Source organism: Streptomyces sp. NPDC088400, from assembly GCF_044753355.1.
In the GTDB taxonomy this organism is placed as follows: Bacteria; Actinomycetota; Actinomycetes; order Streptomycetales; family Streptomycetaceae; genus Streptomyces.
The window spans coordinates 399332-457002 of record NZ_JBIVMZ010000006.1 but is presented as its reverse complement, the minus strand read 5'-3'; the positions used below and the strand labels follow the sequence as shown (position 1 = coordinate 457002).

The 57671-nt window shown below is 70.7% G+C and carries 47 protein-coding genes and 1 pseudogene (2 of these 48 running past the window's edge); 31 read left to right on the top strand and 17 right to left on the bottom strand.

Features of this window, described 5'->3' with window-relative positions; translation table 11 throughout:
- The 5 genes from aroH to der all read left to right on the top strand — a co-directional run.
- Window positions 1–292 carry the 3' portion of a chorismate mutase gene (gene aroH / locus ACIQD6_RS18495; protein ID WP_401883744.1) on the top strand. It extends 71 nt beyond the left edge of the window, so the window shows 292 of its 363 coding nt (coding positions 72–363); its start codon lies off the left edge, out of view; it ends in the stop codon at window positions 290–292.
- Window positions 289–1374, top strand: coding sequence for a prephenate dehydrogenase (locus ACIQD6_RS18490; protein ID WP_401883743.1), 1086 nt, complete (start codon window positions 289–291; stop codon window positions 1372–1374). The genes aroH and ACIQD6_RS18490 overlap by 4 nt, the downstream gene beginning before the upstream one ends.
- 193 nt (window positions 1375–1567) lie before the next feature.
- Window positions 1568–2281, top strand: coding sequence for a (d)CMP kinase (gene cmk, locus ACIQD6_RS18485; protein ID WP_401883741.1), 714 nt, complete (start codon window positions 1568–1570; stop codon window positions 2279–2281).
- Window positions 2282–2397: 116 nt separating this feature from the next.
- Window positions 2398–2985, top strand: coding sequence for a lysophospholipid acyltransferase family protein (locus ACIQD6_RS18480; protein ID WP_401883821.1), 588 nt, complete (start codon window positions 2398–2400; stop codon window positions 2983–2985).
- 81 nt (window positions 2986–3066) lie between these two features.
- The gene (gene der, locus ACIQD6_RS18475; protein ID WP_401883739.1) at window positions 3067–4527 is read left to right on the top strand and encodes a ribosome biogenesis GTPase Der; all 1461 of its coding nucleotides are present in this window, start codon (window positions 3067–3069) and stop codon (window positions 4525–4527) included.
- A 115-nt stretch (window positions 4528–4642) separates the two neighbouring features.
- Here der and ACIQD6_RS18470 read toward each other — a convergent pair whose 3' ends face one another.
- Window positions 4643–4945 (bottom strand): hypothetical protein, encoded by a 303-nt coding sequence (locus tag ACIQD6_RS18470; protein ID WP_401883737.1) that lies wholly within the window; start codon window positions 4943–4945, stop codon window positions 4643–4645.
- Between the two features lie 178 nt (window positions 4946–5123).
- On the bottom strand, window positions 5124–5909 hold the full coding sequence (locus ACIQD6_RS18465; RefSeq protein ID WP_401883735.1) for a hypothetical protein: 786 nt from the start codon (window positions 5907–5909) through the stop codon (window positions 5124–5126).
- An 812-nt stretch (window positions 5910–6721) separates the two neighbouring features.
- Between ACIQD6_RS18465 and ACIQD6_RS18460 the strand changes: the two genes are divergently transcribed.
- Window positions 6722–6937, top strand: coding sequence for an I78 family peptidase inhibitor (locus ACIQD6_RS18460; protein WP_401883734.1), 216 nt, complete (start codon window positions 6722–6724; stop codon window positions 6935–6937).
- Window positions 6938–7095: 158 nt separating this feature from the next.
- On the opposite strand, the gene ACIQD6_RS18455 is transcribed toward ACIQD6_RS18460, so the two are convergent.
- Window positions 7096–8175: a phosphatase PAP2 family protein gene (locus ACIQD6_RS18455; RefSeq protein ID WP_401883732.1), complete on the bottom strand. Its 1080-nt coding sequence runs from the start codon at window positions 8173–8175 to the stop codon at window positions 7096–7098.
- Between the two features lie 427 nt (window positions 8176–8602).
- Here ACIQD6_RS18455 and ACIQD6_RS18450 point away from each other — a divergent pair, with 427 nt between their 5' ends.
- Window positions 8603–10348: an MFS transporter gene (locus tag ACIQD6_RS18450; RefSeq protein WP_401883730.1), complete on the top strand. Its 1746-nt coding sequence runs from the start codon at window positions 8603–8605 to the stop codon at window positions 10346–10348.
- A 176-nt stretch (window positions 10349–10524) separates the two neighbouring features.
- Window positions 10525–11721 (top strand): acyl-CoA dehydrogenase family protein, encoded by a 1197-nt coding sequence (locus ACIQD6_RS18445; protein WP_401883729.1) that lies wholly within the window; start codon window positions 10525–10527, stop codon window positions 11719–11721.
- Between the two features lie 58 nt (window positions 11722–11779).
- Here the strand turns inward: ACIQD6_RS18445 and ACIQD6_RS18440 are convergent, their stop codons facing one another.
- Window positions 11780–12217 (bottom strand): cell division protein SepF, encoded by a 438-nt coding sequence (locus tag ACIQD6_RS18440; RefSeq protein WP_401883727.1) that lies wholly within the window; start codon window positions 12215–12217, stop codon window positions 11780–11782.
- Between the two features lie 277 nt (window positions 12218–12494).
- Between ACIQD6_RS18440 and ACIQD6_RS18435 the strand changes: the two genes are divergently transcribed.
- The 6 genes from ACIQD6_RS18435 to ACIQD6_RS18410 all read left to right on the top strand — a co-directional run bounded on the left by ACIQD6_RS18435 (window position 12495) and on the right by ACIQD6_RS18410 (window position 20529).
- A complete protein-coding gene (locus ACIQD6_RS18435; protein WP_401883725.1) occupies window positions 12495–13730 on the top strand; it encodes a DUF5685 family protein in 1236 nt (411 codons plus the stop codon).
- Window positions 13731–14146: 416 nt separating this feature from the next.
- Window positions 14147–16213 carry an FAD/NAD(P)-binding protein gene (locus tag ACIQD6_RS18430; RefSeq protein ID WP_401883723.1) on the top strand — a complete coding sequence of 689 codons (2067 nt, stop codon included), beginning with the start codon at window positions 14147–14149 and terminating at the stop codon, window positions 16211–16213.
- Window positions 16214–16221: 8 nt separating this feature from the next.
- Window positions 16222–17310, top strand: coding sequence for an LLM class flavin-dependent oxidoreductase (locus ACIQD6_RS18425; RefSeq protein ID WP_401883721.1), 1089 nt, complete (start codon window positions 16222–16224; stop codon window positions 17308–17310).
- Window positions 17307–18629, top strand: a complete 1323-nt coding sequence (locus ACIQD6_RS18420; RefSeq protein WP_401883719.1) for an NtaA/DmoA family FMN-dependent monooxygenase — start codon at window positions 17307–17309, stop codon at window positions 18627–18629. The genes ACIQD6_RS18425 and ACIQD6_RS18420 overlap by 4 nt, the downstream gene beginning before the upstream one ends.
- Window positions 18630–18933: 304 nt before the next feature.
- A complete protein-coding gene (locus ACIQD6_RS18415; RefSeq protein WP_401883718.1) occupies window positions 18934–19830 on the top strand; it encodes a S1 family peptidase in 897 nt (298 codons plus the stop codon).
- 219 nt (window positions 19831–20049) lie between these two features.
- Window positions 20050–20529: a hypothetical protein gene (locus ACIQD6_RS18410; RefSeq protein WP_401883716.1), complete on the top strand. Its 480-nt coding sequence runs from the start codon at window positions 20050–20052 to the stop codon at window positions 20527–20529.
- Window positions 20530–20556: 27 nt separating this feature from the next.
- Here the strand turns inward: ACIQD6_RS18410 and ACIQD6_RS18405 are convergent, their stop codons facing one another.
- Window positions 20557–21474, bottom strand: coding sequence for a DUF4231 domain-containing protein (locus ACIQD6_RS18405; protein WP_401883819.1), 918 nt, complete (start codon window positions 21472–21474; stop codon window positions 20557–20559).
- Between the two features lie 230 nt (window positions 21475–21704).
- Between ACIQD6_RS18405 and ACIQD6_RS18400 the strand changes: the two genes are divergently transcribed.
- The 5 genes from ACIQD6_RS18400 to fxsT all read left to right on the top strand — a co-directional run bounded on the left by ACIQD6_RS18400 (window position 21705) and on the right by fxsT (window position 30403).
- Window positions 21705–21869 carry an FXSXX-COOH protein gene (locus tag ACIQD6_RS18400; protein ID WP_401883714.1) on the top strand — a complete coding sequence of 55 codons (165 nt, stop codon included), beginning with the start codon at window positions 21705–21707 and terminating at the stop codon, window positions 21867–21869.
- 9 nt (window positions 21870–21878) lie between these two features.
- Entirely contained in the window at window positions 21879–24248 is a 2370-nt protein-coding gene (gene fxsBH, locus ACIQD6_RS18395; protein ID WP_401883712.1) for a radical SAM/SPASM protein FxsBH, inactivated beta-hydroxylase extension form, read from the top strand.
- A 43-nt stretch (window positions 24249–24291) separates the two neighbouring features.
- Complete coding sequence (locus ACIQD6_RS18390) at window positions 24292–25023, top strand: aminoglycoside N(3)-acetyltransferase (RefSeq protein ID WP_401883817.1); 732 nt, start codon at window positions 24292–24294, stop codon at window positions 25021–25023.
- Between the two features lie 117 nt (window positions 25024–25140).
- Window positions 25141–26472 (top strand): TIR-like protein FxsC, encoded by a 1332-nt coding sequence (locus ACIQD6_RS18385; RefSeq protein WP_401883710.1) that lies wholly within the window; start codon window positions 25141–25143, stop codon window positions 26470–26472.
- Window positions 26456–30403 (top strand): FxSxx-COOH system tetratricopeptide repeat protein, encoded by a 3948-nt coding sequence (gene fxsT / locus ACIQD6_RS18380; RefSeq protein ID WP_401883708.1) that lies wholly within the window; start codon window positions 26456–26458, stop codon window positions 30401–30403. The genes ACIQD6_RS18385 and fxsT overlap by 17 nt, the downstream gene beginning before the upstream one ends.
- Window positions 30404–30468: 65 nt before the next feature.
- Here the strand turns inward: fxsT and ACIQD6_RS18375 are convergent, their stop codons facing one another.
- Window positions 30469–31335, bottom strand: a complete 867-nt coding sequence (locus ACIQD6_RS18375; RefSeq protein WP_401883706.1) for an alpha/beta fold hydrolase — start codon at window positions 31333–31335, stop codon at window positions 30469–30471.
- A 656-nt stretch (window positions 31336–31991) separates the two neighbouring features.
- On the opposite strand from ACIQD6_RS18375, the gene ACIQD6_RS18370 reads away from it, so the two are divergent.
- Window positions 31992–33077 (top strand): S1 family peptidase, encoded by a 1086-nt coding sequence (locus ACIQD6_RS18370; RefSeq protein ID WP_401883704.1) that lies wholly within the window; start codon window positions 31992–31994, stop codon window positions 33075–33077.
- Window positions 33078–33235: 158 nt separating this feature from the next.
- On the opposite strand, the gene ACIQD6_RS18365 is transcribed toward ACIQD6_RS18370, so the two are convergent.
- Entirely contained in the window at window positions 33236–34207 is a 972-nt protein-coding gene (locus tag ACIQD6_RS18365) for a DNA polymerase thumb domain-containing protein (protein WP_401883702.1), read from the bottom strand.
- Between the two features lie 6 nt (window positions 34208–34213).
- A complete protein-coding gene (locus ACIQD6_RS18360; protein ID WP_401883700.1) occupies window positions 34214–37642 on the bottom strand; it encodes a DNA polymerase III subunit alpha in 3429 nt (1142 codons plus the stop codon).
- Between the two features lie 283 nt (window positions 37643–37925).
- Between ACIQD6_RS18360 and ACIQD6_RS18355 the strand changes: the two genes are divergently transcribed.
- The 4 genes from ACIQD6_RS18355 to ACIQD6_RS18340 all read left to right on the top strand — a co-directional run bounded on the left by ACIQD6_RS18355 (window position 37926) and on the right by ACIQD6_RS18340 (window position 41371).
- Entirely contained in the window at window positions 37926–38915 is a 990-nt protein-coding gene (locus ACIQD6_RS18355; protein WP_401883698.1) for an RNA polymerase sigma factor, read from the top strand.
- 191 nt (window positions 38916–39106) lie between these two features.
- Window positions 39107–40012 carry an alpha/beta fold hydrolase gene (locus tag ACIQD6_RS18350; protein WP_401883696.1) on the top strand — a complete coding sequence of 302 codons (906 nt, stop codon included), beginning with the start codon at window positions 39107–39109 and terminating at the stop codon, window positions 40010–40012.
- A gap of 151 nt (window positions 40013–40163) precedes the next feature.
- Entirely contained in the window at window positions 40164–40853 is a 690-nt protein-coding gene (locus ACIQD6_RS18345; RefSeq protein ID WP_401883694.1) for an alpha/beta hydrolase, read from the top strand.
- Window positions 40854–41032: 179 nt separating this feature from the next.
- Complete coding sequence (locus tag ACIQD6_RS18340; RefSeq protein WP_401883692.1) at window positions 41033–41371, top strand: hypothetical protein; 339 nt, start codon at window positions 41033–41035, stop codon at window positions 41369–41371.
- Between the two features lie 370 nt (window positions 41372–41741).
- On the opposite strand, the gene ACIQD6_RS18335 is transcribed toward ACIQD6_RS18340, so the two are convergent.
- Window positions 41742–42305, bottom strand: a complete 564-nt coding sequence (locus ACIQD6_RS18335) for a hypothetical protein (RefSeq protein WP_401883690.1) — start codon at window positions 42303–42305, stop codon at window positions 41742–41744.
- Window positions 42302–43006, bottom strand: coding sequence for an alpha/beta hydrolase (locus ACIQD6_RS18330; RefSeq protein WP_401883688.1), 705 nt, complete (start codon window positions 43004–43006; stop codon window positions 42302–42304). Before ACIQD6_RS18330 ends, ACIQD6_RS18335 begins: the two co-directional genes overlap by 4 nt.
- 302 nt (window positions 43007–43308) lie before the next feature.
- On the opposite strand from ACIQD6_RS18330, the gene ACIQD6_RS18325 reads away from it, so the two are divergent.
- Window positions 43309–44196, top strand: coding sequence for an esterase/lipase family protein (locus ACIQD6_RS18325; RefSeq protein WP_401883686.1), 888 nt, complete (start codon window positions 43309–43311; stop codon window positions 44194–44196).
- Between the two features lie 105 nt (window positions 44197–44301).
- Here ACIQD6_RS18325 and ACIQD6_RS18320 read toward each other — a convergent pair whose 3' ends face one another.
- Window positions 44302–45408 carry a lytic polysaccharide monooxygenase gene (locus tag ACIQD6_RS18320; protein ID WP_401883684.1) on the bottom strand — a complete coding sequence of 369 codons (1107 nt, stop codon included), beginning with the start codon at window positions 45406–45408 and terminating at the stop codon, window positions 44302–44304.
- A gap of 521 nt (window positions 45409–45929) precedes the next feature.
- On the opposite strand from ACIQD6_RS18320, the gene ACIQD6_RS18315 reads away from it, so the two are divergent.
- A complete protein-coding gene (locus tag ACIQD6_RS18315) occupies window positions 45930–46856 on the top strand; it encodes a putative protein N(5)-glutamine methyltransferase (protein ID WP_401883683.1) in 927 nt (308 codons plus the stop codon).
- A 28-nt stretch (window positions 46857–46884) separates the two neighbouring features.
- Here ACIQD6_RS18315 and ACIQD6_RS18310 read toward each other — a convergent pair whose 3' ends face one another.
- Window positions 46885–47571 (bottom strand): response regulator, encoded by a 687-nt coding sequence (locus ACIQD6_RS18310; RefSeq protein WP_401883681.1) that lies wholly within the window; start codon window positions 47569–47571, stop codon window positions 46885–46887.
- Window positions 47572–47847: 276 nt separating this feature from the next.
- Here ACIQD6_RS18310 and ACIQD6_RS18305 point away from each other — a divergent pair, with 276 nt between their 5' ends.
- The 4 genes and pseudogenes from ACIQD6_RS18305 to ACIQD6_RS18290 all read left to right on the top strand — a co-directional run.
- Window positions 47848–48831, top strand: coding sequence for a Bug family tripartite tricarboxylate transporter substrate binding protein (locus tag ACIQD6_RS18305; protein ID WP_401883679.1), 984 nt, complete (start codon window positions 47848–47850; stop codon window positions 48829–48831).
- A complete protein-coding gene (locus ACIQD6_RS18300) occupies window positions 48828–49487 on the top strand; it encodes a tripartite tricarboxylate transporter TctB family protein (RefSeq protein WP_401883677.1) in 660 nt (219 codons plus the stop codon). Before ACIQD6_RS18305 ends, ACIQD6_RS18300 begins: the two co-directional genes overlap by 4 nt.
- A 3-nt stretch (window positions 49488–49490) precedes the next feature.
- Complete coding sequence (locus tag ACIQD6_RS18295) at window positions 49491–50996, top strand: tripartite tricarboxylate transporter permease (RefSeq protein WP_401883675.1); 1506 nt, start codon at window positions 49491–49493, stop codon at window positions 50994–50996.
- A 112-nt stretch (window positions 50997–51108) separates the two neighbouring features.
- Window positions 51109–52188: pseudogene (locus tag ACIQD6_RS18290) on the top strand (methyltransferase domain-containing protein); the annotation flags it as partial.
- Between the two features lie 85 nt (window positions 52189–52273).
- Here ACIQD6_RS18290 and ACIQD6_RS18285 read toward each other — a convergent pair.
- Complete coding sequence (locus ACIQD6_RS18285; protein WP_401883673.1) at window positions 52274–53194, bottom strand: GNAT family N-acetyltransferase; 921 nt, start codon at window positions 53192–53194, stop codon at window positions 52274–52276.
- A gap of 131 nt (window positions 53195–53325) precedes the next feature.
- On the opposite strand from ACIQD6_RS18285, the gene ACIQD6_RS18280 reads away from it, so the two are divergent.
- On the top strand, window positions 53326–53700 hold the full coding sequence (locus ACIQD6_RS18280; protein WP_401883671.1) for a GntR family transcriptional regulator: 375 nt from the start codon (window positions 53326–53328) through the stop codon (window positions 53698–53700).
- A gap of 113 nt (window positions 53701–53813) precedes the next feature.
- On the opposite strand, the gene ACIQD6_RS18275 is transcribed toward ACIQD6_RS18280, so the two are convergent.
- The 4 genes from ACIQD6_RS18275 to ACIQD6_RS18260 form a co-directional block, all read right to left on the bottom strand.
- On the bottom strand, window positions 53814–54923 hold the full coding sequence (locus tag ACIQD6_RS18275) for a DUF5925 domain-containing protein (protein ID WP_401883669.1): 1110 nt from the start codon (window positions 54921–54923) through the stop codon (window positions 53814–53816).
- A gap of 146 nt (window positions 54924–55069) precedes the next feature.
- Window positions 55070–55846: a polysaccharide deacetylase family protein gene (locus ACIQD6_RS18270; protein ID WP_401883667.1), complete on the bottom strand. Its 777-nt coding sequence runs from the start codon at window positions 55844–55846 to the stop codon at window positions 55070–55072.
- A 155-nt stretch (window positions 55847–56001) separates the two neighbouring features.
- Complete coding sequence (locus tag ACIQD6_RS18265; protein ID WP_401883815.1) at window positions 56002–57150, bottom strand: glycosyltransferase family 2 protein; 1149 nt, start codon at window positions 57148–57150, stop codon at window positions 56002–56004.
- Window positions 57151–57152: 2 nt separating this feature from the next.
- Window positions 57153–57671, bottom strand: the 3' portion of a protein-coding gene (locus ACIQD6_RS18260; RefSeq protein WP_401883665.1) for a glycosyltransferase family 2 protein. The gene runs 303 nt beyond the window's last position; 519 of the gene's 822 nt are visible here — the last part of the coding sequence; its start codon lies off the right edge, out of view; it ends in the stop codon at window positions 57153–57155.

Below are 57671 nucleotides of genomic sequence, written 5' to 3'. Positions count from 1 at the left end.
CAGGGAGCTCCTCGCGACGATCCTGGAGCGCAACGAGCTGAAGTCGGACGACCTGATCAGCATCTGGTTCACGGCCACGCCCGATCTGCACAGCGACTTCCCGGCCGCGGCCGCCCGCGGCCTCGGTATCGTCGACGTTCCCCTGATCTGCGCCCAGGAACTGGATATAGCGGGCGCTCTGCCGCGCGTCGTCCGCATCCTCGCGCACATAGAGTCCGATCGCCCCAAGTCCGAGATCGCGCACGTCTACCTCGGCGCCGCGGCCGCCCTTCGCAAGGACATCGCTCAATGAGAACCGCCCTCGTCATCGGTACGGGCCTGATCGGCACCTCGGCGGCGCTGGTACTGGCCGGCCGCGGGGTCACCGTCCATCTGGTCGACCACGACCCCGCCCAGGCGCGCACCGCCGCCGCGCTCGGCGCGGGGACGGACGAGGCGCCCGAGGGGCCCGTCGACCTCGCGATCGTCGCCGTACCGCCCACGCACGTCGCCGCCACGCTCGCCACGGCGATGCGCGACGGCGTGGCCCGCGGCTATCTGGACGTGGCCAGCGTCAAGGGCGGCCCCCGGCGCGAGCTGTCGGCGCTCGGCCTCGACCTGGCGGCGTACATCGGTACGCACCCGATGGCCGGCAAGGAGCGCTCGGGGCCGCTGGCGGCGAGTGCCGACCTGTTCGAGGGGCGCCCCTGGGTGCTGACCCCGACCCGCGACACCGACACCGAGGTGCTGAACCTCGCCCTGGAACTGGTCGCGCTCTGCCGCGCCGTGCCGGTGGTCATGGACGCCGACGCGCACGACCGGGCGGTCGCCCTCGTCTCGCACACCCCTCAGCTGATCTCCTCGATGGTCGCGGCGCGCCTGAAGGAGGCCGACGAGACCGCCGTACGCCTCTGTGGCCAGGGCATTCGCGATGTCACCCGGATCGCGGCCTCCGACCCCGGGATGTGGGTCGAGATCCTCTCCGCGAACTCGGGTCCGGTGGCCGACGTGCTGGCCGGGGTCGCCGCCGACCTCGACGAGACGGTGGCGGCGCTGCGCGCGCTCCAGTCCTCCGACGAGGACAAGCGGCGCGGCGGCGCGGCCGGTATCGAGGACGTCCTGCGGCGCGGCAACGCGGGCCGGGTACGGGTGCCCGGCAAGCACGGCGCGGCCCCGGCGGCCTACGAGATCGTGGCGGTCCTGATCAGCGACCAGCCGGGTGAACTGGCCCGTATCTTCGCGGACGCGAGCCGCGCGGGGGTCAACGTGGAGGACGTCCGTATCGAGCACGCGACCGGGCAGCAGGCGGGTCTGGTCCAGCTGATGGTGGAACCGGCGGCGGCCCCGGTACTGGCCGCGTCCCTGCGGGAACGTGGCTGGTCGATCCGGCAGTAGGCCGTCCGCCTCACGGCCGCCGCTCGGTGACCCGGGCCGCTGCCGTGGGGCGGGGCCGGTACGGGCGGGGTCGCCGGAGGGTGTCCCGCCGAACGGGTGCATTTTCGGTCCTGAGTACTCGGTAACCTTGTGTGGGGGCGTATCGACGCCTCCGCCCAGCCTCCCCGTGAACCAGGAAAGGTGTCCGCCCCCCGTGGAAAACGGAGCAAACCCCGCCCGGACCGCCCCGGCCGCCGTGATCGTCGCCATCGACGGGCCCTCCGGCACGGGCAAGTCGAGCACTTCCAAGGCCGTGGCCGCCCAGCTCGGGCTCAGCTACCTGGACACCGGCGCCCAGTACCGGGCGATGACCTGGTGGATGATCAGCAACGGTGTCGACATACGGGACGCCGCCGCGGTCGCGACCGCCGCGACCAAGCCCGTCCTCGTCTCCGGTACGGACCCGGACGCCCCCACGATCACCGTGGACGGGGCGGACGCCTCGGCTCCGATCCGTACCCAGGAGGTCACCTCCCAGGTCAGCGCGGTCAGCGCGGTCCCCGAGGTACGGACCGTCGTCACCGACCTCCAGCGCTCCATCGCCAAGGCCGCCGAGAACGGCATCGTGGTCGAGGGCCGTGACATCGGTACGACCGTCCTCCCGGACGCCGACATCAAGATCTTCCTCACCGCCTCCCCGGAGGCGCGCGCCGCCCGTCGCAGCGGTGAGCTGAAGGGCAAGGAGGCGACCGATGTCGCCGCCACCAAGGACGCGCTGGTCAGGCGGGACGCGGCCGACTCCAGCCGCAAGACGTCCCCGCTCGCCAAGGCCGGGGACGCGGTCGAGGTGGACACCACGGATCTCACGCTCCAGCAGGTCATCGAGTGCGTCGTGACCCTGGTCGAGGAGAAGCGAGCCGCCAAGTGAGCGCACCGTCCGCGAGGGAGACCGCGCCGTCCGTGAGGAGGGGCACACCGGCCGTCAGGGCTGCCGCGCCCTCCGAGAAGGGCGCGGCGGTGGGACGTGGCATCGGCATCGGGCTGATGTACGGCCTGTGGAAGCCCCGGGTGCTGGGCGCCTGGCGGGTTCCGGCGAGCGGTCCCGTGATCCTCGCCGTCAACCACGCGCACTTCGTGGACGGACCGATGCTGATCGGCACCTCGCCCCGGCCGGTGCACTTCCTGATCAAGAAGGAAGCGTTCATCGGCCCGCTCGACCCGTTCCTGCGGTCCGTCGGGCAGGTCAAGGTGGACCGAGGGGTCGCCGACCGCAACGCGATCACCGGCGCGCTCAGGGTGCTCGAGGAGGGCGGTGTGCTGGGGATCTTCCCCGAGGGCACCAGGGGCGAGGGCGATTTCGCCGCGCTGCGCGCCGGGCTCGCGTATTTCGCCGTACGGTCGGGGGCACCGATCGTCCCGGTCGCGGTGCTGGGAAGTACGGAGAAGCCTGGACGGTTGATACCGAAGCTGCCCGCGCTGCGCAGCCGCGTGGACGTCGTCTTCGGTGACCCCTTCGAGGCGGGGGACGGAAGCGGGCGGCGCACCCGCAAGGCCTTGGACGAGGCCACCGAGCGGATCCAGGAACGACTGACCGCTCACCTGGGAAGCGCCAGACGTTTCACCGGGCGGTAGGGGATGTTTTTCCCCGGCACGACTTGAGTAGTGCGCCGCGTGCCGCGGCGCACCGATCACGATGAACGAGGTACGGACTTCATGAACGACCAGATCGACTCCGGCGACGAGCACGGAGAGCTTGGCGATGCCGAGTACGCGGAGTTCATGGAGCTTGCCGCGCAGGAGGGCTTCGAGCCCGAGGACGTGGAGGGCGCGATCGGCGAGGCCGGTCACGGCCCGCTGCCCGTCCTCGCCGTCGTCGGCCGCCCGAATGTCGGCAAGTCGACTCTCGTGAACCGGATCATCGGCCGCCGTGAGGCGGTCGTCGAGGACAAGCCGGGCGTCACCCGCGACCGTGTCACCTACGAGGCCGAGTGGGCGGGCCGCCGCTTCAAGGTCGTCGACACCGGCGGCTGGGAGCAGGACGTCCTGGGCATCGACGCCTCCGTCGCCGCCCAGGCCGAGTACGCGATCGAGGCCTCCGACGCGGTGGTCTTCGTCGTGGACTCCACGGTCGGCGCGACCGACACCGACGAGGCCGTGGTCAAGCTGCTGCGCCGGGCCGGCAAGCCCGTCGTGCTCTGCGCCAACAAGGTCGACGGGCAGAGCGGCGAGGCCGACGCGACGGCGCTCTGGTCGCTCGGGCTCGGCGAGCCCTACCCGGTGTCCTCGCTGCACGGCCGCGGCACCGGCGACATGCTGGACGCGGTGCTCGAAGCCCTCCCCGAGGCCCCGGCGCAGACCTTCGGCACCGCCATCGGCGGCCCCCGCCGGATCGCGCTCATCGGGCGGCCCAATGTCGGCAAGTCGTCCCTGCTGAACAAGGTCGCGGGCGAGGACCGGGTGGTCGTCAACGAGATCGCGGGCACCACCCGTGACCCGGTGGACGAACTGATCGAGCTCGGCGGCACCGTCTGGAAGTTCGTCGACACCGCGGGCATCCGCCGCCGGGTCCACCTCCAGGAGGGCGCGGACTACTACGCGTCGCTGCGTACCGCCGCCGCAGTCGAGAAGGCCGAGGTCGCGGTCGTCCTGATCGACACCAGCGAGTCCATCAGCGTCCAGGACCAGCGGATCATCACGATGGCCGTCGAGGCGGGCCGCGCGCTGGTCGTCGCGTACAACAAGTGGGACACGCTGGACGAGGAGCGCCGCTACTACCTGGAGCGCGAGATCGAGACGGAGCTGGCGCAGATCGCCTGGGCGCCGCGGGTGAATGTCTCGGCGCGTACCGGCCGCCACATGGAGAAGCTGGTCCCGGCGATCGAGACGGCCCTGGAGGGCTGGGAGACCCGGGTCCCGACCGGCCGGCTCAACGCGTTCCTCGGCGAGCTGGTCGCCGCGCATCCGCACCCGATCAGGGGCGGCAAGCAGCCGCGCATCCTGTTCGGTACGCAGGCGGGGACGAAGCCGCCGCGCTTCGTGCTCTTCGCCTCGGGCTTCATCGAGCACGGCTACCGGCGGTTCGTCGAGCGCCGGCTGCGCGAGGAGTTCGGCTTCCTGGGCACCCCGATCCACATTTCGGTGCGGGTGCGCGAGAAGCGCGGCCGGAAGAAGTGACGTAGGAAGCGACGGAAGCCGTGGGGCCCGGTACGGATGATTCCGTACCGGGCCCCACGGCTTCCGGGGACCGGGCGGCCGCTGCCTCCGGGCGGTGGGCCCGTGCCGCGTCCGCTCAGATGCCTCGGCGCGGTCCCGGGGGCAGGGCCGCCGGGACGTGGCGTCCGTTCGGCTGGCGCGGGTCCCGCTGCCAGGACCCCATGTACGGGGTGTGCCCGAGCCCCCCGCTGTGGCCGCCGTATCCGCCGTACCCGCCATGAGCGGCGTGCAGCCCGGTGCCGAAGGCCGTGAAGCCGAGATTCTCCTCATTGCTCCGGTCACCGGGCAGCGCGCGGAAGGAGCGGCGGAACTCCAGGTACAGCGCGTCGTAGATCGGTGTCGTGGAGAACCCGTCCGCTCCGTCCTGCGCGGGGCGCATGGAAGGGATCTGGCTCTGGTACTGCTGGCGGGATGGGTCGTATGAGGAGTGCACGTACGTGCCAACGATCCCTTCGTCCGCCGGATGCGGGATACCGCGGGAAACGGCCCCGGTTGGAGCAGTGGCCCCCGGCCGGTGTCCGGGCATCCGGAGGGCGGTGCGCGCGGCGCCCGTCATGTCACGTCCCGGCCAGCGGCATCGCGGCGGCCACCAGCCGCCCGTTCACCGCCGCCTTCTCCAGCGCGTCGCGCAGCAGGTCCTCCCGGGGCTGCTGGCCGATGGAGCCGACCGGAGCGGCGAAGACCAGCACCGTGTGCGACTTGTTGGCGGCAGTCCGCCAGCCCTCGGTGACCTGGAGCGGCTGGTGGGCCTGCCACCAGGCGACCGGGCTGCCGCCGCCGGTGCCGGGCTGGAGCACGGCGTGCAGCTGGCCCATGGCGAGCAGGACGGACCAGCCGGGCAGGGGCGCGGGCACCTGGCTCAGATCGCCGACCGGCATGAAGCCCTGTTCCACGAGGAGCTGAAGGAATTCGTCGCTGGTGCCCCCCGAGCCGGGCCGGGCGATCGGGGCGGTGGGCTCGACGACCAGGGCGGGGTGCAACTCGTCCTCGATCAGCACCAGACCGCTGGTGACACCGAGAACGGCCTGGCCGGGGGCCGCGTCGGGCGCCCCGGGCTCCTGGGTCTCGCCGCCGGTGATGCTCCGGACGGCGCCCTGGAGCTGGTCCTCGGCGACCTGGACGACCTGGGAGGGGATACAGGTGGCGTGGGCGAAGGCGAGAACGGCCGTCTCCTCACCGACGAACAGAACGGTGCTGGTCCGCTCCTGTTCGGAGTCGCCGGGGGTCCGGCAGGAGGTGCAGTCGTAGCTTCCCGGGGAGTTCTCGCCGGTGAGCAGCCGATCGGCTTCTGCGTCGCCGATCTCGGCGCGTACGTCCTCGCTGACGTCGAGCATGCGCGGCACGGGGTGGCTCCTCGAACTCGGTGCGTGGGCCGGGCTGTTCCCGGCTCGTAAACCGGGCTGTTCCCGGCTCGTAAAAGGACAACGGGTGAGCCGTGGCCCGGGTCACGCACGGAAGGGCACGGAAATCGAACCATCCGGCGCATCGGGGGATCCGTCGGCCGGAACGGTTCATTCCGTGCCAACACGTGGTGAGCGAACGGAAGTTGACCGGACACGCGAGGCCGCTGATCGGTGGGTGTACAGGTCGACAAATCGGGAAATCAGCGAATCAATGGGGTGGCTGAAACGCGTTGCTCCGTGTGGCTCGTGGCAGCGGAGCTCGGGAAGCGGACGTGGCGTGGGTCGCGCCGACGGGGGATGGGCCGCGCCGACGGGACACGGGGCGAACCGGCGGGCGTGCGTTCGCGGCCGACCGGATCGCCCCCGGGCCGAAGTGCGGCCCGCGTATCTCTCGTCCATGGGGGTGACACGTGAAGGCGGCCCGGCTGGCCTTTACGCATCTCTTACGCAACGCGCTCTGAGCTCGTGCGGAGCGTGAGAATTCGTAAATTCTCCACGGCGGGTCAATTTCGGACGAGCGTCGGAGGAGTGCCGGATAGGGGGGAATTGGGAAAGCGTAAATTTATGTGATCTTAGGGGTCATCGAATTACTGAGCGGTAGGGAGTGAATGGCCCGTTAGGGTGAAGTTGTCGGCGTTTGGCCTACGTCGAGATCCTGTGACACAAGTGTGACCGGTGGCGGGACGGGAACCGTCCCGCCAGGATGACCGTCCGGCTTCCTTCGCCGTCTCCGGGCACTTACGGTGAGTGTCATGGCACCGATACCGACTCCTCCCGCGCAGCCCCACGACGACCCCGAGTCCTATGTCGGCCTCGACGCCGGGAGCGCCGAGAGCCGAGCCCGCGGGCGCGGCTGGACCACCGTCAGAGCGCTGCCACCGGGCTCGATCATCACCATGGAGTTCGTCATGGGCCGGCTCAACTTCGAGGTCGACGCGGGCACCGTCGTCCGCTGCTGGCTCGGCTGAACCCGCCCCGGGCGCGGCCGTCCCCGCCTCGCTCCCGTGTCTCCGCCTACGCGGTCCGCAAACGTACGAAGGCCCCGGCTCCGGCCGGGGCCTTCGTGGCGTTCATACGGAGGAGAGGCTGTGCGTACCGTCCCCGGGGGCCGGCGCCGACCGGCCTGTCAGCCGCCCGTCAGCGGGCGGGAGTGCGGCGGACGACGGCTGCCGGTCGGGGTCGTCGGGGTCCGCTCCGAGCGGACCGCGTGCGGCCTGGCCTGGGTCAGCTGTCCAGTGCCGGCGGTGCCGGTGCTGGGGGTTCCGGCACCACCACCGGTGGTGGGGGTGCCAGGTGTGGTTCCGCTGTTTCGGCCGGCCGTGGAGTGGCCGCCGTGACCTGCTCCGACACTCTCGTGCCCCGCTCCGACGGCCTCGCGTGGTGCTTCCTCCTCCTGCGCGGACGCACCGTGCGGTACCGGTACCGGTTCCGGCCTCGGGCCTCCGGCCGCGACCGGGATGGCGGGGACCGGCCTGCGGCTCGCACGCCACCGCTCGCGGACCGCGAAGATCTCCCGCTCGGCCCGGTTGATCAGCGGCTCGAACCAGGGCAGTCCCAGCAGGATCAGCAGGCCCGCGGCCCAGCCGAGCAGCACATCGCTCAGCCAGTGCGTCCCCAGGTACACGGTCGTCGCCCCGACGCCCAGCGCCACTATGGCCGACAGGACCGACAGGTAGCGCCTGGCCCGTGGCGTGGTGGCCAGATAGGCCAGGATTCCCCAGGTCACGACGGCGTTGGCGGTATGTCCCGAAGGAAATATATCGCCGCCCGCGTAGAGCTCGGCCGAGCCGATCCGCGTCGCGTAGTGGGGGCCGAGCCGCCCAAGACCGAGCTTGACCGCGCCGACGGTCACATTGAGCAGCAGCAGGGCCGCGCCGAGGGCCAGCAGCGGCCGCAGCGTGTGCTGGCGCCAGGAGCGCCAGCCCAGCCAGGCCGCGATCATCACGGCGGTGGGGCCGCGCTGGCCGAGCACGACGAAGTAGTCGAGGAAGGCATGCAGGTCCGGCCACTGCTGATAGGGCCGGAACAGCATGACCTTCCAGTCGAGGGTCACCAGCCAGGACGAGACGAGCACAGCGACGACGATGGCGAGATAGAACGCCAACGTGCCGCCGAAGAGAGACTTGCGGGTGCGGCTCATCCGCGGGGTCTCTATCTTCGGCGGTTCCGGCTCCCGGTCCAGGCGGGCAAAGATGTCGGTACGCACGTAATGGACGTTACAGCGAGTGAGTGAGCAAGCAGGTCGATCAGGTCTCTTTGTGATGACGATGTGATGTGGAGTATGTCTCAGGTCACTGTTTATCCGGGACGGTTCCCGAAATCGAAGTGACCTTCGACCCTATTCAGCGTCATACCGTTCCCGGAACTGTCTTTGTGTGGAAGTGGAATTAGTTCACCGTGGCGTCGCGCGGAATTTCCCTCTTGCTCGCGCACGCCCGGGGCCCCCGGTCCTGGCGCGGGTGACGTGGCGTACGCCACACTCCCTGGTCGGGACGGTGAGAGATGCACCACGCGCCACACGCGATGACTCGCGTACGCTGACGGCTCACTCGCCCGTCGATGCCGGGCCGCCCTGAGGGATTCGTGTCCCCGTCGGACCGCCGAGCGCGAGGGACGCACTGGGAGGTACGCAGATGTCCGGGACCACCGCGGCCGGAGCACGCCTGCGTGGCGTCGGCGATGGTGCCCACCGCTGGATCGTCCTGGTCGTCCTCTGCGTCAGCCTGCTGCTGGTCGCACTCGACGCCACCGTGCTGCACGTGGCCGTCCCGGCCGTCTCCGCCGACCTCAACCCCAGCGGGGTCGAGCTGCTGTGGATCGTGGACGCGTATCCGCTGGTGTGTGCCTCACTGCTGATCCTCTTCGGCACGCTCGGCGACCGCATCGGACGACGGCGGGTGCTGCTGCTCGGGTACGGCCTCTTCGGGGCCGCCTCGGCTGTCGCGACCCTGGCCCACTCGCCCGAAGTGCTGATCGGGGCACGCGCCCTGCTGGGCGTCGGCGGCGCGATGATCATGCCCGCGACGCTGTCCATCCTGCGGGCGGTCTTCCCCGACCGGCGCGAGCGGGCCATGGCCATCGGCATCTGGACGGCGGTCGCCGCCGTCGGGGCGGCCGTCGGCCCGGTCCTCGGCGGCTTTCTCGTCGAACACTTCTGGTGGGGCTCGGTCTTCCTGATCAACATCCCGCTGCTGGCGGTCCTGCTGCCGCTCGGCCGGGTGGTGCTGCCGGAGTCGAAGGGCTGCGGCGACGGGCCCTGGGACGTCCTGGGCGCGTTGATGGGCGCCGCCGGAGTGCTCGGGCTGGTCTTCGGCATCAAGCGGCTCGGTGCCGGCGAGGGGCCGCTGAGCCCCCTGACACTCGTCCCGCTGTGTCTCGGCGCCGCTCTGATGGTCCTCTTCGTCCGCAGACAACGCCGCCGGACGCACCCACTGATCGACATGCGGATGTTCGCCAAGCCCACGTTCTCCACCTCCGTCGGCTGCATCGTCCTCGCCATGCTGGCCCTGGTCGGTCTGGAACTGATCGCCGTCCAGTACCTCCAGCTGGTGCTGGGGCTCAGCCCGCTGGAGACCGGGCTGCGGCTGCTGCCGCTCACCTTCGCCGCGATGGCCGCGGGCGTCACCGGCTCCGCCACGCTGCGCCGGGTGGGCCCGCGCCGGATGGTGGCCTGGGGCTTCGTCCTCACGGCGTCCGCCGTCCTGCTGCTGGTCCAGATGGGCCAGCACGACCGCCCCGCGCTGCTGACCACGGGCTTCGTCCTGCTCGGCTTCGGACTCCAGACCACGCTCTTCGGCGCGTACGAGTCGATGCTGAGCGAGGCTCCCGCCGAACAGGCGGGCGGGGCCGCGGCCATCGGTGAGACGTCCTACCAACTGGGCGCGGGCATGGGGATCGCCCTGCTCGGCAGCGTCATGAACGCGACGTACGCGCCCGCGCTGTCGTCGGTGAAGGGCGTCCCCGGGACCGCCGAGACGGCGGCGTCCTCGTCGCTCGGCGAGGCCTACGCGGTGGCGGCCAGGCTGGGCGGCCCCGTCGGGGAGTCCTTGCGGCACGCCGCACGTCACTCGTTCGTGCAAGGCCTGCATGTGACGCTCCTGGTCAGCGCGGGCCTGCTGCTGTTCGGCGCACTGGCCGCGCTGCGGCTGCCGAAGGTCATGGAGTGCCCGGACCCCGACGCCGACGAGACGCCGGAGACACGCGAGTCGTACGAGGCGGAGGAGCCGTACGAGACGCGAGACGGGCAGGAGCCGCACGAGCCGTACGAGGCACGGGAGGCGAGTCCGTCCGAACAGCAGTGGCCGCCGCGGCAGCGTCGGCCACTGGAGAGCCGCGAGCCCTCCGAAACGGCCGTTCCGGCCGGCCGCGGCCCCGGTTAGATCCTGTCCGGTCTGTCCCCACGCGCCGGGCAGGGCACGAGACGGCCGCAGCCCGCGCGGCACCGGCGGGGCGGGTCTGGACGAGCGGCACACTGAGCCGTAACGTCGCCAGCCAGCACGACTAGCACTGCTAATTAATCGCTGGCCCGAGCCGCGCGAGCCGCCGGAGGTCTCCCATGTCCGAACCGTCCGCCGCCAAGCCCCCGCCCTTCGACCCCGGCGATCCGCTCGGTCTCGACGATCTGCTCGACCCGGAGGACCTGGCGATCCGGGACACCGTGCGCGCCTGGGCCGCCGACCGGGTCCTGCCGCACATCGCCGAGTGGTACGAACGCGGCGAACTGCCGGGCATCCGCGAGCTGGCCAGGGAACTCGGCGGGCTCGGCGCGCTGGGCATGTCCCTGACGGGGTACGGCTGCGCGGGCGCCACCGCCGTCCAGTACGGGCTCGCCTGCCTGGAGTTGGAGGCCGCCGACTCCGGTATCCGCTCCCTCGTCTCCGTCCAGGGCTCGCTCGCCATGTACGCGATCCACCGCTACGGCTCCGAGGAACAGAAGCGGCAGTGGCTGCCCGGCATGGCGGCGGGCGAGATCATCGGCTGCTTCGGACTCACCGAGCCCGACCACGGCTCCGACCCGGCCGGGATGCGCACCCACGCCAAACGCGACGGCGGCGACTGGGTGCTCAGCGGGCGCAAGATGTGGATCACCAATGGCTCGGTGGCCGGTGTCGCCGTGGTCTGGGCGCAGACCGACGAGGGCATCCGGGGCTTCCTCGTCCCGGCCGGCAGCCCCGGTTTCTCCGCCCCCGAGATCACCCACAAGTGGTCGCTGCGGGCCTCGGTCACCAGCGAGCTGGTCCTCGACGACGTACGGCTCCCGGCCGACGCCGTACTCCCCGAGGTCACCGGACTGCGCGGGCCGCTCAGCTGTCTGAGCCACGCCCGTTACGGAATCGTCTGGGGCTCGATGGGCGCCGCGCGCGCGAGCTTCGAGTCGGCGCTCCAGTACGCGAAGACGCGTGAGCAGTTCGGCCGGCCGATCGGCGGTTTCCAGCTCACCCAGGCCAAGTTCGCCGACATGGCGGTCGAACTGCACAAGGGGATTCTGCTCGCCCACCATCTGGGGCGGCGCATGGACGCGGGCCGGCTGCGGCCCGAACAGGTCAGCTTCGGCAAGCTCAACAACGTGCGGGAGGCGATCGAGATCTGCCGTACCTCGCGGACCATCCTCGGGGCCAACGGCATCTCGCTGGAGTACCCGGTCATGCGGCATGCGACGAACCTCGAATCGGTGCTGACCTACGAGGGCACCGTCGAGATGCATCAGCTCGTCCTGGGCAAGGCGCTCACCGGTCTCGATGCCTTCCGGTGAACCGGGACCCGTGAACCGGGACTTCCGGCGAACCGGCGGGAACCGGTGAGCGCCTTGCTCAGCTCTGGTTGAAGAAGCCGTCCTGTGCGCGGCCCCCGGCATCGCCGGTGAGGATCTCGGTGTCGGCGGGGCTCAGCAGGAAGACCCGGGTGGCCACGCGGTCGATCGAGCCGCGCAGTCCGAAGATCAGCCCGGCGGCGAAGTCCACCACCCGCTTGGCATCCGCGGACTCCATGGCCGTGAGGTTCATGATGACCGGGACGCCCTGCCGGAAGAGCTCACCGATGGCGCGGGCGTCCCGGAAGCTGTCCGGGGAGACGGTCGCGATCCTGCGGTCCTGCCCTCCCGGGGCGGGCTCGGAAGCGATCCGTACCCGGGGGTCGGTCTTCCAGCTGTCGCCGCTCTCCGCTTCCTCGGCGTACTCGTCGTCGTAGTAACGGTCGTCGTTGTCCTCAACGAGGCCCAGCCAGGCGCTCGCCTTGCGCACAGATCCCATGGACGCCTCCTTTCACCGCGGTCACAAGTCGTTTCCTATCCCCATCGTCGTCCATGATGCGGATTGCGCGCCAAGTAGATAGTCGGCGCGCAGACGATTCGTGACGGTACTGGTGCAGAAGATGTGGCGGTTCGTCAAGGTTCTTCCGGGGTAAGGGCGCTGGCACGGTACAAAATATGATCTTCCGGCCACTCGGGTGATGCTGAGCACATACGGGTGAACGGACGCCTCGGTACGATGCGCGCGCACCTGTGTTACGACTCACCGGGGGACGGTCGTGTTCGGAATAGTCAAACCATGCGGTCATCGGCTCACCGATGGCCTCAAAACCGAGTGGATGGCCCATCTCTGCGGGCTGTGCCTGGCACTTCGCTCCGACCACGGGCAGTTCTCCCGGGTCGTCACCAACTACGACGGGCTGATCGTCTCGGTCCTGACGGAGGCTCAGACCGAGCGCACCGCGGATCAGCGGCGAACCGCCGGGCCCTGTCCGCTGCGCGGGATGCGCACCGCGCCGGTAGCCCGGGGTGAGGGCGCGCGTCTCGCCGCCACCGTGTCGCTCGTCCTCGCATCGGCGAAGGTGCGGGACCACGTCGCCGACCGGGACGGCCTGTTGAAGCGCCGGCCGCTGGCCGCCGCCGCGCGCCGCGTCGCCACCGGCTGGGACCGGGCGGGCGCGCGCGGCGGCGTCGAGCTGGGTTTCGATACGGCCGTACTGGTCGACGCGGTCGACCGGCAGCCGGAGATCGAGGCGCTGGCCGGGCTCGGTACGCCGATCCTCACCGTCACGGAACCGACCGAGTCGGCCACAGCCGCCGCCTTCGCGCACACCGCCGTACTGGCGGGGCGGCCGGGCAACCAACGGCCGCTGGCAGAGGCGGGACGGCTCTTCGGGCGGCTCGCGCATCTGCTGGACGCCGTGGAGGACCAGCGAGCTGACGCGGCGTCGGGTGCGTGGAACCCGCTCACGGCGACCGGCACGTCGGGCACGGAGGCCCGGCGGCTCGCCGACGACGCGGTGCACGGCATCCGGCTCGCGCTGCGGGACGCGGAGTTCACCGACGGCAGGCTGGCGCATGTGCTGCTGGCGCACGAGTTGCGCGCCTCGGTGGACCGCGCCTTCGGCACGACGGGCTGTGCGCACGGCGGACATGGTGAACATGGTGGCCAGGGAGGACGCGACGGACACGGCGACGGGCCGTACGGGGGGAATCCGTACGGCGGAAATCCGTACGCCGGGACCCCGGGTGCGCCCGGCGGACCTGGTGGCCCCGGCAGGACGCCGCCCGGTCTCGGGCCGAATCCGGAGCCGGAACCGGGATCGCCGAAGCCGGGCAGGCGCGGCTTCTGGGCCGGCTGCGCCGCCTTCGTCGGACTCTGCTGCACCTGCAAACTCTGCTGCGCGAGCGAGTACGAGGGCCCGTGGTCGCGCAAGAAGCGTGAAGGCTGCTGCCACAAATTGGACAGCTGTGACTGTTGTGATTCCTGCGAGTGTTGCGACTGCAGCTGCTGACGTCGCGACCGGGAGACGCAGGAGAGCAGGAGAGCCAGGAGAGGGAGGAAAAGCGAGGGGAGCCGAGCGTGGTGCTCTGCGTGTGAAGGCACGCGGGAGACGGCGCGCGAGCGCCGGAAACGCGGGAGGCCGTGCAGGGCGTCAGCTCAACAGGACGAGGACCACACTCGACCGAAGTCGATGTGGGAGCGGGTGACCAGCCACTGCTGCGGATGCATGGGGCAAGTGGAACAGGCATCCGTTTCCGCGTCAACCGTCCCTGAGACGGATGGTTCACAGTTCGGACAGGCTTGACAGCGGGCCGTACGCGGCGCTTAGCCTCTGACGGACAGCGGATCGTGCTGAGGGGCTCGGTCCGGCTGCGTTTCTGTGAAGGCACTTCCCGTGTTCGATCTCTGTATCCACGGAGCCTTCGCATGCCCCTGTCACCGGACACCGTCCGTATCCCGCCTGTGCGCCCGTCTCTTGTCGTGGTCGGCGTGGGTCCGCGCGGCACGGGATTCCTGGAGCGGCTCGCCGCCAACGCGCGTTCCCTGTACGACGGTCTGCCGCTGGACATCCACCTGGTGGACCCGTACGCGCCGGGCGCTGGGCGGATCTGGCGCCGTGACCAGTCGCCGCTGCTCTGGATGAACTCCATGGCCGAGGACGTCACCATGTTCACCGACGACTCGGTGTCCATGGCCGGGCCGGTACGGGAGGGACCCGCGCTGCACGAGTGGGCGCGGGACATCCGCGAGGGCCGTGCGCGGCTGTCCGCGGACTCCGAACGCGCGGAGTCCGAACACGCAGACTCCGAACATGCCGACTCCGAACGCGCCGAGTCCGAACGCGCGGAGTCCGGTTCCGGGTCCGGGTCCGGGCTCCGTGCGGAGATCGCCGCCCTCACCGGTCAGGCCTTCCCCAGCCGCCGGGTGCAGAGCGCCTATCTGAGCTGGGTGTACGAACAGACCGTCGCCGCTCTCCCGCCCGGCATCACCGTCCACCGCCACCGCACCAGCGCCCTGAGCGTCACCGGGCCGCGCGGCGGCCGGCAGCGCGTCCGTCTGGCGGGCCGTACCGCACCGCTGCACGCCGATCTCGTCGTACTGACCCTCGGTCATCTCGACGGCGAACCGGACGCGGAACAGCGGGAGTTGACGTCCTTCGCGCGGCGGCACGGGCTGGTCCATCTGCCGCCCGACTTCACCGCCGACAGCGATCTGTCCGCCCTGCCCGCCGGCGAGCCCGTCATCGTCCGTGGCTTCGGACTGGCCTTCGTGGACCTGATGGCGCTCCTCACCGAAGGCCGGGGCGGCCGCTACTCGGGGGACGCGGGCGAGGACGGCGGCGAGCTGGTCTACCACCCCTCCGGACACGAACCGGTCCTGCACGTCGGGTCGCGGCGCGGTGTCCCGTACCACTCCAAGATCGGTTACGGCCTGACGGGCGAACGGCCCCCGCTGCCCCGCTTCCTCGGCCCCGCGCAGATCGACGCGCTGCTGAGCGGACCCGAGTCGCCCGACTACCGGCGCGACATCCGGCCGCTGGTCGACAAGGAGCTCGGATTCGCGCACTACCACCGCCTCTTCACCGCCCATCCCGGACGCACCCGCGTGGGCTGGACCGACTTCGAGGAGAAGTACGCGGCCGCCGAACCCGGCAGTCCGGAGTTGGCGGCGCTGGTCGCGGCGGCCGTGCCGGACCCCGCCGACCGGCTCGATCTCGACGCCCTCGACCGGCCGCTGAACGGGCTGGCCTTCCCCTCGTACGACGCCCTCCAGGAAGGGCTGCGCGGCTACATCGGCGCCGATCTGCGCCGCCGTCATGATCCGTCCCACAGCGCGGACCTCGGTGTCTTCCTCGGACTGCTCTCCGTCTACGGGCAGTTGATCCGGCTCGGGGACCTCGGTGACCCGGGCGGCCGGTGGCACGGCTTCTTCAGCTACCTCGCCTCGGGGCCGCCCGGCCCCCGGCTGCGCCAGCTGCTCGCGCTCTCGCGGGCCGGGATCGTCCGCTTCCTCGGCGCGGACATGACGGTCGAGGCCGACGAGCGGCGCGGAGTCTTCCGGGCCGGGAGCGCGGCCGTACCGGGGGAGTACGTGGAGGCCCGCGCCCTGGCCGAGGCGCGGCTTCCCGACCCGTCCCCGGCGCGCACCCGCAGTCCACTGCTGCGCGCCCTGTACGAGCAGGGGGCCGCCACGACCTCGGCGGCCGGTCTGGTCAGGGTCGACCCCGGCGACGGGCGGCTCCTGGAACGTGACGGCCGCCCGCATCCGCGGCGCTTCGCGCTCGGTCCGTACACCACCGCCCGGTCGAGCGGTGCCTTCACCCGGCCGCGTACGGGCGGACCGGCGTTCCGGCAGAACGACGCGACCGCGCGGGCCGCGCTCACCCTGCTCGGTGGGCTGTTCCGCCCCGCCGGCGGCCCGGAGCGGCCTCCCCTCGCGCAGATTCCTCCATCGCCCGACGGGCCGTGCGCCGTGCCCGCGGCTGAAAGGTAAGGCCCGCCATGCCCGTCATCCGCCCCCTGCGACTCGCCGCCGAGATAGGCGGTCCGCCGCGTCACGACGCCGCGCATTACGGCGCGGCGAGGTACGTCGAACTCGCCCGGCTCGCCGAACGCGGCGCGCTCGACTTCATCACCCTCCAGGACTCCTTCGGGCGGCCCGGTCTCGACGCGCTCGCCGTGCTGTCCCGGGTCGCACCCGCCACCGGACGCGTCGGTCTCGTACCGACCGTCACGACCACCCACACCGAGCCGTTCCACGTCTCCTCGGCCGTCGCCACCCTGGACTGGGTGAGCCGCGGCCGGGCCGGCTGGCTGGTCGACGTGTCGGCCTCGGAGGCGGAGGCAGCGCTCTTCGGCCGCCGGTCCGCCGCACCCGCCGCGGCCCTGTGGCGGGAGGCGGGGGAGGTGGCCGAGGTGTCGGCCAGGCTCTGGGACAGCTGGGAGGACGACGCCGAGATCCGCGAGACATCGACAGGGCGCTTCATCGACCGCGACAAGCTGCACTATGTCGACTTCGAGGGCGCCTTCTTCACGGTCCGGGGCCCGGCCATCGTGCCGAGGCCGCCGCAGGGCCGTCCCGTCACCGTGATCGACGCGACCGAGGGCCACAGCGCGGAGACCGCCGCGCGCCACGCCGATGTCGTCCTGGTCAGGGCCGGCCGGCCCGAGGAGGCGGCGGCGGTCCGGGAGTCGCTCCGGTCACGGGCGGCCCGCCACGGCCGCGACCCCGACACCCTGCGGGTGCTCGCCGGGCTCACCATCGACCTCGGCGGCGGCGAACGCCCGGTGGAACCCGGCCTGGAGAGCCCGCCCCGTACGACGACCGGCGCCGGCGGACCGCACTACCGGGGCGGGCCCGTCGACCTCGCCGAGCTGATCACCGACTGGCACCGCACCGGCGCCGTGGACGGCTTCCACCTCACGCCCACCGAGCCGAGGCGCGATCTCGAACGGCTCGTCAACTGCACCGTGTCGCTGCTCCAGCACCGCGGGCTGTTCCGCACCTTCCATCCGGGCGGCACGCTCCGCGAGCACCTGGGCCTCGCCCGCCCGGCCAACCAGTACACGCTCGCCGAGGGGACCTCATGACCACGGAACGCCGCAGGCCGATGCACCTCGCCGCCCACTTCCCCGGGGTCAACAGCACGACCGTCTGGACCGACCCCCGCTCCCGGTCCCAGATCGACTTCTCCTCCTTCGAGCGGCTGGCCCGTACCGCCGAGCGCGGGAAGTTCGACTTCTTCTTCCTCGCCGAAGGGCTGCGGCTGCGCGAGCACAAGGGGCTGATCCACGACCTGGACGTGGTCGGCCGCCCCGAGTCCCTGACCGTGCTGAACGCGCTGGCCGCCGTCACCGACCGGCTCGGTCTCGCCGCCACCGTGAACGCCACCTTCAACGAGCCGTACGAACTGGCCCGCCGGCTCGCCACCCTCGACCACCTCAGCGAAGGCCGGGCCGCCTGGAACGTGGTGACCTCCTCCGACGCCTTCACCGGCGAGAACTTCCGGCGCGGCGGCTATCTCGACCGCGCCGACCGCTACACGCGGGCCGCCGAATTCCTCGCCACCGCCCGGGAGTTGTGGGACTCCTGGACACCGCCCCGGCCCGGCGTCCCGCACGGCACACCCCGGCCCTTCGCCCACTCCGGCGAACACTTCCAGATCGAGGGGGAGTTCACCGTCCCGCGCTCCCCGCAGGGGCATCCCGTGGTCATCCAGGCGGGCGACTCCGACGAGGGCCGGGAGTTCGCCGCCTCCGCCGCCGACATCATCTTCACCCGCCACGGGACACTGGAGGCGGGCCGCGCCTTCTACGCCGACACCAAGGCACGGCTGGCGAAGTACGGCAGGGACCCGGCCGATCTCAAGATCATGCCCGGGGTCACCTTCGTCCTCGGCGACACCGACGGGGAGGCGCGGGAGCGGGCCGTCGAGATCCGACGGCAGCAGGTCTCGCCGCAGAACGCGATCCTCGCCCTGGAACAGGTCTGGGGCCGCGACCTCTCCGCGTACGACCCGGACGGTCCGCTGCCCGACATCGACCCCGATCCGGACTCCGCGCCGGCCCAGGGCCGGGTGAGGATCGCCGATCCGCTCGCCGTCGCGGCCACATGGCGGGCGCTGTCCGAGGAGAAGGGGCTGTCCATCCGGGAGACGGTCATCGAGACGACCACCCGGCAGTCCTTCATCGGCAGCCCGGAGACCGTCGCCGGGACGCTCGACACCTTCGTGCGGTCGGACGCGGCGGACGGCTTCATCCTGGTGCCGCATCTGACCCCGGGCGGTCTCGACGACTTCGTCGACCGGGTCGTCCCGCTCCTCCAGGAGCGTGGAGCCTTCCGCACGGAATACGAGGGCGCCACCCTGCGCTCACATCTGGGGCTGGCGGATCCCGTACGGAAAGGCTGATCAGCGGCTGTTCGTTCGCGCCGCCCGGCAACACCCTTCAGGCCTCCGTCGGAAGCGGGTGAACGCACGCTCCGCGCCGGCTGACACCCGCCGCACGGGACCCCTCCCGCCCCACCCGCCCCACGGCTTAACCCGCAGCCAAAAGGCCCTCTTGCGCGGCGAGTTGAGGCCGCCAATACTCCCGAGCAGCGCCGGTCGAGGCTGTTGGGCCCGTCCGAAACCCGGACAGGTCACGCCCCGGCTGCGCCTCACGGGCCCGGAACCCCACCACAGGGCCCCCGATTCCCCTCGGGAGGAACGACAAGTGAGGATCAAGCGCACCACCCCACGCAGTGGCATTGCCAGACGCACCCGTCTGCTCGCGGTGACCACGGGACTCGTCGCCGCCGCGGCGTTCGTGGTACCCGCCGCGAACGCCGACTCCGCCGGTACGTTCAGCGCCAACCAGCTCGCCGCGGCGAGTGACGCCGTTCTCGACGCCGATGTGGCGGGCACCGCCTGGTATGTCGACAAAGCCAGCAATGACCTTGTCGTCACGGTCGACAGCACCGTCTCCCAGGCCGAGATCGCCAAGATCAAGCAGTCCGCCGGGGCCAACGCGGGCGCCCTGAACATCGAGCGCACCCCCGGCACCCTCTCCAAGCTCATCTCCGGTGGCGACGCCGTCTACACGAACAGCTGGCGCTGCTCGGCGGGATTCAACGTCGTCAGCGGCAGTACGTACTACTTCCTGACGGCGGGACACTGCACCGAGGGCAGCCCGGCCTGGTACACCTCCTCGGGCGGGACGAGCATCGGCCCGACGACCGGAACGAGCTTCCCGGGCAACGACTACGGCATCGTGCGGTACTCGAACACCTCGATCGCCCACCCGGGCACGGTCGGCAGTGTCGACATCACGCGCGCGGCCAACGCCACCGTCGGCATGTCCGTCACCCGTCGCGGCTCGACCACGGGCATCCACAGCGGTTCCGTGACCGGCCTCAACGCCACGGTCAACTACGGCGGCGGCGACGTCGTCTCCGGCCTGATCCGCACCACGGTCTGCGCCGAACCCGGTGACAGCGGCGGCCCGCTCTACTCCGGCAACGCCGCCATCGGGCTGACCTCCGGGGGCAGCGGCAACTGCACCTCCGGTGGTACGACGTACTTCCAGCCGGTGACCGAGGCCCTGAGCGCCTACGGAGTCACCATCCTCTGACCGGGGCACGCACGGGCACCAACAGCACCAACAGCACGGAAAGCGGTACTGAGAACGGCACTGAAAGCGGTACTGAGAACGGCGCGGCACGGGTACCGCGGACCCGTGGCCGGCAGTGGGCGAGCCCCTGTCCGAATTCCCGGACAGGGGCTCGCTCCCGCCGGTTTCTGAGAGAATGCCGGGCGGCGGGCCACAGAGGGAGCGGGGGGCTGCGGAGCAGTGAAACGCATCGGAGTGACCGGCCACAGGAACATCCCGGCCGAGGCCTACGCGCACATCAGAGCCGCCGTCCAGGCCGCGCTCCGCACCCATACGGGTTCGATGGAGGCGCTCTCCAGCCTGGCCGTGGGCGCGGACCAGCTCTTCGCGACGCTCGCCCTGGACCACGACGCGGACCTGACCGTCGTCATCCCCAGCGGTGACTACGAGGACACCTTCGACGGCCCGGAGGAACTCGCCGACTACCGACGGCTCAAGGACCGGGCCACGAGCGAGGTCCGGATGGCCTTCCCGCACTCCACCGACGAGGCCTACTACGCGGCGGGTACCTATATCGCCGACCACTGCGACCGTCTGCTGGCGGTCTGGGACGGCCTCCCGGCCCGCGGGCTCGGCGGCACGGGCGACATCGTGCGCTACGCCCGGGAGCGCGGGAAGCCGGTCACGGTGATCTGGTGCGAAGGCGTCGAGCGCGCCTGAGAATTGAGGCTCCTCCAGACCGGGACATCAACTGCGGTGCCGCACCAGCCAGTCGGTGTGCTGCGGCGAGACGATGCGCTCGGTCTCGTACACCGCGTTCGCCCACTGCTCCTCCGTGACCATCGTCTCCATCGCCGTATGCAGGGTCGCCAGGTCCTCCTCCACCAACGAGTGGGCGGATATGAGGGGTTGATGGCGCCGTATCTCGCTCCACGCCAGACAGGCCGCGGCGGCCGCCGACAACAGCCCCGGTACGGAAGAGGATTCGGTGACCGAGAAGCTCCGCAGCACGGCGAGGAGGAGGGCCAGCAGGGTCAGCAGGGCGATGGTGACCGACCAGAAGGTGGTCGCGCGGCGCGAGACCACCGTTCTGCGGTGGTACCAGTTCCGCTGCTCGATCAGCCGGTCCCTGACGTAGGTCTCCTTGCGGATGGTGAACGGCTTCTCGCGCAGCATCCGCATGGGGGCCGTCACCAGTGCTCCGTCGCCACCGCCCCAGCTGTCGCCACTGTCTCCGCCGTCCCGCGGGTCCTCCCAGCCGACCTTCTTCAACTCCGCCAGTCCTGCCTCCATCCGGGCGGTGAACAACCCCGACGGGTCGGCGGCCCCGGAGTCGAAGGGCGCACCGTGGACGGCGTAGCGCCAGGACATCGATTTGATGAACTCCGCTGCCGAACGGTTGAGCTGCCAGTGCGACTTCGCCTTCTGGCCCGCGGAGCGGTAGGTGACCAAGAGCACACCCCCGTACGCCAACGCGCTGAGAGCGCCCACGAGTTGGAACGAACCCACCGGTTTCCACTGCCAGGGCAGCGACGCCAGCCCGGCGCCCAGGACCAGCAGCACCAGCTGGAGGCGGGTGGTGTTGACGGCCTCCCGCTGCCGTTCGATGGCGATCCCGTCCGCGTGATGGAACAGAACCGGCAGGTCAGCGTTGCGGAAGACCATGCTGTGCAGTGGTCCGTTGAAGTCGGCCATGCGCGCCCCGTCTGCTGTTTTTGTTGTCACTCAACCGGCGGAACAGTGTGTTCCGTATCGCCTCGTGAATTCCTCGCAACGCTTTCGTCTCGGCTGCCCGCGCCGAGTTGCCGCGAGAGTTCATGAGGGTAAAGTCGAGCCGCTGACACTGCAACGGTGCCGTGTCTTCCCCCTGCACAACATGATCAAGGACGGCCGTCGTGACCTATCAGAGTTCTGTCACCTTCGCCGCTGCGAAGAAGAACCGGATCCCCCTCGCAGAGATCGATGTACGCGACGCCGGTGTCGCCAAGAAGCTCGGCCGTGTGGTCCCCATGCCGGGCACCCGTGTCGCACGCGTTTCGAGCTTCAACTCGGCCCTCTAGACTGGCGTAATGACAGGACCCCTGGTCCCATTCCGCGAGATCGTTCTGAAGGTCCACAGCAGGTGTGATCTTGCGTGCGACCACTGCTATATCTACGAACACGCTGATCAGAGCTGGCGCACCCGCCCCAAAACAATCTCTGACGAAGCGATCTCCTGGACAGCTCTGCGACTGGCCGAGCATGCCAAGACCCATGCCCTGCCCTCCGTGTCAGTGATCCTGCACGGAGGGGAGCCACTGCTGGCGGGACCCGCACGACTGAGGCGCGTCTGCGAGGAACTCACCCGGGCCCTCGACGGAGTGGCCGATCTCGACCTCCGGATCCACACCAACGGGCTCCAGCTCTCCCCCCGCTACCTCGACCTGTTCGACGAGTTCGGCGTCAAGGTGGGTATCTCCCTCGACGGCGACAAGACGGCCAACGACCGGCACCGCCGCTTCGCGGACGGCCGCAGCAGCCACCCGCTGGTCCTCAAGGCCGTCGAACTGCTCCGGCAGGACCGCTACCGCCACCTCGATCTCGGACTGCTCTGCACCGTCGACGTGGCCAACGACCCGATCGCCGTGTACGACGCGCTGGACGCGCTCGACCCGCCGCGCATCGACTTCCTGCTGCCGCACGCGACCTGGGACGAGCCACCGCCGCGCCCGGACGGTTCCGCCACCGCGTACGCCGACTGGCTGCTCGCCGTCTTCGACCGCTGGGACGAGCGGGGCCGCCGGATGCCGGTACGGCTCTTCGAGTCGGTGTTCTCCACCCTGAACGGCGGCCCCAGCCTCACCGAGTCGCTGGGGCTGGCGCCCACCGATCTGGTCGTGGTCGAGACCGACGGGACCCTGGAGCAGGTCGACTCCCTCAAGAGCGCCTACGAGGGCGCCGCCGCCACCGGATTCGACGTCTTCGCCCACCCCTTCGACGCGGTGGCCGCCCATCCCGGCGTGCGGACACGGCAGCTGGGGCTCGCGGGGGTGAGCGAGACCTGCCGGCAGTGCCCGGTCGTACGGTCCTGTGGCGGCGGCCTCTACACCCACCGCTACCGCTCCGAACCGGACGCGGAGACGGGCGGGGCGAGCGCGGGAACCACCGGGACGAGTACGGAGACGGGCGGGGCGAGCGCGGGAATCACCGGGGCGAGTGCGGGAACGGGCGGTTTCGACAACACCTCCGTCTACTGCGCCGACCTGGCGGCGCTGATCCGCGGTATCGAGTCCCGTACGGCCGCAGTCTCTGTCTCACCCGCCGTCGCCGACACCGGTGAACTGCTCGTCGCCCAGCAGGAGCTGACCCGCTCCCTCCTCGCCGAACTGCACTCCGAGCTCGCCGGCCGGGGCGGCGAGACCTGGCAGGCCGCCTGGGAGCTGGCGGGCCTGGCCGAGCAGGTCTCCGACGGGCTCGACCACGTCCTCGCCCATCCCTACACCCGTACCTGGCTGGTCGATTCGGTCGCCGCCCTGCGCGAGGACCGGCCCGGCGCGCTCACCGCCGCCCTCAGGTTTCCGTCGTACGTCGCCGCCGCACTGCTCCGGGGCGGCCTGGACCGGCCCGTACGGGTCGGCTACCTGGACGGCAGGCTCCACCTCCCCACTCTCGGCACGCTGCGGCTGCACGGTCCGGGCGAGAGCGGAGAGGCCGAAGTACGCCTCGCCGAGAAGGGCTTCGTGGTGCGCACCGCCACTGCGGAACGGCTCGTCACACGCCCCGCCGACGCCACCCCGTACTGGCGCCCCGTACGCAGACTCGGCCGGGACGGGGCGCCCGATCTCGTCCTGGACGATCTCGACCCGTACCGCGACTGTTTCGGCGCCCCCGCCCATCCCGGGCTCGGAACGGCCGAGGCCGCCGACTGGAGCGGCCGGCTGGCGGCGGCCTGGGGGCTGCTCAGAGCCGCCGCGCCCGAACAGGCCGCCGCCGCGGCCGGCTCACTGTCCACCCTGACCCCCCTGACCGCCGGGTCCCCGCCGGGCCGGCACGGCTACGGCGCACTCGGCATCCCCCTCCGGGGCAGCGCCGACGAGCTGGCCCGCGGACTGCTGCGCGGCTTCCGCCGGGCCACCCTGCGAGCGCTGACCGAAGTCACCGATCTCTACGCGCACGACGGCGAATGGAGCCGCCCCGCCCCCTGGCAGGAGGCGCCGGTCCCGCTGTCGGAGCTGCTGGCGGGGGCGTACGAACGGGTGGGGCTCGCCGCGTACGACCCCAGGTACGCGGACGAGGCGAGCCGGGCCCTGGACACACTGGAGGGCGCGCCCGAACTCACCGTCGGCGGGAAGAGCCTGCTGACAGCTCTACGGGAAGAGGCCGGACATGTGCGACGGGACGTGGGTGGACACGCTCGAACGGGACCCGGCCCCGGTCCACGAAGGCGATCCGGTCACTGATCCGGTCGCTGATCCGGTCGGCGATCTCCTCGGTGATCTGGCGATGCTGGGTGTCACCGAGGGGGCGACCCTGCTCGTCCACGCGTCCCTGAGCGGCACGGGACTGTCCCCCGACACGTTGCGTACGGCCCTGCTGACGGCGCTGGGCGACGAGGGCACCCTGGTCGTCCCGGCCTTCACCACGGAGAACTCCGACACGTCGGCCGCCCATGTGGCCCGCGTCAAGGGAATGACCCGCCGGCAGGCGGCGGACTTCCGCGCGCGGATGCCGGCCTTCGACCCGCTGACCACACCGAGCCGGGCGATGGGCCGGCTGGCCGAGTCCGTACGCACCACCCCCGGAGCCGTCCGCAGCGCGCACCCGCAGTCCTCCTTCGCGGCGGTCGGACGGCGGGCGGCCGAACTGCTCGCGGACCATCCGATCGACTGCCACCTCGGCGAGGAATCACCGCTCGGCGCGATGGCGAGGTCCGGCGCGCGGGTGCTGATGGTCAATGTCGGATTCGCCGCCTGCACCGCGTTCCATCTCGCCGAATACAAGTACGACTCTCCTCGGCGCTCCTATCGCTGTGTGGTGAAAGCGCCGGACAACAGCCCGCGGTGGGTGGAATATGAGGATGTCAGCCTCGACGACAGCGATTTCGAGGCGATCGGGGCCTCATTCCCCTGGGGTCTGGAACAGAAGGGACAACTGAGAGGGACAACCGCGAGATCGTTCTCGGTCCAGGACGCTGTCGACCACGCGGCGACGTGGATGGCCGAAAAGCGGCGTTGATTGACCGAACCGTATGGGGAGTAAGCGAGCGCGGTTCCGGAATGATGAATTCGCTCACGTCCGCGTGTGCGTGGAGTCGTGCGTGGAAATGGGTGCTCAACACAGGACGGGGGTCGTGTGCACGCGTCATCGCAGCAACGAGCCGCTGACCATCGACCGTATTTTTTTCTGAGCTACGCGCACACGCCGAGGGACGGTGTCGGGGGACCCGATCCGGACATGTGGGTCGAGCGGCTTTTCAGGGATCTGTGCGACCACGTGATGGCCATGACGGATCTGCCGGCCGGGGCCCAGGCCGGGTTCATAGACCGTGAGATGCGTTCCGGCGAGGGCTGGTCGGAGCGGCTCGCCGAAGTACTGGCCACCTGCCGGGTGTTCGTGCCGCTGTTCTCGCCGCGCTATTTCGCCAGCGAGATGTGCGGCAAGGAGTGGTACGCCTTCGCCCAGCGGGTCATCTACGAACAGGCCAAGAGCAACCGCACGGCCGAGGCGATCGTGCCGGCCCTCTGGGTGCCCGTACCGCCCCAGCAACTGCCGGGCCCCGCCGAGCGGTTGCAGTTCAATCACCGGGACTTCGGCGACCGTTATGTCACCGACGGGCTCTACGGTCTGATCAAACTCCGGATATTCGCCGAGGAGTACGAACGGGCGGTCTACGAACTCGCCAAACGCATCGTCAGCGTCGCCGACACCTCCGCGATAGGCCCGGGGCGCCCGGTCGACTACCGCCAGGCGCCCAGCGCCTTCGGCACGAGCGGTGGACCGCGCCCCATGCAGGTCACCGTGGCCGCGCCGACCCGCCACGATCTGCCGGAAGGCCGGGCCGGCCACTACTACGGCAGCATGGCCCAGGACTGGAACCCGTACCACCCGGACTCGGTGAGGCCGTTGGCGTATGTCGCGAGGGATCTGGTGCGCTCCCTCAACTACCAGGCCGACATCATCTCGTTCGACGAGGTGCCCGTACCGAGCGACGGCAAGCAGGCACCCACCCGGCCGGAGATCCTGCTGGTCGACCGGTGGGCCCTGCACGACGAGGAACAGCGCGAGCGGCTCGCCGCGTTCGACGCCGAACACCGGCCCTGGGTGAGCGTCGTCGTGCCGTGGAACCGCGAGGACCAGCAGAGCCGGGCCGCCGAGGCCGAGTTGAGCGACCAGCTGGAGCGCACGATGCCCAAGAAGATGGGCCAGGGCCGTGCCGCCTGCCGGGCCGCCGCCAAAGGCGTGCCCAGCATGGAGGCGTTCGGCCAGATACTGCCGCAGGTCGTCGAGGCGGCGGCCCAGCAGTATCTGAGACACGCGGCGGTCTATCCGCCGGCCGGCGGCAGCCACACCGAACGGCCGCGGCTGCGCGGGCCGATGGCCGCCGAGTACGCCACGACGCACTACATTCCCGAGACGCACGACCTGGCGCCCGATGCGGAGGACACGGATGACAGAACGTCGTGACGGACGCATCGTCACCTTCTACTCGTACAAGGGGGGTACGGGCCGCACGATGGCCCTGGCCAACACGGCCTGGATCCTCGCCGCCAACGGACGACGCGTCCTGGCGGTCGACTGGGACCTCGAAGCACCGGGCCTGCACCGGTTCTTCCATCCCTTTCTCGACCCCTCCACCCTCGGCGCCACCACCGGTGTCATCGATCTGATCACCGAGTACGCCTGGGCCGCGACCAGCCCGGTGGAGCGCCCCGACGACTGGCACCGCGACTACGCGCGTATCCAGCCGCACGCCGTCTCGCTCACCCCGGAGGCCCTGGGCTGGGAATTCCCGGCCGGCGGCACACTCGACTTCGTCTCGGCCGGCAAGCAGAACCGCGAGTACTCCGCGACCGTCTCCACCTTCGACTGGGACAACTTCTACGACCGGCTCGGCGGCGGTCACTTCTTCGACGCGCTGCGCGACGACATGAAGGCCCACTACGACTACGTCCTCATCGACAGCAGGACCGGCCTGAGCGACATCGCCGACATCTGCACGGTCCATCTGCCCGACGTTCTGGTCGACTGCTTCACCCTCAGCGACCAGTCCATCGACGGCGCCGCCGCGGTGGCCCGCCAGATCGACGAGCGGTACGGCGGCCGGGGCATCCGGATCTTCCCCGTACCGATGCGCATCGACGAGGGGGAGAAGGAGAAGGCCGACGCCGGACGCGCGCTGGCCCGGCTGAAGTTCGACCGCTTTCCCGGCGGGCTCACGGGTGAGGAACTCACCGCGTACTGGGGCGCGGTGGAGATTCCCTACCGCCCGTACTACGCGTACGAGGAGACCCTCGCGACCTTCGGCGACGAGGCCGGCCTGAGCAACTCCCTGCTCTCCGCCTTCGAGCGGCTGACCACCTATGTCACCGAGGGCGCCATCACCGCGATGCCCGCCGTCAGCGAGGAGTCCCGGCTGCGCATCAGGGACGCCTTCACCCGACGCCGTCCCGCGATGCCCGCCGACCTCTTCCTCAGCTATGTGGCCGAGAACCGGATGTGGGCCGACTGGATCGAATCCGTGCTCACCCGGGCCGGCTTCCGGGTCGTGCCGCGCGACGTCTCCTCCGATCCCGGCGGCGGCACCTTCGGCTCGGGTACCTCCCTGACCGGTGAGAACGCCACCCGTACGGTGGTGCTGCTCTCCAGCGCCTACCTCAAGTCCGCGCGGGCCGTGGAGGTATGGGCCCGCGCCACGTCCGACGACCCGGGCGGGGCCCGGCGCCAGCTGGTGCCGCTGCGGGTCGGCGACGTCCGGCTCACCACCCCGTACATCGACCGCAACCCGGTGGACCTCTTCCGGCTGGACGAGGTGCACGCCACCACCGCGCTGCTGCGCGCGCTGGAGCGGCCCGTACAGCTCACCGACGGTGTCTCGCCGGGGCCGCGCTTCCCCGGCACCGTACCGAAGATCTGGAACGCGCCGGCCCGTAACCCCGGCTTCACCGGGCGTTCCCTCGTACTGGAGCGGATGCGCGACCAGCTCGGTGGCGGGATGGCCGTCGTGCTGCCGCAGCCGCAGACCCTGTACGGGCTCGGCGGGATCGGCAAGACCCAGGTGGCGCTGGAGTACGTGCACCGCTTCATGGCCGACTACGACCTGGTGTGGTGGATCTCCTCCGAGCAGACCGCCGACGTGGTGGCCGGACTCGCCGAGCTGGCCGTACGGCTCGGAGCCCAGGGCGGCGACGACATGTCGGCCGCCTCGCAGGAGGCCGTCGACCTGCTGCGGCGCGGAGTGCCGTCCTCGCGCTGGCTGCTGGTCTTCGACAACGCCGACGACCCCGAGCAGATCCAGCGGTTCTTCCCGCCGGGCGGACCCGGGCACGTCCTGGTCACCTCCCGCAACCAGAGCTGGTCGCAGTACGGCGACGCGCTGCCCGTCGACGTCTTCCTGCGCGAGGAGTCCGTCGAACACCTCCAGCGGCGCGCGCCCGGACTGACCGCCGCGGACGCCGACAAGGTCGCCACCTCGGTCGGTGACCTGCCGCTCGCCGTCGAACAGGCCGCCGCCTGGATCGCGGAGACCGCCACTCCCGTCACCGAATACCTGGACCAGCTCGCGCAGCAGGCCCCCAGCGTGCTGGCGCTCAACCAGCCCGCGGGCTACCCGGAACCGGTCGCCGCGACCTGGAACATCTCCATCGAGCGGCTGAAGGAACGCTCACCCGCGGCCGTGCGGCTCCTCCAGCTCTGCGCCTTCTTCGCCCCCGAGCCGATCTCCGCGAACCTCCTCTACAGCAAGGAGATGATCGAGGCGCTCAAGCCCTACGACGTCTCGCTCCAGGAGACGCTGGTCCTGGGCCGGGTGATCAGGGAGATCGGCCGGTTCGCGCTGGCCAAGGTGGACCAGGTCGGCAACAGCATCCAGGTGCACCGGCTGGTCCAGGCGATCATCAGGGCCCAGCTCACCGAGGAGGAGCAGCAGGACGCCCGGCACGCCGTCCACCGGATCCTCGCGGGCGCCCGGCCCGACGGCGACGAGCCGATCGACAACCCCGGCACCTGGGAGCGGTTCAACACGATCTGGCCGCACCTCACCACCTCGGAGGCCAGCCTCTGCCGGCGGCCGGAGACCCGGCGGCTGATGATCGACCGGGTGCGCTACCTGTGGAAGCGCGGCGACCTGCTCGCCGCCTCCGAAGTCGTGGGCGAACTGCGCGACAGCTGGCGCGAGAAGCTCGGCAACGACGACCCGCAGTATCTGTATCTGCGCTTCCACCTCTCCAACATCTTCCGCTCGCAGGGCCGTTACGTGGAGGCGCGCGAGCTGGACGAGGAGACCCTGGCGCGGCAGCGTACGGTCCTGGGCCCGACCCATCCGCACACGTACATGACCACCAGCGGACTCGCCATGGACCTGGGCACCCTCGGCGAGTATGCCAAGGCGCTGGACCTGGCGCGGGAGGCACACGAAGGATTCAGCGGGATCTTCCACGACTCCCATCCGAGGACGCTCGCGGCGGCCAACAACCGGGCGCTGAACCTGCGGATGGTCGGCCGCTACGCGCAGGCGCGCGAGATGGACCAGGAGGTCTTCGACCGGCGGACCGAGGTGCTCGGCCCCGAGCACCCGTACACCCTGTCCTCCGCCACCAGCCTGGCGCGCGACCTGCGGGAGATCGGCCGCTACGAGGACTCGGTCGCGCTGCTCAGCCGGACGTACGACGCGTACAAGGAACAGATGGGCCGGGCCTTCCCCGGCACCCTGGCGGCGGCCAAGAGCCTGGCGGTGTCGCTGCGCAGGGCGGGCCGGCTGGAGGACGCGCGGCGGCTGACCACGGCCACCAGGAACCGGTACCGCGCCAAGTACGGCACCGACTCCAACCCGGACTCACTCGCCTGCGACCTGAACCTGGCGGCGGACCACTTCGCCGCGGGGGAGCCGGTGGCGGCGCGGGACCTGGCGCAGGAGGTGGTCGACCAGTACATGCGGGTGCCGGGCGAGAGGCATCCGTACACCCTCGCCGCGATCAACAACCTCGGTATCTACCACTGGGGTTGTGGCGCCCCCGAGCTGGCGGAGCAGCTGCTCCAGGGCACCTTGCGCACGATGCGGGAGGTACTGGGGGACGACCATCCGCACACGCTGTTCTGCACGGTCAGCCTCGCCAACGCCAAGGCGGACCTGGGCGAGCTGGACGAGGCGCTGGTCACCGAGCGCGGCGCGGTCGCCGGGCTGCGGGTGGCGCTGGGCGCGCACCATCCGGAGACGCTCGCCATCGCCTCCAACATGTGCGTCACGCTGGGGGCGTTGGGCCGCAAGGACGAGGCGGCGCTGCTGCGCGCGGAGACGGTGGAGGAGCTGGTCCGGCTGCTGGGGGAGGACCACGCGCTGACGCGGTTCGCCCGGGACGACCGGCGGGTGTACCGGGACCTGGAGCCGCTGTCGGTGTGACGTGTGCTCAGTGACCCGCGCTGACTCCTCGCTCGCCGGACGGGCCCGGTGAGCGAGGAATCGCACTATTCGTCGATCAGCCAGGTGAGGATCCGGGGAAGGGCGTGCAGGGCGTCGAAGTGCGCGGCGGCCGGTTCCAGTACGGCCGTCGCGCCCGGGATGCGCTCCGCGAGCCAGCGGGAGTGGCCGACCGGTGAGAAGACGTCCTTCTCGCCGTGCCAGAGCATCACGGGGCCCTTGATGTCGGCCGGGTCGAACCCCCAGGGGCTGCAGAAGGCGAGGGCGTCGTCGATCCAGCCGTACGCCGAAGCCCGCAGCGCCTCCTGGTAGTTGCGCAGCAGCATCGTTCTGACCCCGACGTCGGAGACCACCATGCGGTCGGAGTCGGTCAGCTCCCTGCGCAGATCGTCCAGGAGGCGTACCGGGTCCTTTCTGATCGCGTCGGCGCGCGGGATGAGCCGGGCGGCCATGCCGTCCGGGTCCTTGGACGCGCTGGTGTACTCCAGGACGTTGGAGGCTGCCATGCCCTCGAACCAGTCGAGCCCGGCCGCGTCCCGTGGCGCGAGCGTGACCAGCGCGGCGGTGCGGGACACCCGTTCGGGCATCAGCGCGGCGCAGGCCAGCGCGTGCGGGGCGCCGCCCGAGCGGCCCGCGACGGCGAACCGCTCCAGGCCGAGGGCGTCGGCGATCGTCGTCACGTCCTGGACGACGTCGGCCACGCTGCGTCCTTCGAGCCGGTCCGAACCGCCGTATCCAGGGCGGTCGTAGGCGATCAGCTGCATCCCTCGCTGGTACAGCACCATGCCGCGTGGTGCGGGCCCCAGCCTGCTGCCCGGCGTGCCGTGCAGCAGAAAGACCGGTCTGCCACGTGGATCCCCCAGACGCTCCACCATCAGATGCCGCCCGTCCGCCGCGCGCACCCGACGTCGCACCCCCGCCCCCTTCGTCGTACGTATCCACATGTCTGCCTGTTTGTGCGGCCGGCCTGCTTGTGGCCGGTCTGCTGTGTGCCCGTGTGCCTGTATCCCCGTGCGCCTGTCCGCGTCTGTCTGCGTGCCCGGTCATACGTCGTCGCGTGCTTGCGGGCACGCGCGCCCGCAAGCACGCATGCCTTATGTGCCCTATGCAGGCATCGTGTCCCTGCATTCCCCGTCACGGTGCTGATTACCCGCCAGGGCCCGCGTCAGGCTTGATTCGCCGGTAAAACAGCCCGGTTCATGATGATTGTCCCGGATCGGACCCGATTGCATAAGGTCACTCCGCAATCCACGGATCGTGCCGGCGCACGGGGCGGGCGTGCGCGGTCGAGTTGGACGGCTGGATCGCCGTTTCCGTTCCCGGAAGGGCGATTTCAAGACAGGACTAGTCCTTACCCGTTGCTGCTTTGGCAGTTGCACCGGGTGTTCGCAATAGGAACTATCCCTGGTGACCTTGGACGGCCGAAGGCCCCGGGGTACGCTGGCCGGCCATACGCCTGTCTCGAAGTCGACCTTGTACGTCAGAGGTCGATCTCGGGATAGTGGGCGCCTCATCCTCCGTGTCATGCCACCCCACATGGTCTGACGCGGCCCCCACAGGAGGTTTGACGTTGAAGCACCGGAACATATCCAGGAAGCGTGCGGCGATCGCGGGCGGTGCGGTGATCGCTCTGGTCGGCGCGGGCGCCACCTTCCAGTCTGCGAACGCCAGTGAAGAGAAGCCGCAGTTCGCGGTGAAGTCGCTGACGGCGACGGCGGCCGGAAAGCTCGCATCCACCCTGGGCGGCGACCTGGGCGGCGACGCGGCCGGTTCGTACTACGAGGCCAAGTCGAAGGCCCTCGTGGTGAACGTCGTCAGCCAGCAGGCCGCCGAGACCGTGCGCCAGGCCGGTGGCAAGGCCAGACTGGTTCAGAACTCCCTGACCGAGCTCAAGGGCGCGCGGCAGACCCTCACCACGAAGGCGACCATCCCGGGTACGTCCTGGGCCGTCGACCCGGTGACGAACAAGGTCGTCGTCACGGCCGACCGTACGGTCAAGGGTGACGCGCTGAAGAAGCTCACCGGTGTGGTGGACGGGCTCGGCTCCAAGGCCGAACTCAAGAAGTCGGCGGGGGAGTTCAAGCCCTTCGTCTCCGGCGGTGACGCCATCATGGGCGGCAGCTCGCGCTGCTCGCTCGGCTTCAACGTGGTCAAGGACGGCGAGCCCGCCTTCCTGACCGCCGGACACTGCACCGAGTCCATCGACTCCTGGACGGACTCGGACGGCGCCGACCTCGGCACCACCGAGGTCTCCAACTTCCCGGAGGCCGACTTCGGTCTGGTCAAGTACACCGACACCAGCGCGGAGGCTCCGAGCGAGGTCAACCTCTACGACGGCACCAGCCAGGAGATCACCCAGGCCGGCGAGGCGACCGTCGGGCAGCAGGTGACCCGCAGCGGTTCCACCACGCAGGTGCACGACGGTGAGGTCACCGGGCTCGACGCCACGGTGAACTACGGCAACGGTGATGTCGTCAACGGGCTCATCGAGACCACGGTCTGCGCCGAGCCCGGCGACAGCGGCGGCGCGCTCTTCGAGGACACCACCGCGCTGGGTCTGACCTCGGGCGGCAGCGGCGACTGCACCTCGGGCGGCACGACGTTCTTCCAGCCGGTTCCGGCCGCGCTCGACGCGGTCGGCGCCGAGATCGGCTGACGTATTGATCAGCTGATCGGCCGACGAGCTGATCGACCGAGAAGGGCCCGGTCCACCACTGCTGGTGGGCCGGGCCCTTCTGTCTGGCCTGTCTGGATTGTCCGGGCAGGCGCCTTGGGCTGTCGGTCCTGGTCACCTCTCGGGAGCCGCGGATTCGGTCACGGAATCCCGGCGGTACTGGCGGGTCGTACCGAACCCGGGCCGAAGCGTGCCCGGGCCCGGTCGGCCGCGGCTTCGATGCGACGAGCCTTGTCATCGTCGGGCCCGAAGGCCAGCTGCCGGGATGCCGCACCCGCGTCGCACAGACCTTCCGCGCGCAACGTGACGCAGCGGACACGGGCTCGCTGCAGTCCCAGAGCCATGTGCAAGGCGTGGGCCGCCGCGCGCAGCTGAGGGCTGTGCGCGGTGGGTTCGGGCAGGGTGCGGCTGCGGGTGGTCGTCGAGTGGTCGGCGTACTGGACGGTCAGGACCAGCGAGCGGCAGACCTGCCGCTCGCCGCGGAGCCGGGCACCGAGACGCTCGGCGAGATGGGTCAGCGCGCCGCGCTGCCGGTCGGGATCGAGTTCGTCGCGGCTGAAGCGGTGCTCGGCGTGGAACGTGTGTGGCGGGGCGCCGGGCGTGACACGGGTGGGGTCGATGCCGGCCGCGCGCTGATGGAGCTGTCGTCCTGCCGCCGTTCCCAGGATGCGCTGGAGTGTGAGCAGGGGAGTGGCGGCGATCTGGTCGGCGGCGGACAGTCCGTAGGAGGCCAGGGCACGAGCCGTCGCCGGGCCCACTCCTGGCAGCGCGGCGACGGGCAGGCCGGTGAGGAACGCGGCGATGGTCCCGGGATCGTCGGGGACGGCGCGGACGGTGCCGGGGGCTCCGCGATGGGCGACCAGTTGGGCGAGCAGTGGGTTGGGGGCGATGCCGATCGTCGGGTCGACGTCGAGGACCGCGGCGGCACGCATACGGATCAGGGCCGCCAGGCCGGCGGCGTCGCGCTCGAAGTACCGCACGCTCCCGGACACGTCGGCGAGTGCCGCGTCCGGCGGCAGCGCCTGGACCATGGGCGTGAACTCGGCCAGTATGCCGATGAGTTGGCGGTACGTCTCTTCGGGCTGCGGGCCGAAGTGGAGATAGAGGATCATCGTCGGTCACCCCGCGCTTCCGGGACTCGCATGGTGGAAGGTCCTTCCGTTGAGAGCGGCCGGAGTTCCGGGTGGCTTCAGGTCGGCCCAGGGATGCAGGGCGTAGCCGGTCGGCTGGGTGATGGTCCGGGGCGTACCGGCCTGGCGTGCGGCGGCCGAGGGGCGGGCGAGCCGGTCCGCGACGGCGGCGGGGCCGCCGGTCCGGTGCAGCTCGATGAGTTCGGCCAGATCCCAGGCGGCGGTGCCGGTGATGCTGAACGCGCGCGGCGGGCGGCGGGTCAGCGTCCCACGGACGAGAAGCAGGCCGCTGTGGAAGACCGTATGAGCGCAGCGTGCGTGGCTGTCTTCGAAGAACGCCAGGTCGGACAGGCCGGTGGGGTCGTCGAGGGTGGCGAAGATGACGCGCTTGCCCGAACGGATGGGTGGGGTCTGGGTGGCGACCTTGACGCCGGCGACCAGTACGGTGGCGCCGTGCCGCAGCCGGGACAGACCGGCGGCGGGCGTCGCGCCGATGTCGGCCAGCAAGGACCGGTGCTCCTCCAGCAGGTGGCACGACACGTCCATGCCGAGTACGTCCAGCTCCGCGGCGAGTTGCTCGGAGCCGCTCATGGCCGGCAAGCCCGTGGGCGCGGTGTCGTCCGGTTCGGTGCCGGCGCCGTTCTCCATGGGGAGCTGCCCCGCGGAGGAGCCCTGGCCACGGCCGGAGCGGTGCAGCTCGGCGATCTTCAGCAACAGCTCCCGCCGGGGCCCGAAGGTGTCCATCGCCCCGACCTGTGCCAGCCGTTCGGCCAGCGGACGGCTGGGCCGGGCGCGCCGCCAGAAGTCCTTCAGTGAGGGGTAGGGCTGCCCGGTGGTGATGCGTTCGGTCTCGGCCTCGGTGATGCCGCGGACCTGCGAAAGGCCGATCCGTACACCCCACTTACCAGACACCAGTTCGATTATGTGTGCGGACTGGGAGAGGTTGATGTCGGGCAGCAGCAGAGGTACGCCATGGCGGCGGGCGTCCGCGGCCAGCACGCGCTTGTGGTACATCCCCGGATCATGTGTGAGCAGTCCGGCGAGCAGGGCCGCCATCCGGTGGGCCTTGAGCCAGCTGGACTGGTAGGCGGGCTGCGCGAAGGCCGCGGCGTGCGCCTTGGCGAAGCCGAAACTGCCGAAGCCCTCCAGGATGTTCCATACGTCCCGCACGGACCGCACCGGGTAGCCGCGGGTCCGGGCCCGGTCGGCGAACCAGGCCCGCACCCGGCCCTGCCGCTCCGGGTCGGACAGGGCGCGGCGCGCCTCGTCCGCCGTGCCCCGGTCGCAGCCGGTCATCGTCGCCATGATCGCGATGACCTGCTCGTGGAAGATCACCTGCCCCTCGGTCTCCTTCAGGATCGGCTTCAGGTCCGGGTGCGGGTAGCGGGACCTGGTCCTGTTGTCGCGGGCCTCGATCAGCGGAGCCACCATGTTGGCGGCCACCGGGCCCGGCCGGAACAGACTGATGTCGAGAGTCAGGTCGAGGAACGAGCGCGGTCGCAGATTCTGGACCAGTTCGCGCTGGCCCGGACTCTCCAGCTGGAACGTGCCCAGGGTGTCCCCGGACGTGATCAGGTCGTACGTGGCGGGGTCGTCCGGCGGCACCTGCGCGGGATCGTCCAGGTCGAGGGGTTCGCCGGTGACCCGTTCGATCTCGGCGGCCGCGTGGGCGAGCGCCGACTGCATGCGTACGCCGATGACGTCGATCTTCGGGTGCCCGGTGTCCTCGATGTCCTCCTTGTCGAACTGGGACATGGCGATGTTCTCGACGGTGGTCGGCGCCACCGGGGTGCGCCGCAGCAGCCCGTCGTTGGAGACCAGCAGCCCGCAGGGGTGCATCGCCGTCTCGTGCGGGAGCCCGTCCAGCGCCTCCACCAGCTCCCAGAGCCGGCCGTGGTCCTCGGCGGCGACCTCGCGCAGCTCCGGCAGCTCGGCCAGCGCCGCCCGTACGTCCCGGGCCCGGATGTGCGGAAACGCCTTGGCCAGCCGAGCGGCCTGACCGGGGTCCATGCCCCGGGCCCGCGCCACGTCCTCGATCGCCCCGCGCGCCCGGTAGGTCTTGTACACCGCGAGCGTCGCCACCCGGTCGGCGCCGAACCGCTCACGTACCGCCTGATAGACCTCCAGGCGCCGCGCCGACTCCACGTCCAGGTCGATGTCGGGCAGTGCGGACCGCCGCGCGGACAGGAACCGCTCCATCAGCAGACCGTGCGCCACCGGGTCGACCGGACTGATGCCCAGGAGGTGCGTGACGAGTGACCCCACGCCCGAGCCGCGGGCCGCGACCCGGATACCGAGGTGCTGTGCCTGCGCCGCCACCTCGGCGACCGTCAGGAAATACCCGGCGAAGCCGTGCCCGGCGATGATCCCCAGTTCGTCCTCCAGGCGGTCCCAGCGCCGGGTGTCCCGGTGGTAGCCGCGGCTCATCATCCCCGCCGCGCACCGGTCCGCCAGCACCCGATCGGTCAACTCGGCACGCGCACCCACCAGTTCGGGCTCGGGAAGGTTCAGCCGTCCGAGGCCGAACGCCTCGCCGGGATCGACCTCGCAGGCCGCCGCCGTCTCCTCGGTCGCGGCCAGCAGCCGCCGCGCGTCCGCGCCCTGTCCGCCCACCGCCTCGGCGATCCGCCCGGCGATCCGCTCCATCTCCCCGCCGTCCTTCAGCCACCGTTGCCCGCTGTCCAGACGGGACGCGTCCCGGGCGTCGACCGGCACCAGCAGACGCGCGGAGTCCAGAATGTCGGCGACCTCACCCTGGTGCGGGTCGGCGTAGCGCACGGCATTGCTCAGTACGGCCTCCACCCGCTGCCCGGCGGCGAACCCCGCCAGCCGCGCGGCGAGCCGCAGCGACCCAGGCCCGGTGCCGGTCCGCCCGTGCCAGGACACCTCAAGGCGCAACGACCGGCCGAACCGCTCGCGCCACGGACCGAGCAGCGCCGCGGCCCGGTCCGGCCGCCCCGACGCCAGTGCCTGCCCCACCTCGGAATCCGCCCCGAGCAGCACGAACAGCTCGCTGTTCTCGCAGGCCAGGTCCGCCCAGGTGAGGCCCTGATCCGACGTCGCCGACACAAGGCGGCACAGCTCGGCCCAGCCGCGCGCGGTCCGGGCCAGGAACACCGCGCGGAACGGCGCGTCCGTCACGAACGCGCCTCCCTTGGCCGGAGTCCGCTGTCGCTCGGGCCTCGCGTGGTCGGCCGCCGGTATACCGGGCACCGCCAGGTCGGCGCCGAACAGCGGCCGGACTCCGGCTCGCGCGCACGCCTTGGCGAAGCGCACCGCCCCCGCGAGCGAGTCCCGGTCGGTCAGCGCCAGGGCATCGAGCCCGCGCTCCGCGGCCCGCTCCGCCAGCTCGTACGGGTGGCTGGCCCCGTAACGCAGCGAATAGCCGCTGGCGGCATGGAGATGTGTAAACGGCATACACACCTCCTGTTTCCCATGAGCCCCCTTTGCGTCATCTGTGTCATCTGCGTCTTCTGTATCTTCTGTGTCGTTTCGATCGCGAGAAGCACTCTAACTCAATCTTCGCACGTTCGTTCGATTGGTGCTGGTGGGGCGGATGGCGCAGACGCCGCGGCGGTCGTCGGTGCTCTCCTCCAGAGGCGCTGCGGCGAAGGCGGGAACCCGTCGTTCGGCCGAGGGAAAGACATGGCGATCACGGAGTACGGTCACGCTCGACGGAAGACGCCGGAAGAGGGACCCCATGAATCAGAACTCGGGCGAGGTCGCGCGTATCTCGAGCGAAGTCGCGCGCATCGAGGACGCGGTGCTCACACGTGCCGCGCAGGCGGGTGACGTCGCTGCCCTGGGCCTGCTGCTGGAGCGGCACCGGGCAGGTATGCGCGCGGTGGCGCTGAGCATTCTGGGGCCGGGGCCCGACATCGACGACGTGCTCCAGGACGCGGCCGTGACCGCGCTCCGGCGCGTGGGCGACGTACGCGACCCGGCGGCCGTCGGCGCATGGCTGCGGATGATCGTGCGCAACGCCGGCCGTTCCCTGTTGCGGGCCTCCGTCCCCGTCCAGCCGATCGACGATCTGCACCTGCCCGCCACGGGCGGCGGTCCGGAACAGTGGCTGGAGCGGCACACGATGCGGGACTGGATCTGGGAGGCCGTGGAAGAACTGTCCCCCGCACTGCGCCTGCCCCTGGTGCTGCGTCACTTCAGCACCGGCGTCACTTCCTACGAGCGGATAGCCGACGCCTGCGGGGTCCCGGTCGGCACGGTCCGCAGCAGGCTCAGCCAGGGACGGGCCAAGCTCGCGACAGCCCTCGCGGCCACGGCGGACGCCCCGCACGGCGACACCGCGCGGCGCGTCCGCGCCAGCCGTACCGAGGCACACGAGACACTGGCCGCCGCCGAGAGCGGACGCTTCGGCGCGCTGATGACGGAGCGCTGGTCGCCCGGGATCACTCTGCTCAGGGGGAACGAACCGGTGGGCGACAGGAACGTCCTCGTGCGCGGCATGGACGGCGACCTGGAGGACGGTGTACGCCAGCGCCTGGCCCATGTCGTGGCCGGCCGGTCCCTCGCCGTCTGGGAGATGGACCTCCTGTCGCCCGCCGACAACCCCGACCACTGCCCGCCCTCGGTGGCCTGGCTGATGACCCTGGACGACGCCGGTCGTCCGCACCGGCTGCGTCTCCTGCACCCCAGGCCGGTCCAGGCCCTCCAGTCACTCACCCCGATGTGACCGGACTCCGATCTGACCGGACTCCGATGCGACGGAACCCTGACCGGACTTCATGCGACGGAACTCCGGTGCGACGGAACTCCGGTGCGACGGAACCCTGATGTGACGGGCGTCACGTAGTCCGGATCGAACTTCGTCCTCTCTCCGGCGTCCTGCTGGTGTCATCGACACCTGCTGGATACGGAGACCCCATGACCACCTCTGCGACCGATCCTCTGGCCGCCGGCACACACACCGTCGAGATCGACGGAGTAGTGCAGCGCTATCACGTCCACGGCACGGGACCGGTGTGCGTCGCGCATTCCGGCGGACCGGGCATCGGCTGGGAGTACCTGCGCATGCCCGCGCTGGAGCGGCACCTGACGATCGTGTACCCGGAGCCGATCGGCAGCGGCGCCTCCGGCCGTCTGTCCTCCCACCCCCACGGCTACACCCGGCCCCGTTACAGCCAGTTCCTCGATGCGCTGATCGAGCACCTCGGCGTCCCGGAGGTGCACCTCCTGGGGCACTCGCACGGCGGCTTCGTCGCCCAGTACCACGCCCTGCACAGCCCCGAGCGCATCGCCGGGGTGATCCTCTACGACAGCGCGCCGCTGACCGGTCCCGAACACATCGCCGAGGCCATGCGCCTGGTGGAGTCGTTCGCGGCGCGGTATGCCGGTCATCCCGAACTCCCCGGGGCCCTGGCGGCTTTCCAGGCCATGTCGGCCGCTTCCGACGACGCGCAGACGACCGCCGCCGCCAAGGGGCTGCTCCCCTTGTACTTCGCCGACTACTGGGGCCGGGAAGGGGAGTTCGCGCCCTTGAGTGCCTCCCTGAGCGCCACATACATCTCCGGGATGGACGAGAACCTCTCTCCGCACATCATCAACGACCGTGAGGACCTCGGCTCGCTCACCGTGCCGACCCTCGTCGTCGTCGGCCGCCACGATGTCGTCTGCGGGGTGCGATGGGCCGAGGAGCTGCACCGGTTGATCCCCGGATCGGAACTGCTGATCCTGGAGAACAGCGGGCACTTCGGTCACCTTGAGGAGCCGGAGGCCTTCTCGCGGGCGGTGACGCGTTTCGTGACGGCCGCGGCACGAAGCACGGCATGACCTTCTGCTCTGCCTCGCTCGTCGCCCAACCAGGCCACTTGGCCGAAGCACGAGCCGAAGCAGGAGCCGAAGCAGGAACAGGAACAGGAACAGGCAATCCGGCACGGCTTGCAGCCGACCGGAAGTCTTCCGACCAACAAGGAGCAATCACATGAGTGCCGTCAAGAACATCGTTCTTGTGCATGGCGGATTCGTCGACGGTTCCGGCTGGCAGCCGGTCTACCGCCTCCTCACCCGCGACGGCTTCAACGTCAGTGTCGTACAGAACCCGACCCACTCCCTCGAAGGTGACGCGGCCGTCACCCGGCAGGTTCTCGACGCCCAGGACGGGCCGACCGTGCTCGTCGGCCACTCCTACGGCGGGGCTGTGATCACCGAGGCCGGCCGGCACGAGGGTGTGGCCGCGCTCGTCTACATCGCGGCCTTCGCACCGGACAGGGGCGAATCGGTCGGCACCCTGATCGCCGACCCGGCTCCCGGCGCGCCCGTTCCGCCGATCCTGCCGCCCCAGGACGGCTTCCTCTTCCTGGACCGTGAGAAGTTCCCCGCGTCGTTCGCGGCCGATGTGGCGCCCGAGGACGCCCGGTTCATGGCCGACTCGCAGGTTCCCTGGGGTGTGGACGCGCTGAACGGGACGGTCACGGAGGCCGCCTGGCGTGCCAGGCCGAGCTGGTACCTCGTCGCGACCGACGACCGTATGATCCCGCCGCCGGCGCAGCGCACGATGGCCGAGCGAGCCGGAGCCACCGTGACCGAGGCCGCCGGAAGCCATGCCATCTACATATCCCGGCCGGAGGCCGTGGCGGAGCTGATCAAGCAGGCCGCCACCCTCCAGGCATGACCCGGGTACGGGCCGGTCGGCGCCGACCGGCCCGCCGTACGGCGCGGTGATCGCCGACTCCGCGTCATGATGCGACAGCCCGCCTGGTCCCCAGGCGGGCTGTTTGCTTCGATCCACGAGCGGCCCCGGGATGTCGCAGAGCACAACTGCCCCCACTCCCGGGCGGATTAGGATGAGGCGTGAACTCCTGGAGCCAAGCTCTCACCCTCTCCTCGGCGAGCGCCTGGGACGAGGTCTTCACCGGCCTCCATGGCGCGAGCCGGATCAGTGTGCCGGACCGTGACGCTCCGTGGACCGGACGCCTGGAGTGGCAGCAGTCGAAGAGCTACGGCCTCGCCCGTTGTTCCGGCGGCGAGGAAATGGTGAAGAGGGACACCCGGCATATCCGGTCCGATCCCCGGGGCACGTACGAACTCCTCGTACCGCTCGCCGGCACGGCCTGGGTGGAGCAGCAGGGGCCCCGTCCGCCGAGCTCCGGCCCGGCAGTATGGCGCTGTGCGACATCGACCGTCCGATGACGTTCGCGCACGGCGCCGACTTCCTGTCGATCTCCTTCATCATGTCCGGCCAGGACGTCGCCGTACGCAGCCCGATCGCGGCCGGCGGGTCGCAGCTGCTCAGCGGCGACCGTGGACTGGGCCGAGTCATCCGGCAGTTGACCACCACACTGCACGAGGAGCGCGAGCAACTCTCCGAGACCACCTTCGACATCGCCTGCGACCGGCTGCTGGACCTGGTGTGTCTGGCGGCGGAGGGCTGCGACGACACGGCGCCCACAGGGCAACGAGCGACGGTCGAGGCCGCGATCCGACGCTACGTACGCCGGCATGCCTGCGACAGGGACCTGGACGCCGTCGGTATCGCGCGGGCGCTCGGCTGGTCCGCGCGCTACGTCCAACAGGTGTTGCAGGCGGCCAACACCACCTCACGCGATCTCATCCGCCGCGAACGGCTGAACGTCGCCCGAACCCGCCTGGCCGGCGCGAGTTGGGCCACGTACTCGATCGCGCACTTCAGGAACGCGGCCCTGATGCCGGTGTCCGCGATGCCCTCGGTGAGTTCACGGACGAACAGCTCGGTCATGTCCTCGGCGCCGCCGAGCATCGTGCCCGGCCCGTGGTAGCGGAAGAAGTCGGGTACATCGGCCAGCGTGAAAAGGCCGGTGGCCGCGACGATGTTGAGGTCGACCTGCTGGTTCACCACGGCGACTCGCGCGACATTGCGTCCGAGCCCGATGACGGTGGGGTCGACGATCGTGGTGACGCCGGTCGCGGCAAGGGCCTTCAGCCGGGTGACGGCGTCGCTGATGCGCTGCTGCTCGTCCCAGGTCTCCGGGAGGCTCTGCCGGAGTTCCTCGTTGAGGACGAAGACGTGCTCGTGCATCAGTACGGTGCCGAGGTCACGTGCCGCCACGGCGCCACGGACGGTCTGTACCCGCGGGGTCGAGGTCATGCGGATCCTTCGATGCCGGAAGCGGCCTGCTTGATCACGTCGGCGACGGCTTCCGGCCGGGATACGTAGATCGCGTGGCTGCCGGGGGTCCCGGTGACCGTGCTGCCCGCCCGCCGTGCCATGGCCCGTTGGGCGGGAGGCGGGATCATCCGGTCGTCGGTCGCCACCAGGTACCAACTCGGCTTCCGTCGCCACGCCGGCTCGGTGACGGTGCCGTCGAGCGCGTCGAGGCCCCAGGGCACCTGGGCGGCGGCCATGAATCCGGCCTCGGCCGACGGCAGATCGGCCGCGAAGGAGGCGTGGAACTTCTCCCGGTCGAGGAACAGCACACCGTTGACCGGCGGGAGTATCGGCGGTACGGGCGCTCCCGGCTCCGGATCGGCGATGAGCATACTGACGGATTCGCCCTTGTCGGGTGCGAACGCCGCGATGTACACCAGCGCCGCGACGCCGTCATGGTTGCCGGCCTCGGTGATGACGGCCCCGCCGTACGAGTGACCCACCAGAACCGTCGGTCCGTCCTGCTCGTCCAGGATCTGCTCGGTCGCCGCGACGTCTCCCTGAAGGGAGTGGGTCGGGTTCTGTACGACGCTGACCCGGAAGCCGTCGTCCGTCAGCAGACGGTGCACCCGCTGCCACCCGGAGCCGTCCACGAATCCTCCGTGGACGAGCACAACGTTCTTCGCCGGTTTCGTACTCATGAATGTTCCTCACTGCGAAGTGGCAACTGCCACCGAACCGGCGCCGCGAAAAGCGCGGGCTCGTTGTGCCGACGACTCTTCCAGCACCACGGCGAAGCGGTCTTTCGCGTCGGCGCGCAGTCCTTTCCCGTGGGCGTGATGCCCGGCCACGGGGTGTGTACGGCGACGATTTTTTACCGACGCGTAACTTCCCTTCTCTGCCTTACTCGTGCGTAAGTTGGCATGAGCACAGCCGTACGTGTGGTCCGGGCCACAGGGCTGACAGTCATCGCAATTCCCTTGAGCCGCAAGGAGATCGCCCGATGCTGCCCTGGAAACGCGCGCTCGGCCCCCTGGCCGCGCTGCTGCTGGCCACGACGGTCACGGTCACCCCAGCCGTAGCCGCGACCACCACTTCTGTCTCTTCCACGTCCTCTTCCTCCGCTTCCGCTTCCGGTGCCTGGAACAACTACTCCTGCAAGCCCTCCGCAGCCCACCCCCGGCCCGTCGTCCTCGTCCACGGCACCTTCGCGAACTCCGTCGACAACTGGCTCGGCCTCGCCCCGTACCTGGTGAACCGCGGATACTGCGTCTTCTCCCTCGACTACGGGCAACTCCCGGACGTGCCGCTGATCCACGGCCTCGGCCCCATCGACGTCTCGGCCGGACAACTCGCCACGTACGTCGACAAGGTGCTCGCGGCCACCGGCGCGGCGAAGGCGGATATCGTCGGCCACTCCCAAGGCGGCATGATGCCGCGCTACTACCTGAAGTTCCTGGGCGGGGCGGCGAAGGTGAATGCCCTGGTCGGCATCGCCCCGGACAACCACGGCACCACTCTGCTCGGGCTGACCCGGCTGCTGCCGTACTTCCCCGGAGCGGCGGACCTGCTGACCGAGAACACCCCGGCACTCGCCGACCAGGTGGCCGGATCCGCCTTCCTCACCAAGCTCAACGCGGGCGGCGACACGGTACCCGGTGTGCGTTACACCGTGATCGCCACGCGCTACGACGAGGTGGTGACCCCGTACCGGTCACAGTTCCTGAGCGGCCCCGATGTGCGCAACGTGCTGCTCCAGGACCTGTGTCCGGTCGATCTCTCCGAGCACGCGGCGATCGGGCTGTTCGACAGGATCGCCTTCCACGAGGTGGCCAACTCGCTCGATCCGGGACGGGCCACGCCGACCACGTGTGCGTCGGTGGTCGGCTGACGCGTCGTCGTCCGACATCACACTGCCGTCCGCACCGGGGAGTTACCGGGGCGGACGGCAGTGTGTTGCCCGAACAGGCAGGGGGGAGGGCAAGGCAGGGTCAGGTCAGCGGCCGTGGCGTCCGGCCGGTACGGCCTTGCGGCGGACGGCCCCGAACGTCACCGCGGCGCCGACGGCGAGGGCCGCCGCGCCACCGATCGCGATGTACGAGGTGGCGCTGGTGCCACCGGTCTCGGCGAGGTTCTCCTGACCGGCGGCGGGCTGACCGGCCTGCTGCTTGACCGGGGTGCCGGCGCTCTTCGCTTCGGGGGCGTTGGCCCCGCTGCCCGACGTCTCCTCCGTCCCGCTCTCCGCCTTCTGCTCCTCGGCGGCCTCCGTCTTCCCGGTGTCCGCCTTCTCGGCGTCGGCCTTCCCGGCATCGGTGTCGGTGTCGGTGTGGCCGTCGGTGTGTGTGCCGGCGCCCGCGTCGATGTCCCCGTGGCCGTTGTGTTCGACGGTGGACTTGTCCGCGCTGTCCTTGACCTCCTGGTCGGTGGGCGCGGAGGCGGCCGGGGCGGCGCCGCCCGCGCTGCCGTTGTCCTGGCCGAAGACCACGTCGGAGCAGGTGTAGAAGGCTTCGGGGCTGTCCGAGCGCTGCCAGATCGAGTAGACGAGATGACGGCCGGACTTGTTCGGGACGACGCCGTCGAAGGCATAGGCCCCGTTCTTCAGCGTGGGGTCGGTGACCTTGAGGAAGGGCTTCTCCTCCAGGTCGGACCACTTCAGCGGCTTGCCCGGGTCGTAACCGTCCTTGGTGATGTACAGCTCGAAGGAGCCCTTGTGCGGCGCGGTGGCCTTGTAGTTGAAGGTGCGGGTGCCCGGCGCCATCGTGGACGACGGCCAGTCGCCGCGCGCCAGATCGAGCCCCTTGTACTTGTCCTTGCCCGCGCTGCACAGCTTTCCGTCCGGGATCAACTGCTTGTGGTTCCCGGCCGCGTTGGCGATATTGACCTCGTTCCAGTCGTAGAACGCCTGCGTCCCACTGGCCGCGACCGCAGCCTTGCACGCCGCCGACCGCGGACTCTCGGGCCCCTCGGCGAAACAGGCGGCGACCCGGCTGACCGGATCCGTCATCGACCCATGAGCGGCGGCGGGCGCGGCGGCCAGCCCGGTCAGCGCGAGCGGGGCGAGGCCGAGGACGACGATCCCGGCGGCCGTACGGCGAGCGGTCATGGAACTGGTTCTCCTTCGGAAGAGGCGAGAGCGGTATGAACGGGACGCGGGCACGGGGCCCTGAGCGGGATGCGCGTCATGCGCGTCATGAGCGTCACGAGCGTCATGAGTGAACCGCCGGAGCGGCGGACAGCCTCCCCGCTGAAAGCCGCCCCGGCGATCAGAAAGCTAGTCGCTCGGAACCACGAAATCGCCTGCTGGGACGGGGTGAAGGCGATCCTTATGGCGCCTTTAAGGAGAGGCTAAGAAGGGACACAGGAAGGGACACAGGAAGGGGCATGGCACGGCGCAGAGGGAGGGGCTGAGGAAGGAGCCGAGGAAGGAGCCGAGGACGGCCGGTCGCGGTGTGTCCGCGTGTCACCGCGCGGCTCCGGTAGGGTGGCCTCCCCAAGCAGGGAACGCGTCGAGGAGGTGGGACCCATTACCGCTGTAGCAGGTCGGGTGCTCTCCTCTCATGACCGTGCGGTCCATCAGGCATAGGTGACCGCGGGAGCAGCCCGGAGGCATTCCGAAAGGCTCCGATGTCGGCTTCACCGTCCTCACCGTCACCGTCTCTTCCCTCTGTTCTCTCTCCCGCCGTCGTCGCCAGGCTTCGGGCCGCTGGCTGCGTCTTCGCCGAGGACGAGGCACGTCTGCTCGTCTCCACGGCACGGTCGCGGGCGGACCTCGCGGCCATGGTCGACCGGCGCGTCGCCGGGCTTCCCCTTGAACACGTCCTCGGCTGGGCGGAGTTCAGCGGCCTGCGGATCGCCGTGGACGCGGGCGTCTTCGTACCCCGCCGCCGTACCGAATTCCTCGTCGACCAGGCCGCGGCCCTCGCGGTGTCCGCCGGTCCACGGGCCGTCGTCGTCGATCTGTGCTGCGGCTCGGGCGCGTTGGGCGCGGCACTGGTCGCGGCCCGGGGCGGGGCCGGACCGCACTCCGCGCCGTACGCGGATCCGCACTCCGCGCCGTACGCCGATCCGTGCACCGCGTCGTACGCCGATCCGTACACCGAGTTGTACGCGACCGACATCGACCCCACAGCGGTGCGGTGCGCCCGCCGTAACGTCGCCGCCGTCGGCGGCCGGGTGTACGAAGGCGACCTGTACGAGCCACTGCCCGCCACATTGCGGGGCCGCGTCGACATCCTGCTCGCCAACGTGCCGTACGTACCCACCGAGGAGATCGGGCTGCTGCCGCCCGAGGCCCGTATCCACGAGGCACGCGTCGCGCTGGACGGGGGAGCGGACGGGCTCGACGTCCTGCGGCGGGTGACCGCGGCGGCGTCGCTGTGGCTGGCGCCGGGCGGCCACCTGCTGTTCGAGACGAGCGAACGCCAGGCCCGCCGGGCCGTCGACACGGTCGCCCGGGACGGCCTGATCCCGCGCGTGGCCGTCTCCGACGAACTGGACGCGACCGTCGTCATCGGAACCAACCTCGACAACGGCTCCGGAGAACAGCCCTGAGGGGCAACGCCCTTACGGGCGCCGGACTTCAGCCGGTCCAGCGGTAGCGGCGTTCCGGGCGGCCCGTACCGCCGTAGCGGAGGGTCACTTGGGCTCGGCCCGTGTCGGCGAAGTACTCCAGGTAACGGCGGGCACTCACCCGGGACAGGGTTCCCGCGTCCGCGCATTCCGTGGCCGACAGGCCGTCCGGGTGCCGGCGCAGGACGCCTTCGACCAGGTCGGCCGTGTGGGGGGCCAGGCCCTTCGGGAGGGTGCGGCTGCCGGGCGGGCGGGTGCCGAAGATACGGTCGACGTCCTCCTGGCGGGCCTCGCCCAGCCCGGCCAGGCGGGTGCGCAGGGACGCGACATGGCGTAGCTGCTCCTGGAGAGCCGCCTGGTTGAAGGGCTTGATCAGGTAGTGCAGCGCGCCCGCGCGCAGCGCCGCGCGGATGATGCCCGCGTCCCTCGCCGCCGTGATGAACAGGGCGTCGACGCTGATCCGGGCCCGGTCCCGCTCCTCCGCCGCCCGTAGCTCGCGCAGTACGGCGATCCCGTCCATGTCGGGCAGATAGATGTCGAGCAGGACAAGGTCAGGACGCAGCCGCTCGGCCGCGCGCAGCGCTTCTCCGCCGCTGTGCGCCACTCCGACGACCGTAAAGCCGTCCATCGCGGACACATAACGGCTGTGGAGCTTCGCGACCATGAAGTCGTCGTCCACCACCAGCACTTTCGTCACATCGACACGCTAGGCCGCGACCGCAACGACCACAACGTCCGTTGGTTCCGGAAGAGAGACAGGTTGTTAACGCGCAGGCAACATGTGGCCCACCTCACATAGCTTTCCGGACACTCGCTTTCCGAATACAGCCTCTCCACGCACACCCCTTCCAAGCGCACCTCTTCCAAGCGCACCCCTTCCAAGCACAGCCTCTTCACCCATACCTCTTCACAGCCCTTCTTCACAGCTCTTCACGTACAGCTCTCCGAGCACTACTTCCGAAAGGCGGCAGACGTGCGATTGCGCACCCCCCTGGCCCTGCTCGGGTCGGCGCTGCTGGTGCTGGTGGGGCCGCCACTGCTCACCGCGGGCGGTGGCACCGACACCGGTACACAGATACCCGGCCTGCGCTTCATGGTCCCCAACACCCCCGGCGGCGGTTACGACATCACCGCACGCACGATGGCCAAGAACGCCGAGGACGCCGAACTCACCCACAACATCGAGGTGTTCAACCTGCCCGGCGCGGGCGGCACCGTCGGTCTCAGCCGGCTCGTCGGCGAGCACGGCAACGGCAAGCTCGCCATGTCGATGGGCCTCGGTGTCGTCGGCGCCGTACACACCAACAAGTCGCCCAAGACACTTGCCGATACGACCCCGATCGCCCGGATCAGCGAAGAGTCGGACATCGTCGTCGTCAGCAAGAACTCCCCGTTCAAGACCATCGACGACCTCGTCAAGGCGTGGAAGGCCAACCCGGCCAAGGTGCCGGTCGGCGGTGGTTCCTCGGCCGGCGGTCCCGACCACCTCGCGCCCATGCTGATGGCGAAGGCCGCGGGCATCGCGCCGAAGACGGTCAACTACATCCCCTTCGACGGCGGCGGCGAACTCCTCGCCTCGATCCTCGGCGACAAGGTCTCCTTCGGCGTCTCCGGCGTCGGTGAGTACCTCGACCAGATCCAGTCGGGCGAACTGCGCGTCCTCGCGGCCACCGGACCCGAGCGGATCCCCGGCGTGGACGCCCCCACCCTGCGGGAGTCGGGACTCGACACCGACTTCACCAACTGGCGCGGCGTCGTCGCGCCGCCCGGCCTCTCCGACGCCCAGCGCGACAAACTCATCGCCTTCTTCGAGAAGTTGCACGATTCGCCCCAGTGGCGGGAGTCCCTCAAGAAGAACAACTGGGACGACGCCTTCCTCACCGGCGAGAAGTTCGGCGACTTCCTCGCCGGAGAAGACCGCCGCGTGGACTCCGTCCTGAAGGAGCTGGGACTGTGACGACACCGCACACCGATCCCTCCGGCGCGACCCCGGACAACGTTCCGCCCTCGGACTCGTCCCAGGCGTCGTCCACGGGCTCACCCCAGGCATCGGCCCAGGCCCCGAACCCGGCATCGGCCCAGGCCCCGAAGCAGGCCCCGGACCCGGCCGCGTCCGGCGCCCGTTCCTGGCTTCGCGAGCACTCCGAACTCGGCGTCGGGCTCCTCCTGCTCGTCCTCGGCGTCCTCGTCCTCACCGACGCCCTCACCATGAACGTCGACATCACCCAGCGCGGCCCCGTCGGCCCCAAGACCGTCCCGGTCGTCGTAGGGATCGGCCTCCTCGTCGTCGCCGTCCTGCTCACGCTCGACGTCCTGCGCGGCGGCCGGGGAGAGGCGGAGGGCGGCGAGGACATCGACCTCAGCGAGCCCAGCGACTGGCGGACCGTACTGCTCCTCGCCGGCGTCTTCCTCGGCAACGCCGTCCTCATCGACCCGCTCGGCTTCCCGATCTCCGGCGCCTTGCTCTTCTGGGGCTCCGCGTACGCGCTCGGCAGCCGCCACTACGACCGGGACCCGCTGATCGCCGCGGTCCTGTCGCTCGTCACCTTCTTCGTCTTCGACAACCTGCTCGGTGTCCCCCTCCCCGGTGGCCCGCTGATGGGGGTGCTGTAACCGATGGACTCCCTCAACTCCCTCATCGACGGCTTCGGTACGGCACTCACGCCGATGAACCTGCTCTGGGCCGCGATCGGTGTGCTGCTCGGCACGGCGATCGGGGTCCTGCCCGGCATCGGCCCCGCCATGGCCGTCGCCCTGCTGCTCCCGGTGACGTACGGACTCGAACCGACCGGTGCCTTCATCATGTTCGCCGGCATCTACTACGGCGCGATGTTCGGCGGCTCCACGACCTCCATCCTGCTCAACACCCCAGGTGAGAGCGCCGCCGTCGTGGCCGCCATCGAAGGCAACCCGATGGCCAAGGCAGGGCGCGGCGCCCAGGCCCTGGCGGCGGCCGCGGGCGGTCACTTCGCCGGTGGCCTGATCGGCACGATCCTGCTCGTCGTCCTCGCTCCGACCGTCGCCTCGCTCGCGGTGGACATCGGGGCCCCCGACTACTTCGCGATCATGGTGCTGGCGTTCATCGCCGTCACCTCCGTCCTCGGCTCGTCCCGGATCCGCGGCCTCGCCTCGCTGCTCATCGGTCTCACCCTCGGGCTGGTCGGTCTCGACCAGATGACCGGCCAGCAGCGGCTGACCTTCGGCACGCTCCAACTCGCCGACGGCATCGACGTGGTGATCGTCGCGGTCGGCCTCTTCGCCATCGGCGAGGCCCTGTGGGTCGCCGCCCATCTGCGCCGTACCTCGGGCGAGGCGATCCCGGTCGGCCGCCCCTGGCTCGGCAAGGACGACGTCCGCCGCACCTGGCGGCCGTGGCTGCGCGGACCGCTCATCGGCTTCCCGTTCGGGGCGATCCCGGCCGGCGGCGCGGAGATCCCCACCTTCCTCTCGTACGTCACGGAGAAGCGGCTCTCCAAGCACAAGGACCAGTTCGGCAAGGGAGCCATCGAGGGCGTGGCCGGCCCGGAGTCCGCGGCCTCGGCCTCGGCGGCCGGCACGCTGGTCTCGATGCTGACGCTCGGGCTGCCCACGACCGCCGTCGCCGCCGTGATGCTGGCCGCCTTCCAGCAGTACGGCATCCAGCCCGGACCGCTGCTCTTCGAACGCGAACCCGACCTGGTCTGGGGCCTGATCGCCTCGCTCTTCGTCGGCATGGTGCTGCTGCTCCTGCTCAACCTGCCGCTCGCGCCGGTCTGGGCCAAGCTGCTGCGCATCCCGCGCCCCTACCTCTACGCGGGAATCCTCTTCTTCGCGGCCGTCGGCGCGTACGCGGTCGGCGGAGAGGCACTGGACCTGGTCATCCTGCTGATCATCGGTCTGATCGGTTTCGGGATGCGGCGGTACGGTCTGCCGGTGCTGCCGGCCGTGATCGGTGTCATCCTGGGCCCGGCCGCCGAGCAGCAGTTGCGGCGCGCCCTCCAGATCAGCGACGGCAGCGTGACCGGTCTGGTCAACACGCCCTTCTCGGTGACGGTGTACGCCGTGATCGTGCTCCTGCTGGTCTGGCCGGGGGTGAAGAAGCTGATCGTGCGGGGGCGCGAGCGCCGTGACGCGACGGCATGACGCGGCATGACACGGTGTGACGCGGTGTGACGTGGAGGCATGACGGACGACGGTCGGACGAGAGCGGGACGAGGGCCGGACGACTGTCAGTGGTGCCTGTCACCATCGGAACATGACCACGACCGACTGGGATTCCTACGCCGACTCCTTCGACCAGGAGCCCGACCACGGCTTGCTGGACCCCGACATCCGGGCCGCCTGGGCGGCCCGGATGTCGCACTGGCTGCCCGGGGAGCCGTCCCTGGTGCTCGACCTCGGCTGCGGTACGGGCAGTCTGGCCCTGCTCGCCGCCGAGCAGGGCCACCGCGTGACGGCGGTCGATCTCTCCCCGCGCATGGCGGCCCTGGCGCGGGCCAAGCTGGCGGGGACCGGCGCCGAGGTCCTGGTCGGTGACGCGGGCAGGCCGCCCGTGGGGGAGCGGACCTTCGATGTCGTCCTGGTCCGGCATGTGCTGTGGACGTTGCCGGACCCCGAAGAGGCGCTCCGCCACTGGTGGTCGCTGCTGAGGCCGGGCGGCCGGCTGGTCCTGATCGAGGGCGTCTGGTCCGGTGCGGGGCTGCCGGCGACGCGGCTCGTCTCCGCCCTGGCGCCGCTCACCGAGCGCGTCCACCACGAGCCGCTCTCCGCCGACCCCGCGCTCTGGGGGCGCGCGGTCGACGACGAGAGGTACGCGCTCATCGCCCGCCCGGCGCCGCCACAGCGGCACAGGGAAGTGGTCGACGTCCACCTGATCCTGCGCCGGGGAGACGACGTGCTGCTCGCCCGCCGGGCGGGGACGGGATACGGGGACGGCCTGCTCAACGGCCCCTCCGGGCACGTGGAGGACGGCGAGGACGTCCGTACGGCCATGATCCGCGAGGCGTTCGAGGAGATCGGCGTCGAACTGACCCCGGACGAGCTGCGCGTCGCACTGGTCATGCAGCACCGCGGCCCCGGCGGCAGGCCCAGGATGGGCTGGTTCTTCGAGGCGGAGTACGACTCGGCGGCCGAGCCGTACAACCGCGAGCCGCACAAGTGCTCCGGGCTCTCCTGGCACCCCCTGTCCGCGCTCCCGGACGACATGGTCGCCTACTGCCGGGCGGGCCTGGACGCGTACCGCGCGGGAGAGCGCTTCGTCCTCCACTGGCACGCGGACGACGACCCGATCGCCCACGCCCCGGCGGGCGTTGACCGGGCGGTGGTCCTGCCCGCCACCACGGGCGAAGCCTCATCCGAAGAGCGGCCCTGATGCTCGGTGTCCTGATGCTCAGCGCTCTGGGGCCTCAGCGCCCGCACCCTCAGTCGAAAGTACGGACATGGCGTACGTGCGACGCGCAGATCTCGTAGCCGAACGACCGGTTGACCGCCAGCATCGGCTCGTTGTCCGCGTCGTTGGCGGTGAACGCGTCCGTGTAACCGGCCGTGCGGGCGCGGCGCAGGGAGTCGGTCTTGGCCAGCTTCGCCAGACCCCGGCCCCGGTGGGCGCGCGGCGTGCCTGTCATGCCGGACCAGTAGCGCGTGCGGCCGTCGGTCTGGACAAGGGTGTACGCGGCGACCTCACCGTCCACCGCGACCACGGTCGAGAGTGCGCGGTCGAGCAAGGGATGGTTCCAGGTGTGGTTCAGCCAGTCCTCGTAGTCGTCGAAGGCCAGGCCGATGTCGTCCGGTACGTCGGCTGTGGCCTCCGCGTCGGCCTCGAACAGCGGCCGGGGGTCGTCGGCGTAGTCCGCAGCCGTTCGCAGTTCGGCGCCCGCCGGGAGCGGCGGCAGGCCGGGCAGTGTGCCGTGGGCCAGATCGAGGCGCTGGAAGTGCGCGGGGCGGGTGGGCCGGTAGCCGTGGAGCGCGGCGAAGGCCCGGCTGGAGGGCTCGTCCAGCACCCAGGCGTAGATGCTCCGCACGTCCTCGGCCGCCAGATGCTCCTCGGCCGTACGGAGCATCAGCGACCCGGCTCCCCGGCCCCAGTGGTCCGGATGGACCTCCGGGAAGACGGACGACTGCCCCGGCTCGCTGCTGTCGTGCACGATGCCGGCCCGAGCCGTACCGATGATCTCCCCGTCCTCCTCGGCGATCAACAGCCGGTACTTCTTGGCCGGATGGGCGGTCGCCACCTCGAACAGGACGGCTTCCTCGGTCGTCACCAGGTACGGAGTGCAGACACGCCGGAGGCGGACCAGCGCTCCGGCGTCCTCGGTGCGGAAATCGCGGACGATCGTAGTCATGGAGCGGGACCCTACGGCGGTGTTCCACCAAGCCGCCTCTTCTTTATCCCCCTGCGTTGACCCCGTCGTGATCCGGCCAGCCACGTGGTGCGACGCCCGATGGCGGTGGGCCGTGAGGGAGAATCGGCGCCGTGACCTTGAAGATCGTGATCGACCCGGCCGCCGCGACCGCTCCGTACGAGCAACTGCGTACCCAGATCTCCACGCAGGCCCGCAAGGGCGCCCTGCCGGTGGGGTACAAACTCCCGACGGTACGGGGGCTCGCCGAGGAACTGGGGCTCGCCGCCAACACCGTTGCCAAGGCCTACCGCGCGCTGGAGACCGACGGTGTGATCGAAACCCGCGGCAGGAACGGCACGTTCATCGCCGCCGCGGGGGAGGCCGCCGAGCGCGAGGTCGCGGTCGCCGCGCGGACGTACGCGGAGCGAGCCCAGCGCCTGGGACTCGGCCGGGCGGCAGCGCTGGCGGCGGTCGAGGACGCGGTGCGGGCCGTCTACGCGAAGTGACCCGCGTACCGGATCGGGACCGATCGGGTAGGACCGATCGGGTACGGACCGATCCGGTACGGACCATCCGATACGGACCGATCGGGCACGGACCCGTCCGTCGCTCAGAGGTATCAGAGGTAGAGGCCCGCGTCCGCGCCCGGGTGCTGCGCCGGGACCGACGCCGGGCCGCTGCCCCGCCGCAGCGCGTACAGCTCGGCCAGCGTCGCGCCCTCGCGCCCGATCGACGCCTCCCCGTCACCGTCCTCCTTGCTCAGCCAGGACATCGCCTCCGAGCGGGTCAGCGAGCCGACCTCGATCCGGGCCAGACAGCGGCCGGGCCGGACCACGGCCGGGTGCAGCCGCTCCAGGTCCTCGTTGGTCGTCACCCCCACCAGAACGTTCCTGCCCTGTCCCAGCAGGCCGTCGGTCAGGTTCAGCAGCCGCGACAGGGCCTGCCCCGCCGTGTGCTTGGCCTCGCCGCGGATCAGCTCGTCGCAGTCCTCCAGAAGCAGCAGCCGCCACCGCCCCTTGGCCGAGCCGTCGTCCTCACCGATCGCGATGTCCATCAGATAGCCGACGTCGTTGAAGAGCCGCTCCGGGTCCAGTACGCAGTCGACCTGGCACCAGTCGCGCCACGAACGGGCCAGCGTGCGCAGCGCGGAGGTCTTGCCGGTACCCGGCGGACCGTGCAGCAGAAGCAGCCGGCCCGCGATGTCGTCCGGCGTCACCTTCATCAGCCGGTCCATCGCGTCGGCGACCGGCGCGGTGTAGTTGGCCTTGACCTCGTCCCAGGTGCCGGCGGCGATCTGCCGGGTGGTGCGGTGCGGACCGCGCCGCGGTGAGACGTACCAGAAGCCCATGGTCACGTGCTCCGGCTGCGGTTCCGGCTCGTCCTGCGCGCCGTCGGTCGCCTGCTGATGGACCTTCTCGGCGAGTTCGGAGCTGACGGCCGTCACCGTGACATCGGCGCCGCGGTTCCAGCGGGACACCAGGAGCGTCCAGCCGTCGCCCTCGGCGAGGGTCGCGCTGCGGTCGTCGTCCCGGGCGGCGCGGAGCACGGTCGCTCCGGGCGGCATCAGGGTCACGCCCGGTTTGACCCGGTCGATGGTGGAACTGTGGGAGTACGGCTGCTCGCCCGTCGCGAAGCGGCCGAGGAACAGCGCGTCGACCACATCCGACGGCGAGTCGCTGTCGTCGACGGTGAGCCGGATCGGCAGAGCGTCCTGAGGCTTGGCAGACATGCCGCCCATGATCCGGCACCGGGACGGCCGATGCACGGTGTTTTGCCCTGTGGCGGCGGGCCGCGTTCCGCCCCGTGGAGGGGGCCCGCCGCCACGTGGCGGAACGTCCGGTCGCCGGTTCGCCCTTGCCTCGACCGGTCCGGACGTCAGTCCCTCCGGCGATCGAGGACACGTCCCGAGGCCCGGCGGGCGCCGCGTACGAGCGCGTACCCCTTGGTCAGAGCCCGGTCTCCGGCGAAGTATCGGCCGATCGACCGGCCCTCGATCAGCTGTCCGAACTCCTCGATCCCGGTGGAGCGACGCACGGTCACCCGCTCCAGGGCGTACGGGCCCTGGCGGCGGCGGGCCAGCGCGTTGCCCACGGCCAGCGACTGGGCGAACCCGGCCGCGCGGACCGTGTCGCGCACGCGCCGGCTGGAGTAGCCGTACGGATAGGCGAAGGACACGGGCGCCGTGCCCAGCTCGTCGGCGACGATCTCCCGGCAGCGCCGGAGCTCGAAGTCAAGCCGTCTGTCGCCGAGTTGGTCCAGCTGCGGGTGCGTGTGACTGTGGCCGCCGATCTCCGTTCCGGCGGCGGCCAGTTCGCGCACCTGGTCCCAGTCGAGCATGGTGTCCGGGGCGCCCCCGCCGTCGTACGGCCCGCGCAGCCAGCCCGTCGAGACGAACAGGGTGGCGGCGAAGCCGTGCGAGGCGAGAGCGGGAAGGGCGTGCCGGTGCACGCCCTCGTAGCCGTCGTCGAAGGTGATCAGCACGGGGCGTGGCGGCAATGGCGCCCCCGTTCGCCAGACGTCGGCGAGGTGCGCGGTGGTGAGCGGTGTGAACCCGCGCCCGGCGAGCACTTCCATCTGTTCCGTGAAGGCCTCGGGCGAGACGGACAGCGCGCGCGTGGCCGGAGCCGGCCGGTGCCCCACGGCGTGGTACATGAGGATCGGTACGCCGGATGCCGCACCGGCCACCGGGCCGCACGCAGCACTGGACGGTGCACCGGCCGTGGGACGGGACGGCGAACCGGCCGTCGGACAGGACGGTGCACCGGACGGGCCCGGCACACCGCCCGCCGGGCCCGTCCGACTTCTCCTCATACGGCGGCCTCCCGAGGGCTCGTGGGACCGGGACCGGGACTCCGGGGACTCCGAGGGCCCTGCGCTTCCGTCCCTTCCCACTCGATCGGGCCCGACGAGAACGCCACGCTCCCGCCACGGGTGCGCAAGCGGCCCACCAGATAGCCGGCCGCCGCCGTCGTCACTCCCGTCACGATCGCCCCGGCGCGGCCCAGGCCGCCGGGCCGGGCGCCCCGCCGTCCCCGTACCGCGACCGCGTCGCGCACCCCGCGCACGACGCCCGCCGGGAGTACGCGGGTGGCGTAGCGGCGCTCGGATTCGAGTCCCTTGTCCGTGCCCACGCTCCGGGCCACCAGGGCCTTGGACAGCCCCTCGGCGTAGGCGCGTTCACGGAAGTAGCCGAACCCTTCGCGCACCACCGGGACCTTGTGGTGGATGACCGCCCGGTCGTCGATGAGCAGCACCGCGCCCGGTACGGCGCCGGCCAGCCGGATGCACAGCTCCGTCTCCTCGCAGCCCAGCGGGCGTCCGTCGCCCTCGCGGCGCCCGATGCCCGTCGCGAAACCCCCGGCGGCGTCGAACGCCGACCGGCGGAACGAGGCGTTCCCGCCGAGGACGTTGCGGACCCGTACCCTGCCCTCCGGCAGCCCCCGGTACGTACAGCCGACGACCCAGTCGAACTCCTCGGGGAACCAGTCGGGCCTGCTCCCCGACGCCCAGGCCGGTACCGTCCGTCCGCCGACGGCCAGCACCCGCGGGTTCTCGTACGCCTCGTCGAAGAACCGCAGCCAGTCGCGCTCGGCCACGGCGTCGTCGTCGAGGAACGCCACCAGTTCGCCGCGCGCGTGGGCGATGCCGGTGTTGCGGCCCGCGGAGAGGCCGCGGGGGCCCGCGTTGGCGAGCACCCGCACCTCCCCGCGCGCGGCCCGCACCTCCCCGCGCGCCGCGCGCTCCTCTCCACGAGCCGTCCGCACCTCCCCGCGCGCCGCCCGCTCCCCGTACTCCCGGCCGAGCCGCTCCAGGAGTGCGGCGTTGTGGTCGACCACGAGCAGGATCTCCAGCGCCGGCAGCGACTGCCGACGTACGGAGTCGACCGCCGCGAGGATGTCCTCCCAGCGGTCCTCGGTGTAGACGCAGATCACCACGGAGAAGGACCGGTGAGGGATGTTCAAGACACCTCTCCTCGCGGGATCGTGACCCTCAGCGTGACCGGGCGACGGCGTGACGCCCGGGGAACGCCTGTCTCCTTGAGGATCACCTTGAGGACCCGGAGGCCGTCCCGGACCGCTCTCAGATTGCTGACCCCGTGGATGCGGTCGTACTCGTGGCTCGGGATCTCCTGCACCTTCAGACCGGCCTTGACGACCCGGATGTTCATCAGGGTCTCGACCTCGAAACCGGTGCAGTCCAGGGTGATCTCGTCCAGGCAGCGGCGCCAGAAGGCGTTGTACCCGTAGCAGAGATCGGTGTAGCGGGCGCCGAACTTGGCGTTGACGGCGGCGCACAGGACCCGGTTGCCGAGCTTGCGGATCGCAGTCATGTCGTCCGTACCGCCGCCGTTGGCGAACCGCGAGCCCTTGGCGAAGTCGGCGCCGGAGACCAGGGCCGACACGTACGAGACGATCTCGTGGCCGTCCGCCGAGCCGTCCGCGTCGACCATCACGATGATGTCGCCGGTGCATGCCGC

What these genes read in the sequence shown, in the direction of transcription:
- ACIQD6_RS18470 (WP_401883737.1), bottom strand. Translation starts at nt 4,945, where the DNA reads ATGCGCCCCGCGCAGGACGGAGCGGACGGGTTCTCCACGACACCGATC.
- ACIQD6_RS18420 (WP_401883719.1), top strand. Translation starts at nt 17,307, where the DNA reads ATGACCACGGAACGCCGCAGGCCGATGCACCTCGCCGCCCACTTCCCC.
- fxsBH (WP_401883712.1), top strand. Translation starts at nt 21,879, where the DNA reads ATGACAGGACCCCTGGTCCCATTCCGCGAGATCGTTCTGAAGGTCCAC.
- der (WP_401883739.1), top strand. Translation starts at nt 3,067, where the DNA reads ATGAACGACCAGATCGACTCCGGCGACGAGCACGGAGAGCTTGGCGAT.
- ACIQD6_RS18345 (WP_401883694.1), top strand. Translation starts at nt 40,164, where the DNA reads ATGAGTGCCGTCAAGAACATCGTTCTTGTGCATGGCGGATTCGTCGAC.
- ACIQD6_RS18325 (WP_401883686.1), top strand. Translation starts at nt 43,309, where the DNA reads ATGCTGCCCTGGAAACGCGCGCTCGGCCCCCTGGCCGCGCTGCTGCTG.
- ACIQD6_RS18440 (WP_401883727.1), bottom strand. Translation starts at nt 12,217, where the DNA reads ATGGGATCTGTGCGCAAGGCGAGCGCCTGGCTGGGCCTCGTTGAGGAC.
- ACIQD6_RS18335 (WP_401883690.1), bottom strand. Translation starts at nt 42,305, where the DNA reads ATGACCTCGACCCCGCGGGTACAGACCGTCCGTGGCGCCGTGGCGGCA.
- ACIQD6_RS18270 (WP_401883667.1), bottom strand. Translation starts at nt 55,846, where the DNA reads ATGTACCACGCCGTGGGGCACCGGCCGGCTCCGGCCACGCGCGCGCTG.
- ACIQD6_RS18460 (WP_401883734.1), top strand. Translation starts at nt 6,722, where the DNA reads ATGGCACCGATACCGACTCCTCCCGCGCAGCCCCACGACGACCCCGAG.
- fxsT (WP_401883708.1), top strand. Translation starts at nt 26,456, where the DNA reads ATGACAGAACGTCGTGACGGACGCATCGTCACCTTCTACTCGTACAAG.
- ACIQD6_RS18390 (WP_401883817.1), top strand. Translation starts at nt 24,292, where the DNA reads ATGCTGGGTGTCACCGAGGGGGCGACCCTGCTCGTCCACGCGTCCCTG.
- ACIQD6_RS18330 (WP_401883688.1), bottom strand. Translation starts at nt 43,006, where the DNA reads ATGAGTACGAAACCGGCGAAGAACGTTGTGCTCGTCCACGGAGGATTC.
- ACIQD6_RS18425 (WP_401883721.1), top strand. Translation starts at nt 16,222, where the DNA reads ATGCCCGTCATCCGCCCCCTGCGACTCGCCGCCGAGATAGGCGGTCCG.
- ACIQD6_RS18365 (WP_401883702.1), bottom strand. Translation starts at nt 34,207, where the DNA reads ATGATCCTCTATCTCCACTTCGGCCCGCAGCCCGAAGAGACGTACCGC.
- ACIQD6_RS18320 (WP_401883684.1), bottom strand. Translation starts at nt 45,408, where the DNA reads ATGACCGCTCGCCGTACGGCCGCCGGGATCGTCGTCCTCGGCCTCGCC.
- ACIQD6_RS18285 (WP_401883673.1), bottom strand. Translation starts at nt 53,194, where the DNA reads ATGACTACGATCGTCCGCGATTTCCGCACCGAGGACGCCGGAGCGCTG.
- ACIQD6_RS18355 (WP_401883698.1), top strand. Translation starts at nt 37,926, where the DNA reads ATGAATCAGAACTCGGGCGAGGTCGCGCGTATCTCGAGCGAAGTCGCG.
- ACIQD6_RS18350 (WP_401883696.1), top strand. Translation starts at nt 39,107, where the DNA reads ATGACCACCTCTGCGACCGATCCTCTGGCCGCCGGCACACACACCGTC.
- ACIQD6_RS18295 (WP_401883675.1), top strand. Translation starts at nt 49,491, where the DNA reads ATGGACTCCCTCAACTCCCTCATCGACGGCTTCGGTACGGCACTCACG.
- ACIQD6_RS18480 (WP_401883821.1), top strand. Translation starts at nt 2,398, where the DNA reads ATGTACGGCCTGTGGAAGCCCCGGGTGCTGGGCGCCTGGCGGGTTCCG.
- ACIQD6_RS18445 (WP_401883729.1), top strand. Translation starts at nt 10,525, where the DNA reads ATGTCCGAACCGTCCGCCGCCAAGCCCCCGCCCTTCGACCCCGGCGAT.
- ACIQD6_RS18490 (WP_401883743.1), top strand. Translation starts at nt 289, where the DNA reads ATGAGAACCGCCCTCGTCATCGGTACGGGCCTGATCGGCACCTCGGCG.
- ACIQD6_RS18405 (WP_401883819.1), bottom strand. Translation starts at nt 21,474, where the DNA reads ATGGTCTTCCGCAACGCTGACCTGCCGGTTCTGTTCCATCACGCGGAC.
- ACIQD6_RS18450 (WP_401883730.1), top strand. Translation starts at nt 8,603, where the DNA reads ATGTCCGGGACCACCGCGGCCGGAGCACGCCTGCGTGGCGTCGGCGAT.
- ACIQD6_RS18275 (WP_401883669.1), bottom strand. Translation starts at nt 54,923, where the DNA reads ATGTCTGCCAAGCCTCAGGACGCTCTGCCGATCCGGCTCACCGTCGAC.
- ACIQD6_RS18430 (WP_401883723.1), top strand. Translation starts at nt 14,147, where the DNA reads ATGCCCCTGTCACCGGACACCGTCCGTATCCCGCCTGTGCGCCCGTCT.
- ACIQD6_RS18360 (WP_401883700.1), bottom strand. Translation starts at nt 37,642, where the DNA reads ATGCCGTTTACACATCTCCATGCCGCCAGCGGCTATTCGCTGCGTTAC.
- ACIQD6_RS18315 (WP_401883683.1), top strand. Translation starts at nt 45,930, where the DNA reads ATGTCGGCTTCACCGTCCTCACCGTCACCGTCTCTTCCCTCTGTTCTC.